23 protein-coding genes (2 of these 23 only partly in view) are annotated in these 57,671 nt (G+C 70.0%); 20 read left to right on the top strand and 3 right to left on the bottom strand.

Going from position 1 to position 57,671, the window contains the following annotated elements:
- The 3 genes in view from F9C12_RS16625 to F9C12_RS16615 are tightly spaced (each overlapping or abutting the next) and all read left to right on the top strand, a layout consistent with a single transcriptional unit that may run on beyond the window.
- Positions 1-851, top strand: the 3' portion of a protein-coding gene (locus F9C12_RS16625; protein WP_409466490.1) for a sensor histidine kinase. The gene continues 316 nt to the left of window position 1, outside the view; the window shows 851 of its 1,167 coding nt (coding positions 317-1,167); its start codon lies beyond the left edge, outside the window; it ends in the stop codon at positions 849-851.
- Positions 848-2,287: a BTAD domain-containing putative transcriptional regulator gene (locus F9C12_RS16620; protein WP_409466489.1), complete on the top strand. Its 1,440-nt coding sequence runs from the start codon at positions 848-850 to the stop codon at positions 2,285-2,287. The genes F9C12_RS16625 and F9C12_RS16620 overlap by 4 nt, the downstream gene beginning before the upstream one ends.
- Positions 2,284-2,565 (top strand): hypothetical protein, encoded by a 282-nt coding sequence (locus tag F9C12_RS16615; protein WP_409466488.1) that lies wholly within the window; start codon positions 2,284-2,286, stop codon positions 2,563-2,565. The genes F9C12_RS16620 and F9C12_RS16615 overlap by 4 nt, the downstream gene beginning before the upstream one ends.
- A 416-nt stretch (positions 2,566-2,981) precedes the next feature.
- On the opposite strand, the gene F9C12_RS16610 is transcribed toward F9C12_RS16615, so the two are convergent.
- Positions 2,982-3,521, bottom strand: a complete 540-nt coding sequence (locus F9C12_RS16610; RefSeq protein ID WP_409466487.1) for a helix-turn-helix transcriptional regulator — start codon at positions 3,519-3,521, stop codon at positions 2,982-2,984.
- Positions 3,522-3,591: 70 nt separating this feature from the next.
- On the opposite strand from F9C12_RS16610, the gene F9C12_RS16605 reads away from it, so the two are divergent.
- The 7 genes from F9C12_RS16605 (at position 3,592) to F9C12_RS16575 (ending at position 10,556) form a co-directional block, all read left to right on the top strand.
- Complete coding sequence (locus tag F9C12_RS16605) at positions 3,592-4,530, top strand: hypothetical protein (protein WP_409466486.1); 939 nt, start codon at positions 3,592-3,594, stop codon at positions 4,528-4,530.
- Between the two features lie 132 nt (positions 4,531-4,662).
- Positions 4,663-5,313 (top strand): superoxide dismutase family protein, encoded by a 651-nt coding sequence (locus F9C12_RS16600; RefSeq protein WP_409466485.1) that lies wholly within the window; start codon positions 4,663-4,665, stop codon positions 5,311-5,313.
- A gap of 118 nt (positions 5,314-5,431) precedes the next feature.
- Complete coding sequence (gene mptB / locus F9C12_RS16595; RefSeq protein WP_409466484.1) at positions 5,432-6,880, top strand: polyprenol phosphomannose-dependent alpha 1,6 mannosyltransferase MptB; 1,449 nt, start codon at positions 5,432-5,434, stop codon at positions 6,878-6,880.
- 140 nt (positions 6,881-7,020) lie between these two features.
- Positions 7,021-7,698 carry a haloacid dehalogenase type II gene (locus tag F9C12_RS16590; RefSeq protein WP_409466483.1) on the top strand — a complete coding sequence of 226 codons (678 nt, stop codon included), beginning with the start codon at positions 7,021-7,023 and terminating at the stop codon, positions 7,696-7,698.
- 26 nt (positions 7,699-7,724) lie between these two features.
- Positions 7,725-9,275, top strand: coding sequence for a hypothetical protein (locus tag F9C12_RS16585; RefSeq protein ID WP_409466482.1), 1,551 nt, complete (start codon positions 7,725-7,727; stop codon positions 9,273-9,275).
- Positions 9,276-9,354: 79 nt separating this feature from the next.
- Positions 9,355-9,969: a ClpP family protease gene (locus tag F9C12_RS16580; protein WP_409182866.1), complete on the top strand. Its 615-nt coding sequence runs from the start codon at positions 9,355-9,357 to the stop codon at positions 9,967-9,969.
- Entirely contained in the window at positions 9,966-10,556 is a 591-nt protein-coding gene (locus F9C12_RS16575) for a ClpP family protease (protein ID WP_409182865.1), read from the top strand. The genes F9C12_RS16580 and F9C12_RS16575 overlap by 4 nt, the downstream gene beginning before the upstream one ends.
- Positions 10,557-10,854: 298 nt before the next feature.
- Here F9C12_RS16575 and F9C12_RS16570 read toward each other — a convergent pair whose 3' ends face one another.
- Both F9C12_RS16570 and F9C12_RS16565 read right to left on the bottom strand, forming a co-directional pair.
- Positions 10,855-11,202: a helix-turn-helix domain-containing protein gene (locus tag F9C12_RS16570; RefSeq protein WP_409182864.1), complete on the bottom strand. Its 348-nt coding sequence runs from the start codon at positions 11,200-11,202 to the stop codon at positions 10,855-10,857.
- 59 nt (positions 11,203-11,261) lie between these two features.
- Positions 11,262-11,687: a hypothetical protein gene (locus tag F9C12_RS16565; RefSeq protein WP_409466481.1), complete on the bottom strand. Its 426-nt coding sequence runs from the start codon at positions 11,685-11,687 to the stop codon at positions 11,262-11,264.
- A gap of 129 nt (positions 11,688-11,816) precedes the next feature.
- On the opposite strand from F9C12_RS16565, the gene F9C12_RS16560 reads away from it, so the two are divergent.
- The 10 genes from F9C12_RS16560 to F9C12_RS16515 all read left to right on the top strand — a co-directional run.
- On the top strand, positions 11,817-13,151 hold the full coding sequence (locus F9C12_RS16560; protein WP_409466480.1) for a pyridoxal phosphate-dependent decarboxylase family protein: 1,335 nt from the start codon (positions 11,817-11,819) through the stop codon (positions 13,149-13,151).
- A 526-nt stretch (positions 13,152-13,677) separates the two neighbouring features.
- Positions 13,678-14,856: an MFS transporter gene (locus F9C12_RS16555; protein ID WP_409182861.1), complete on the top strand. Its 1,179-nt coding sequence runs from the start codon at positions 13,678-13,680 to the stop codon at positions 14,854-14,856.
- Between the two features lie 14 nt (positions 14,857-14,870).
- A complete protein-coding gene (locus F9C12_RS16550; RefSeq protein WP_409182860.1) occupies positions 14,871-15,683 on the top strand; it encodes an aldo/keto reductase in 813 nt (270 codons plus the stop codon).
- Between the two features lie 243 nt (positions 15,684-15,926).
- Complete coding sequence (locus F9C12_RS16545) at positions 15,927-17,135, top strand: cytochrome P450 (RefSeq protein ID WP_409466479.1); 1,209 nt, start codon at positions 15,927-15,929, stop codon at positions 17,133-17,135.
- A gap of 504 nt (positions 17,136-17,639) precedes the next feature.
- The gene (locus F9C12_RS16540; protein ID WP_409466478.1) at positions 17,640-18,941 is read left to right on the top strand and encodes a cytochrome P450; all 1,302 of its coding nucleotides are present in this window, start codon (positions 17,640-17,642) and stop codon (positions 18,939-18,941) included.
- Between the two features lie 82 nt (positions 18,942-19,023).
- The gene (locus tag F9C12_RS16535) at positions 19,024-20,238 is read left to right on the top strand and encodes a cytochrome P450 (RefSeq protein WP_409466477.1); all 1,215 of its coding nucleotides are present in this window, start codon (positions 19,024-19,026) and stop codon (positions 20,236-20,238) included.
- A gap of 68 nt (positions 20,239-20,306) precedes the next feature.
- Entirely contained in the window at positions 20,307-32,471 is a 12,165-nt protein-coding gene (locus F9C12_RS16530; RefSeq protein WP_409467021.1) for an SDR family NAD(P)-dependent oxidoreductase, read from the top strand.
- Between the two features lie 9 nt (positions 32,472-32,480).
- Positions 32,481-37,553 carry an SDR family NAD(P)-dependent oxidoreductase gene (locus F9C12_RS16525; RefSeq protein ID WP_409466476.1) on the top strand — a complete coding sequence of 1,691 codons (5,073 nt, stop codon included), beginning with the start codon at positions 32,481-32,483 and terminating at the stop codon, positions 37,551-37,553.
- Between the two features lie 19 nt (positions 37,554-37,572).
- Positions 37,573-52,974 carry a type I polyketide synthase gene (locus tag F9C12_RS16520; RefSeq protein WP_409466475.1) on the top strand — a complete coding sequence of 5,134 codons (15,402 nt, stop codon included), beginning with the start codon at positions 37,573-37,575 and terminating at the stop codon, positions 52,972-52,974.
- Position 52,975: 1 nt separating this feature from the next.
- A protein-coding gene (locus F9C12_RS16515; RefSeq protein ID WP_409466474.1) for a type I polyketide synthase crosses the window boundary here: on the top strand, positions 52,976-57,671 show its 5' portion. Its footprint extends 464 nt past the window's final position; only the first 4,696 of its 5,160 coding nucleotides appear in the window; it begins with the start codon at positions 52,976-52,978; the stop codon falls past the right edge of the window.

Here is a 57,671-nt window from a genome sequence, read left to right as displayed (position 1 = left end):
TGATCGTGCTCGCCGGCGAACTGGGGTCGATCGCACCGCCGCGGGTCGCGTTCGCCTCGACCGGCGGGGCGATCGCGGTGCTCGGGGCGGCCGCGCTGACCGTCGGGCTGGTCGGGGCTCCGGTGTACCAGCTGGCGGTGGTGGTCGGGATGGCCGCCGGGTTCATGCTGCGCTGGTACGTGCGCGCGCTGGACGCCGAACGCGGCAAGCAGGAGGCGGTGCGCGAACAGGCGATGCTCGGCGAGCGGCAGCGGATCGCGCGCGAGGTGCACGACGTCGTCGCGCATTCGCTGAGCATCACGTTGCTGCACGTCACGGGCGCGCGGCACGGATTGCGCACGGATCGCGACATCGACGAAGCCGTCGCGGCGCTCACCGAAGCGGAGCGGATCGGACGGGCGGCGATGGCCGATATCCGGCGCACGGTTGGATTGCTCGCGCAGGAGTCGGCGGGGACGCGGGCGTTGCCCGGTGCGGGCGACCTCGCGGACCTGGTGGCGGAAACGTGCGCGGCCGGGCTGGCCGCGGACTACGAACTGGAGGGGGACGTGTCCGCGGTCGATGCCACGGTGGGGCTGGGGCTCTACCGGATCGCCCAGGAGTCGCTGGCGAACGTGGTCAAACATGCCCCGGGGGAGAAGGCGTTGGTACGGCTGGAGATCGGCGGCGCGGACGCGCGGTTGACCGTCCGCAATGGACACCACGGCGCGGCGCGCGGCTCGGGCGGTTCGGGGTTGGCGGGCATGGCGGCGCGCGCGGATCAGCTGGGCGCGCGGCTGACTGCCGGACCCGAGGGGGGCGAGTGGGTGGTCGACGTGACGGTTCCGCTGGCGCGCGAGGCGGGGTCGTGACCGCTGCCGCCGGGGAAACGCGGGTGTTGCTCGTCGACGATCAGGAGCTGGTGCGGTCCGGGTTGCGGTTGATCCTGCGGCGCCGCGACGGGTTCGTGGTGGCGGGGGAGTGCGCCGACGGCGACGAGGTCCCGGCCGCGCTCGAAGCGGCGGGCGGGGTCGATGTCGTGGTGATGGACCTGCGGATGAAGCGGGTCGACGGCATCGAGGCGACGCGCCGGCTGCGCGCGGCCGGCCCGCGCCCGCCGGTGCTCGCGCTGACCACGTTCGACGACGACGAGCTGCTCGCCGGAGTGCTGCGCGCGGGCGCGGTCGGGTATGTGCTGAAGGATTCGCCCGCGGAGGACCTGATCCGCGCGGTGCGAGCCGTCGCGATGGGCGAGGCGTGGCTCGATCCGGCGGTCACCGGACGCGTGCTCACGACCTACCGCGAGGCGACGACGGACCGTCCGACGATGCCGTCCGGGTTGTTGACCCCGCGCGAACTGGACGTGCTCACCGCGGTGGCCCGGGGGCTGACGGACGCGGAAATCGCCGGAACGCTGGGGATTTCCGCGACCACGGTCGAGGCGCACTACGAGCGGGTGCGCGCGAAACTCCGCCTCCGCGACCGGGCGGCGGCCATCGTGTACGCCTTCGACCACGGCCTGGTCACCCCCGGCGCGGCGCCCGCCCCGGTCGGCCCGGACTCGCTGCGGTTCAGCGTGCTCGGCCCGCTGCAGGCCTGGCGAGGCCCGAACCTGCTGGACCTCGGCCCGGTGCGGCAACAGGCACTGCTGGCGGCGCTGGTCCTGCGTCCGGGCGAGACGGTGAGCCCCGGGGAGCTGCTCGACGGCGTGTGGGGGCTGGAACCGCCCGGAACCGGTGGCCGAGTGGTGCCGGTCTACGTGCATCGGTTGCGGAAATGCCTGCGCGGAGCTGGTGAACGAACGGAAGACTCAGTCATCGGGAGCGACCGCGGCGGATACCGCTTCGCCGGGGAACGGGTGCGACTGGATGTCAGCGAGCTGACCGACCGGATCTCGGAAGCCACGACCGCCACCCGAGGCGGCGACCCAGCGGCCGCGGTCGCCGCGTACGACGGCGCGCTGGCCCTCTTCCACGGCGAACCGCTGGCCGGGCTGCCCGGTCCGTTCGTAGAAGGGGAACGCCTGCGCCTGACCGAGCGGCGGCTGACGTTGGTGCAGGAAAAGGCTGTGCTGCAGCTGAAACTGGGCCGCACGGACGACGTGGTGCACGAGCTGTCGGCATTGCTGGCAGTGCACCCGCATCGGGAACCGTTGGCGGTGTTGCTGATGCGGGCACTCCATCGGGGCGGCCGCCGGGCAGACGCACTGGCGGTCCATCGCCGGACGCGGGAACGATTGCGCGCGGACCTGGACGTCGAACCGGGGGCGGAGCTGGATCGGGAACTTCGGGTGGTGCTTGGCTCGTGAGTGCACACGGGACCCTGCACCATGTCGAGTTGTGGGTGCCGGACCTCGGCCGCGCGGTCGCGTCGCTCGGATGGCTGCTGGAAGAACTGGGATATCAGCGGTTCCAGGACTGGGACGCCGCGACGGTCGAGCAGATGGCCGCCGACGCCGCCCGGCACGGGTGGCAGCTGATGTTCCCGGAGAAACATCCCTATGCGGGCGGCGCGGAGCACTATGCCGCGTACTTGCAGAACGACGACGGTTTCGAGGTCGAACTCGTCAGCTCTGCTGCGCAGTAGTGCGCGGGAGATCCTGACCCGGGTACTGCGAATGCGGCGACTCCGCAGAAGAAGCCGAGCCAACTCCGTCCTCAGTGCTGGCTTCGTAGCGCTGCACCGCTTCGGCTTTCTGTTCGGCCGCCTGGACATTCGCGGCGAACAGGCTGGCCCCGCCGCCCGCACTCGCTCCTGCCGCGGCGACGACTGCGCCCCCAGTCGGGTCGCCCGGCGGCTTCGGCATGGGGTTGCTCGACAGCATGCGAATCGCCCGTGGGTCGCGCGCCGAGTCGGCCAGGTTCTCCACCCCGGCCGACGCGGCGTCGACCCACTGATCCGGATTCTCCGGTCATCCCCCGCCTTCGCCTCTGCCCGGCCAGCTGCGGCCGGGCACTCGCGCACAGTAAGAGACGGCGATGAAATCGCGATGAAAGCTGTGCTTACCGGGGCGGGACGAGGTCTCCGCTCTCGATCCGGGCCGCGGTGCGGGCGAGCCAGTCGGCGTCGTGCCGGAGCCGGGAAACCAGGAAATGCGCTTCGATCATCTGCATCTCCGGCAAGGCGGCGTCGTCGAGCCTCTTGGCCAGCTCGCGGTGCTGGTCGCTGACCCGGGCCGCCCGGTCGCGCAGCAGAGTCACCGCGCGCGCCGGCGGCAGCGCGCCGAGGTAGGCCAGCGCGATCAGGAACCGGGAGTCGAGGTTCGGGTCGGCGTCGCGCAGCTGCCGCTCGATCCGTTCGCGGAAATCGGCGAGACCCGCCTCGGTCAGCCGCACCGGCTGCGGGTCGCCGTCGCCGTCCGGTTCCACGAGACCGTTCCGGGTCAGCGTGCTGACCAGCGTGTACACCGTCGACGTCTTCGGGTTCAGGAACGGATAGCGCGTGCGGAGTTCGCGCAGGAGCGCGTACTGGTGGCGCGGGCTTTCCACGAGCAGGCCCAGCATCGGCAGCACGAGCGGGTTGTCGAGAGCGTTCGTCGGCACCGGACCAGGGTAGCGCACGATAGTCGTATACGAGTATATTGCTCGTATACGACTAATGGAGGAGATGCTCATGATCGCCTTTGGCGTGTGGCCCGGCGTGGTCAGCGCGGACCTGGTGCGGCTGGACACGTTCATCGACGCGCCGCCGGAGGACGTCGAACGGACCGCGGAAGCGTTGCGGGACCTGGCGAAGGGCACGGAACGGTTTTACGTGCGCTGTTACCGCAACTACCGGGGTCCGCACGAGCCGACGCCGCCCGATCCGGTGCCGTACCTCGGCGACGGGCGGGTGGTCGACTACGTCCTCGGCTACGGCAGTCCGGAGGCCGATCCGGACGGGTTCGCCGGCGCGGTGCGCGCCGCGGTGCGCGAGGTCGCCGAGTTGGGCGGCGGAAAACTGCAGGTCTGCGAGGAGGTGAACGTGGCCGCGCCGCTGGACGGCGGCAGTCCGGGTTGTTACGAAGCGCTCGGCGCCGGGCTCGCGGCGGCGCTGGACGAACGGGCGCGGCTGGGGGTCGACGTGGCGATCGGGTTCAACGCCGCGGTCGCGTTGCCCGGCGATCCGTTCTGGGCGGCGGTGCGCTCGGCGGTGGACCCGGAGGTGCTGGCCCGGGTGGACTACCTCGGCCTGGACTTCTTCCCGGACGTCTTCCGCCCGGTGCCCGCCGGCGCGCTGGCCGGTGCGGTGACCCACGTCGTGCGGTCCTTTCGCGAATCCGCGTCGGCGATCGGGATTCCGGCGAGCGTGCCGCTGCACATCACCGAAACCGGCTGGCCGACCGGACCGGAGAATTCGGAGGAACAACAGGTGCGGGTGATGGAATCCGTGGCGCGCACGGTGTTCGGGCTGGCGGCCGAGGCAGGCGTGGACACCTACGAGATTTTCGGGCTGCGGGACGGGCTGTCGAGCGGCCCGCGCGAAAATCGGTTCGGGCTGCTGCGGGACGACTATTCCGCGAAACCGGCGTACGAGATGGTGAAACGGCTGATCGCGCAGCATTCTTCCTGACCGGGGATTCGCGCAAGGTGGATATTCCGCCGCGCGCAGGACCCGGTTAGTTCCATCTGGCCCCTGGTCACCGGGAAGCCGAGGCCCGATTCTGGAGCGGTCAGAGATCACCAGTGCCCTCAGGGAGATACCGTGCGCAGAAAGAAGTGGGTGGCAGGCGCGTTGGGTGCCTGCGCACTGGTCATGGGCGTCGCGCCGGCGGCCAGCAGCCACAGCGGCCAGCAGGCGCCGGAATCGGCCCGGCAGCCGGCCGGGGCGGCTTACCGCGACGGCGATTCCGCCTCCGCCACGCTGAAGGACGCCAAGGGCAACGAGGTCGGGACCGCGTGGTTCACCGCCGACAGCCGCTCGCACGCGGTCTGGGTCGAGGTGTACCTCACCGGGCATTTCACCCCCGGTTTCCACGGCATGCACGTCCACGAAAAGGGAAACTGCACCGTCGGCGACCCGAAAAACCCGTTCACCGCGGCGGGCGGGCACCTGATGCCGATGGACCACCACACCGGACTGCCCATCGGCCAGCTGCTTCCGGTGCAGGTGCGCTCGAACGGCCGCGGTTACGTCAAGTTCCTCCTGGACACCTTCACGCTGGACCAGTTGTTCGGGCCTGACGGGACCGCGATCATCGTGCATTCGAAGTCCGACAATTTCGCGAACATCCCCGCCGACCGCTACAGCGTCCGGGGCGACCCCAACGCTCCGGTGCCGGACGAAAAAACCAAGGCGACCGGCGACGCGGGTTCCCGGTTCGCCTGCGGCGTGATCACCCGGGACCAGAACTGACGGAGTCCTTTGTGGACCTTGCCGCGGCGTGATCCGGGAAGGGTTGTTTGAGGGAAGCAGATCCCCTCAAACAGCCCTTCCCGGACCGGTAACCGGGGGCGGCTACTACGATCGGCGCATGTCTGATCAGCCGGTCACGCTCTCGCGGCCCGTGCGGTTCTTCGGTTTCGCGTCCGCGGCGAGCCTGCGCTGGACCGGCTTCGGCGGCGTGCTGCTGCTTGCCGTCGCGGTGTACGCCGGGGCCGCCGGGACGTCCGGGGTGCTGCCCTTCGCGGGCGGAATCGCCGGGGTCGGGCTGGTGGTGCTCGCGTGGGCGCTGCTGGGCGGCCGTATCCTCGCCGCGGACGTGCCCGGCGCGGGCTGGCTCAAGTGGACGCTCGCGTTGTGGTGCGGGCCGTTGCTCGTCGTGCCGCCGTTGTTCAGCGGAGACGTCTTCAGCTACCTCGCACAGGGTGCGGTGGCCGCGCACGGGTTCGACCTCAACGTCGTCGGGCCGCGGCAAGCGCTGGGCGCGGCGTCGGACATCGTCGGGCGGGTCAGCGTTTACTGGCGCGAGACGCCGTCGCCGTACGGGCCGTTGTTCGGTGCGGTCGAACGGGTCATCGCGCAGGTGTCCGGCGGAAACCCGATCGTCGGCGTGGCGTTGCACCGGCTGGTCGAGGTGGCCGGGCTCGTCTTGATCGCATGGGCGGTGCCGCGGCTGGCGGCCGCGGCGGGAGCGTCGCCGCGGGTCGCGTTGTGGCTGGGCGTGTTGAACCCGCTGGTGCTGTGGCACGTGGTCGCCGGGATGCACAACGACTCCCTCATGCTCGGCCTGATGCTCGCGGGCGTGGCGGTCGCGCTGGACGCGATGGGCGACCGGATCCGCTGGTGGCCCCTCGCGGGAGGGGTGCTGCTCATCGCGCTCGGCGCGGAGGTGAAGGTGCCCGCGCTGGTCGCGCTGGCCGCGGTCGGTACGGCACTTGCCCGCCGGCGCGGGCGGATCGGCGAATTCCTGCTCGCCGGCGCGGCGATGGCCGTGGTTTTCGCGGCGGTGTCCGCGGCGGTTTCGCTGGCGTCCGGGATCGGGTTCGGCTGGGTGTCGGCGCTGACGACCTCCGGCGAGGTCAACAGCTGGATGGCACCCACGAACTGGTTCGGCTTCCTGGTCGGCGGCATCGGTTCGCTGTTCGGCGCGCACGTTACGCAGACGATGATCGGCGTCGGCAAGATCATCGGGTACGTGCTCACCGCGGCGGGGATCGCCGTGGTGCTGCGGCAGCAGTGGACCGGCCGGATCGACGCGGTCCGGTCCCTCGGGCTGATGCTGAGCGCGGTGGTGGTGTTCGGGCCCGTCGTGCAGCCGTGGTACCTGCTGTGGGCGGTGATTCCGCTGGCCGCGTCGCTGCCCGCCGGGCGCGTGCGGTCCGTGGCGATCACGCTGGTGGCGGTGTTTTCGGTGGTGCTTCCGCCGGTGGGCGGCAACTTCAGCGGGCGCGTCGGGCTGCTGGTGCTCGGGTACGTCATCGGGCTCGCGGTCGTGGTGGCGGCGTTTTTCGCGCTGCGGAAGGCTGCCGCGGCGGACTAGCGCTGGCTCAGCCAGGCCTGTTCGGTGGCCCGGGCGGACGCGATCGCGCCGGTTTGAGTCCACTGTGGACATTGAACAGCTGGCGGGCACCGCGAACGGCGCTGGTTGCCCGGTGCGGGACGGCCGGATAGGTTGCGATCATGGACATCGAGGTGCTCGTGTTCGACGTGCTCGGCACGCTCGTCGACGAACCAGCCGGAATCCGGGCGGGGATCCGGAAATTCGCGCCGTCGCTCGCCGCCGCGGAGGTCGAAGAGCTGCTTTCGGTGTGGCAGAAGAAGGTCGAGCAAGAGCAGGCTCGCATCGTGGCCGGGGAGCGGCCGTTCGTCGCGAGCGACGTCCTCGATCGCGAAGCCGCGCAAGCCGTCGCCGACGCGGTCGGTGCTGGTGATGCGGCCGAGCTGGCGCTCGCGGCTCGGCAACTGCCGCCGTGGCCGGACACTGTCGACGGCCTCTCCCGTCTGGCCGAGCGATTCCCGCTGGTCGGACTGTCCAACGCGAGCCGGACCGGGTTGCTCGACCTGTGCGCGAACGCCGGCCTGCGCTGGCACACCGTGTTGTCCGCCGAGGACGCCCGCACCTACAAGCCGGCTCCGGACGTCTACCGGCTCGCCATCGACGTCGCGGGCCGCGCGCCGGAGCGGCTGCTGATGGTCGCCGCGCACGCCTGGGACCTGCGCGGGGCGCAGGAAGCCGGACTCCGGACCGCGTACGTCGGGCGTCCGGTCGGTGACCCGCCGGGCCCCGCCGACCGGTTCGACCTGCGGGCGGACGGGCTCGCGGACCTCGCCGACCAGCTCGAGCGCGGTCGCGGCTGAGCCCCGGACCAGGCATGATCTCGGGCGTGACTGCGCCCCGGGTGTCCGAGCTGAGCGATTTCGAACGCCGTCTGGTCGAATCGGCCCGCGAAGGCGAACTGCTCGGCGCCGCCCCGATCGACGTCGCCGAGCTGGCCGAAACCGAAAGCCCGGACCACCTCGTGCGCGCGGAGGTCCTCCGCGACCTGCTGCTCGGCAGGCACGGCGACCTCGACCCGCGCGGGATCATGCTGGCGCGGGCGCGGATCACCGGCGAGCTGAACCTCGACGGCGCCACCGCGATCGCCGGGATGGTGCTGCTCGCCTGCGTTTTCGACGGGCCGGTGCTCGCCCGCCAGGCGCGGCTGCCGCACCTGTACCTGATCGGCGGGCGGATGCCGGGCCTGCACGCCTCCCGGGTGCGGATCGAAGGGGACCTGCACCTGTCCGACGGCGTGCGGATCACCGGGAACAGCTCGGACGGGGCGATCCGGCTGATCGGCGCGCACCTCGGCGGGAGCCTGCTGTGCCGGGACGCGGAGATCTCCAATCCGGACGGGCTCGCGCTGGAGGCGAGTTCGGCGGAGCTGGGCAGCGGGCTGTACCTGCATCAGGGCACCCGGATCACCGGCTCGTCGGCCGACGGGGCGCTCCACCTCAACGGCGCGAGCATCGGCGGTCCGCTGGAGTGTCAGAGCATCACGGTCTCCAACGACCGGGGGCCGGCGATCGAGGCGGACAACCTGACGGTCGGCCGCAGCATGCTGATCCGGGACTCGGAACTGAGCGGCAACGGCGAGATCGGCGCGGTGCGGTTGCAGGGCGCACAAATCGGCGGACAGCTCGAGTTCTCCGCGACCACGCGCGTCACGTCGCCGGAAGGGCGGCTGCTCGGGCTTTCCGACGCGAAAGCCACCACGGTGTTCATGCCGGGCGGCCTCGTGTGTCCCGACGGCAGCACGAGCGCCGAGTGCGACCATCCCGAACTGGCCTGGCTGGACGGATTCACCTACGCCGCCATCGATCCCGCGTTCGGCTGGCGGAGGTGGCTGCACCTGCTTCGCTGCCACACCGAGTACTACGACGCCACCGGGTACCAGAAGCTGGCGGCAGTCGAACGGACCGCGGGCCACGACGGCAACGCGCGTGCGATCCTGATCGCGCAGCAGGACGACCTGCGCCGCCGGTCGCCGGAAGCCCTCGGCGGGCGGATGTCGCGCGGGTTCCACTGGATCTGGGGCACGCTGGCCGGATACGGCTACCGCGCCCGGCGTACGGCGGCGGCGTTGCTGCTCGCGCTCGTCGCCGCCGGAGCGCTCGGATTGTGGGCCGGCGCAACGGAAACCCGGCCGGGACACCACGCGGCGGAACGGGTCGCGACGGGTGCCGCGTGTTCGCCGGTCGAGCTGATCGGCCTGGGACTGGATCGCGGGCTGCCGATCGCGCCGACCGGTCTGCGGAGCCGGTGCGACCTCGACACGGCCAGCGTTTCCGGCCAGGTGTTCACCGTGGCGATCTGGAGCGTGCAGGTCGCGGTGTGGGGACTGGCGACGCTGGCGCTGGCCGGGTACACGAACCTGGTGCGCAAAACCGGCTGACTTTCTGCGCTGCTCACAGCAGATCTGCCGTCGGCAGCGAAAGCGGCGGCGCCGGGTCCCGCGGCGGCACAGTCGGGGCATGACCAACGAATCGACTCCGCCGATGTTCGACCAGCGGCTTCGGGAACGGTTCCTGAGCCAGCGGGTCCTCGTACTGGACGGCGTGCTCGACGACGACAACGGGACGGTCCTCGCGACCCAGATGCTGTCCCTGGCCGGCGAAGACCCGGTCAAGGACATCGCGCTGTGGATCCATTCGCCCGGCGGTTCGGTCCCGTCGATGCTCGCGATCCGCGACGTGATGCGGCTGGTGCCGTGCGACGTGTCGACGCTCGCGCTCGGATTGGCGTGCAGCGCCGGGCAGTTCCTGCTGTCCGCGGGCACGCCCGGGAAGCGATTCGCCCTGCCGCACGCCCGAATCCTGATGCACCAGGGCTCGGCGGGCATCGGCGGCTCGGCCGTGGAGGTCGAGGTGCAGGCCGACGACCTGCGCTACACGCGGGACACCGTGCTGGGCCTCATCGCGCAGGACACCGGACAGCCGTTCGACCGCATTTTCGCCGATTCCCTGCACGACCGGTGGTACACCGCCGCGGAGGCGAAGGACTACGGCTTCATCGACCAGATCGTCGACCGCCTTGAGCAGGTCGTGCCGGTGCGCACGCACGCGATGGGCCTGGGGGTACGCGCATGAGCACCTACACCATCCCGAACGTCGTGACCCGCAGTCCCGGCGGCGAGCGGATCATGGACGTCTACTCGCACCTGCTGTCGGAACGGATCGTGTACCTGGGCACGGCGATCGACTCGGGCGTCGCGAACGCGTTGATCGCGCAGCTGCTGTTCCTGGAGTCGGACAACCCGGAGCAGGAAATCAACCTGTACATCAATTCCGAGGGCGGCGACCCGGCCGCGATGCTGGCGCTGTACGACACGATGCGCTTCATCAAGGCCCCGGTGGCGACGACCTGCGTCGGCCAAGCGGTGGCCACCGGCGCGGTTCTGCTGGCCGCGGGCGAGGCGGGCCGCCGGTCGGTGCTGCCGCACGCGCGGGTCGTGCTGCACCAGCCCGCCGCGCAGGGCCGCGGGACGATCCCGGACCTGATCCTGCAAGCGGACGAGGTGATCCGGGTCCGGACGCAACTGGAGGAGATCACGTCCCGGCACACCGGCCACGACGTGGCGGAACTGCGCCACGACACCGACCGGGACCGGGTGTTCGACGCGGCCGGGGCGGTGGAGTACGGACTGGCGGACCAGGTGATCGAAGCCCGTCCGTGAGCGGGGCGCAGGCCGGTCTGGGGTTCCGGCCTGCGGCTTCGCGCCTCGGTTCGGGCTGTCGTGGGCGCGGGGTCGGGTTGCGGTGTCGCGCTTTGGTTCGGGCTGCCGTGGGCGGTTTCGTGCCTCGGTTGAGGTTGCCGTGGGCGCGGGGGTCGGACTGCGGCTTCCTCTTTGGTCCGGGCTGCCGTGGGCGCGAATCCGGCTTGCGGCTTCGCGCCTTGGCCAAGGCTGTCTTCGGCAAGCATCCGGCGGACGGTGCGCGGGCCGTGGTCAAAGCCCGGCGATCCCGCGGGCGGAATCAAGCAGCCATCAGCACCGGTCCGGCCGGACGGCGCGACGGGCGCGGTCCCACCACGCTGATCCGTCGCAGGTCCCCGGCGATTCCGCTCAGCAGTCCGGCCAGAGTGACCCCGAGCGCGCCCGTCACCGCGGCGATCATCTCGCTCGACGGTTCCTTCCGGCCGCGCTCGATCTCCGACAGGTACTGCGGCGAGATCCCGGCCCGCTCGGCGACGTCGACGAGCCGCTCGCCCTGGTTTTCCCGTTCGGCGCGGAGGCTGCGGCCGAGGACCTCGCGCCACAGCGGCTCCGCCTCGTCGTCCCGGGCGGGGGCGCGGCGCTGGTGGAAAGGAAGGATGTCCGCCATAGGCCCAGCCTGGCATCCGCCGGGCCCGCGGCGACAGCGGTTCCGCTCAGGGCAGAACGTCACCCCCCGACGTAATTGGCGAGCATGACCACTCCGAGCACCAGCGCGATCGCCGAGATCGCGATGCCGACCGCCGACACCGGCTTGCCGGTGCGCCGTCCGACGACGCCGACGAGTCCGCAGGTCAGCCCGGCCACGCCGAAGGGGAACGCGAGGTACGCGCGGATGCCGGTCAGGTCGATCGGCAGCAGCGGGACCACGCAGCCGAGCACCCCGAGCACCAGCGCCGCCACCCCCAGCCAGACGCCGTTCGCCGGAGCGGGCAGGGCGGGCGGATACCCCGGATACCCCGGGTACTGCTGGAGGTTCGGCTGACCGGCCCACTGCTGCGGCTGCCCGGCCCACTGCGCCGGTGGCTGCGCGGGGCCCGGCATCGGTGCGGGTCCGGCCGGCGGCACGCTCTGCGGACGGGGTTCGTCGGTCATCGGAAAGCTCCTCACCGCGCGAAAGAAACGTCGGCACACCTTAGATCGCCGGCTCCGGAAACCCAATCCGCTGCCCGCGGGCCGATAGGGTGCCCGAGGGGCAGCAACCGGCGACCGACGAGGTGACGCATGGACCGGCGCGAACTGATCGACCAGGCTCTCCGCGGCGTCGAGGCGTGGGAACGCAAGTGGGGTCCGTTCACCCCCTCCCCGGCGAGCCGGCCGGACGTCGATCTTCCCGCGCTGCTCGACGCCTACGCCGCCCGGATGGACGCGTCGTTCCCCTTCTTCCACCCCCGCTATGCGGGCCAGATGCTCAAACCGCCGCATCCGGTCGCGGTCGCCGCCTACCTCGCCGCGATGGTGGTCAACCCGAACAACCACGCGCTCGACGCTTCGCAGGCCACCTCGCCGATGGAGGTCGAGGTGATCGCGGACCTGGCGCGGATGTTCGGGTTCGCGCAGCCGTCGCTCGGGCACCTCACCTCCAGCGGGACGATCGCGAACCTCGAAGCCCTCTGGGTCGCCCGCGAACTGGCGCCCGGCAAAGCGGTCGTCCACTCCCGGGACGCGCACTACACGCACGGCCGGATGTGCCAGGTCCTCGGGGTCGAATCCCGCGCGGTGCGGGCACTTCCCGACGGACGCGTTGATATGTCAGCTGTCGAAGCTGAAGTCCGCCGTGGCGGGGTCGGCACGGTGGTGCTGACGCCGGGAACGACCGGACTCGGGGCGGTGGACGACATCCAGCAGGCCCTCGCGCTGAAGGAACGGTACGGAATCCGCCTGCACGTCGACGGCGCGTACGGCGGGTTTTACACCCTGCTGGACGAGTACGAGGCCTACCGCGCGATCGGCTCGTGCGATTCGGTTGTCGTCGACCCGCACAAACACGGGCTTCAGCCATACGGATGCGGCGCGGTGGTGTTCGCGGAGCCGGCGGTCGGCCGGTTCTACAAACACGATTCTCCCTATACCTACTTCACTTCCGACGAATTGCACCTCGGCGAGATTTCCCTGGAATGCTCCCGCGCGGGTGCCGCGGCCGGTGCACTTTGGCTTACCCTGCAAGCGTTTCCGCTGGAGCGGGACCGCGGGCTCGGCCGAGTGCTGGCCGCGTGCCGTCGAGCGGCGAACGATTTCGCCGCGCTGCTCAAGGAATCCGACCGTTTCGCGCTGCACCTCGAACCCGCGTTGGACATCGTCGCCTACTGGCCGCGACGGACGCGGATGAGCGAGATCACCGAAGCCGCCAACGCCATTCTCCAGAACGGCATGGCCGATCCGGACAACCCGCTGTACCTGTCCACTCTGCGCGTCGACGCGGACGCCTTCGCCGCGCTGCACCCGGACGTCGAACGCGATGCCGAGACCGTCACCATCCTCCGGTCGGTGCTGATGAAACCGGAGCACGAAGCCTGGGTTCCGCGGCTCAAGGAAGCACTCGACCGGTTGGCGGGCTGAGTCCCGGACCGCCGGTTGCCTCGGTGCGCCTGGTGGAGGATGGAACTTCGCGCGCCTGCCGACGAGTTAGTCCATTGAGGACTTGAGGTGCCACACGCCGTCCGGTGAGATATCAGGTCGACCGGATCGCCGAGGTCCTGCCGGACCTGACCGCGGCGGGTGTCCGGTTGCTCGTGGGGACCCAAGATTCCCCGCTCCCGGAATGCGGATCGCCTGCCTCAGGCCGGTGCCGACGAGACAGCCCGCGATCTCCGACCTCCTGGATCGAGCCGACGGCCTCCCCGGGTCTTCCGGACCCGGTCCGCGGCCAATCGACTGCTCTCGGCTCCCCGTGTCGCGGCCTCCTGCCGCGATACCTCGAGCGGAATGCCCGCCGCCTCACCGATCGCCCCCGTCTCCGGGACCGTCCTCCCAACTGTGACCCTCATCAACAACATGCGCCAACAACATGCCGCGTATGCAACTATTGCGAGAGCCGACAAGGAGCATCCACACACAGACCACGGAACCAAGGAGACGCGGGCTCATGCCACTAGCACTGGTAGCGCTGGCCATCGGCGCGTTCGGGATCGGCACCACCGAATTCGTGATCATGGGCCTGCTCCCGGAGATCGCCGCCGAGTTCGGGGTGTCCATCCCGGCCGCGGGATTCCTGGTGACCGGTTACGCGCTCGGGGTCGTCGCCGGAGCCCCGGTGATGACGATTCTCGGCACGAAGATCAACCGGAAGACCATGCTCATGCTGCTCATGGGCCTGTTCATCGCCGGAAACCTGCTGTCGGCGGTCGCGCCCGTGTTCGGGGTCATGCTCGCCGGGCGGATCGTCGCGTCGCTCGCGCACGGGGCGTTCTTCGGGATCGGCTCGGTCGTCGCGGCGGAACTCGTCGCGCCGGACAAGCGGGCCGGGGCGATCGCGATCATGTTCACCGGGCTCACGGTCGCCAACATCGTCGGCGTGCCGCTCGGCACGTTCGTCGGGCAGGCGGTCGGCTGGCGGGTCACCTTCGGGATCGTCGCGGCGCTCGGCGTCGTCGGGCTGGCCGGGGTCGCGAAGCTGGTGCCGGACCTGCCCCGGCCCGAGGGCGCGCATCTGCGCAAGGAACTGGCCGCGTTCCGGAACGTCCAGGTCGTCCTCGCGATGGCGATGACCGTGCTCGGCTTCGGCGGGGTCTTCGCCGCGATCACCTACATCGCCCCGATGATGACCGAGATCGCCGGGTACTCGGCGGGCGCGGTGACCTGGCTGCTGGTGCTGTTCGGCGTCGGCATGTTCCTCGGCAACCTCACCGGCGGCCGGTTCGCCGACCGCAAGCTCATGCCGATGCTGTACGTCAGCCTCGGCGGGCTCGCGCTCGTCCTGGCGCTGTTCACCGTCACCGCGCACAGCAAAATCCTCGCCGCGGCAACGATTCTGCTGATCGGCGCGCTCGGCTTCGCCACCGTGCCGCCGCTGCAGAAGCGCGTTCTCGACCAGGCGCACGGCGCGCCGACGCTCGCGTCCGTCGTCAACATCGGCGCGTTCAACCTCGGCAACGCGTTGTCCGCGTGGCTCGGCGGCGTGGTGATTTCCGCCGGATTCGGCTACACCGCGCCGAACTGGGTCGGGGTCGCGCTCGCCGGTTCCGCGCTCGGCCTCGCGGTCCTGTCGGCCGCGCTCGAGCGGCGCCCGCGCGTCGCCGCGGCCGAACCCCTGGTTCAGCACTGAGAAAGGCAAGTCCCATGAACATCCGCCTCAACAACGGGGTCGAAATCCCGCAACTCGGCTTCGGGGTCTTCCAGGTCCCGGACGAGGAGACGACCGCCGCGGTCGCCAGCGCTCTCGAAGCCGGCTACCGCAGCATCGACACCGCCGCGATCTACGGCAACGAAGCCGGCGTCGGCCGCGCCATCGCCGAGTCCGGGATCTCCCGCGAGGACCTCTTCGTCACCACCAAGCTGTGGAACGAGGACCAGGGTTACGACTCGACCCTGCGCGCCTTCGACGCCAGCCTCGCGAAACTCGGTCTCGACTACGTCGACCTCTACCTGATCCACTGGCCGGCGCCCGCCCGCGACCGCTACCTCGACACCTGGCGCGCCCTGGAACAGCTCGCCAAGGACGGCCGCGTCCGCGCCGCCGGCGTGTCGAACTTCCAGCCCGCGCACCTGCGCCGCCTGCTCGACAACAGCGGCCTCGTGCCCGCGGTCAACCAGATCGAGCTGCACCCCGGCCTCCAGCAGGCCGAGCTGCGCGCCTTCCACGCCGAACACGGCATCGCGACCGAAGCGTGGAGCCCGCTCGCCCAGGGCGCGGTGCTGGCCGACCCGGCGATCGCCGGGATCGCCGCGCGCACCGGGAAATCCGCCGCGCAGGTGGTGCTGCGCTGGCACCTGCAGCTGGGCAACATCGTGATCCCGAAGTCCGTGACCCCGGCCCGGATCCGGGAGAACCTCGACGTCTTCGACTTCGAACTGACCGAAGAGGACCTTGCCGCGATCGCCGCCGCCGACCGCGGCCTGCGCACCGGGCCGGACCCGGACCAGTTCGGCTGACCGCTGCGGCACAACGGAAAAACCGGTCACCGGGAGTCTTTGGCGGCTCTCGGTGACCGGCCGCGTCCGGGGCGTCAGGGCCGGTTGACAATTCGCGCGGCCGCCTGCAATGGTTGCCGGAGGTGACGAGGCCGGTCGCCGCACTGGGGATGTTCGATGAGGACTCGGGGGATTTCTTCTGCCCGATTCCTTGTGCTGCCAAGGGTTTCCCGGACCTCCCCGACTCGCCCGAGGAGGACGCCGATGACTGCCGATGCCGGCTTGCTCGCCCAGCTGCTGCCGTACGACCCGTTCGATCCCGCCTTCCTCAGCGATCCGTACCCGACCTACCGCAAGCTGCGCGAGGAAAGCCCGATCGTGCGGACGCCGGCGGGCATCTGGACGCTGACCGGTTTCGAGGACTGTTCCGCCGTGCTGCGCGACCCCCGGTTCGGCTGGGGAGACGGAGCCACGGTCGCCGACCACTTCAACACGGCCGAGGACGGTTCCGTAGTGCGGCCGTTCATCTTCGCCGACCCGCCGGAGCACACGCGGATCCGCACGCTGGTCAGCAAAGCGTTCGCCGCGCGCCGGGTCGACCGGATGCGCGACCGGGCGCGCGAACTGGCGAACGAGCTGGTCGGCGCGGCGGTGGCGAGCGGAACGACCGACCTGATGTCGGCGGTCGCGCATCCGCTGCCGGCGTTGCTGCTCGGCGAGCTGATGGCCGTCGAACCCGAACACGAGCCGCGCTTCCGTCAGCTGACCAGCGACATCGCCCGCGGCCTCGACCCGAGTTTCTTCCTGACGCCAGAGGAAATCGCCAAACGCGACAACGGCCGCCGCGAACTGCGCGAGTACTTCGCGACGCTCGTCGAGGCCCGCCGCGGCAAGCCGGGCGACGACCTCGTCAGCAACCTGGTCGCCGCCGAGGAAGCGGGCGACCGGCTCACCGAGTTCGAAATCCTGGTCACCTGCACGCTGCTGCTCGGCGCGGGCTACGCGACCACGGTGAACCTGATCGGCAACGGCATGCTCGCGCTGCTGCGGACGCCCGGCCAGCTCGAATGGCTGCGCGCCCACCGCGACGCGATCCCCGGTGCGGTCGAGGAAATGCTGCGGTTCGACGCTCCGGTCCAGGTGGTCTCCCGGACCGTGCTCGCCGAAGCGGAGATCGGCGGGACCGCGTTCCAGCCGGGGGAGCAGCTGATGCTGCTGCTCGGCGCGGCCAACCGCGACCCCGCGCTGTGCGAGGACCCGGAGGAGCTGCGGGTCGCCCGCCCGGCGAGCCGCACTCTCGCGTTCGGGCTCGGCATCCACTTCTGTGTCGGCGCTCCGGTCGCGAGGCTCGCCGCGCAGTCCGCGGTGGACGCGCTGCTCGACCACGACCTGGTGCTCGCCGGGGAACCGAGCCGGGTGCCGAACGTGGTGATGCGCGGGCTCGCCGAACTGCCGGTGGAGTTCCGCGACTGACCGGCATGGGCGCGAAGCGGCACCGGGCGAGGAGAACCGCACATCCCGCTGAATGCTGCCTCGAGAACGGCTCGAAGACGCGCCGTACCGGGCCGGCCGCGGTGCCGCAACCGCATTCCGGCGGGAATATGCGCCGCAGTTAACGTAATTCGTCCGGCCGTCCGCACTAACTTGCCGACCGGGCAAGCCGGGACGTGCAGCGGAAATGGCCGGCGTTTCCGATATCGCGGCTCTGTCGAGAATGGAGCAGTGCGAAATTCCCGTGACGAAATATGCTTCCGGGCGGCTCCGGGAAGTGACCGGACGCGTGCGGGCAGTAGTCCTTTGTGGTCGGTTGGCCTCGGATTGCCCGGAATATGCGCAGGTCAGCGCGGTGCGGTTGCGACGGACACGCGGCGCGACCGAGACGGTACCGGCTGGATAGGCCCAACCGGAGGCTTGACGTAGTTCGGATCCGTGCGGCAATGTCGGGCTCAATCACGGAATGCGCTGGGGGTCGCAAGAGTGGCACAACAACCTGCCCTGTCCACTTCACGCGGGGCTGCCGAAGTCACCGGTCAGGATCTTCCCGAGATCCTCGGCGGGTTCGACCTCTCCGATCAGGACCGGTTCGCCGCCGGTTTCCCGTACGACGTTTTCGCTCGGCTGCGCGAGTCCGCTCCGGTGCTGCGGCATCCGCCGGGCCGCACCCGCGACGGCGAGGATTTCTGGGTGCTCAGCCGGTACCACGACATCGTCGAAGCGGCGCAGAACCCGGTTTTCTCGTCGCAGGGCGGCGGCTCCCGCGAGGGCGGAGGCACGCACCTCGACGACCTTCCCGCCGGGACGTACTCCGGCGGCATGCTGAACATGATGGACGATCCCCGGCACCGGCTGCTCAAGGACCTGGTCGCGCCGATGGTCACCGGCGCCGGGCTCGGCAAGCTCGAACCGGTGGTCCGCGACCGCGCCGCGGCCGTCGTGTCCCGGGCGGTCAAGCTCGGTTCCGGCGACTTCCAGACCGCGGTCGCCGGCCGGTTCTCGGTCGAGATCATGGCCGCGCTGCTGGGAGTTCCGGCCGAGGACTGGGACCGCCTGATCGGCTGGACCGACGTCGCGATGGGCTACGAGGACCGCGATTCGGGCGAGTCGAGCGAGCGCAGCCAGTCGGTGCTGCTCGACATGTACAACTACAGCCGCGAACTCGTAGCGGCCAAACGCGCCGATCCGGGCGACGACTTCCTGTCCGGGGTCATCCACGCCGATCTGCCCGAGGTCGAAGGCGTCGCGCCGCTGTCGGACTACGAACGCGAGGTGTTCTTCAACCTGCTTTCGCTGGCCGGCACCGAACCGACCCGCAACGCGATCGCGATCGGCATGCTGGCGCTGGCGGAGCGGCCCGACCAGTGGCGTGCCCTGCGCGCGGACCGGTCGCTGCTGGACGGCGCGATCGAGGAGATGCTGCGCTGGTCGAGCCCGACCCCGTACAACCGGCGCACGGCCACCGAGGACATCGAGTTCGGCGGCCACCTGATCCGGAAGGGCGAGAAAGTCACGCTCTGGTGGGCGTCGGCGAACCGCGATCCGGAGGTCTTTCCGAACCCGGACACCTTCGACATCCGCCGCGACCCGAACCCGCATCTCGCCTTCGGCCACGGCACGCACACCTGTCTCGGGCTCACGCTCGCCCGGTCCGAACTGCGCGCGCTGTTCACCGAACTGCTCGACCAGGTCGCGCAGGTGCGGCTGACCGGGCCGGTTCCGTGGGCCCGCAACAACAAGCACACGGTCGCGCTCGAGATGCCGGTGGAGTTCGTTCCCGCCTGACGCGCCGCTCCCGGCCGCACCGGTCCGCGGCCGGGCACCCCGAACTCGACCGACGCACCGCCGAACCGATTGGTGTCCCGTCATGTCCGAAACCGCTGCGCTGGCGAATCTTTTCCCGTTCGACCCGTCCGATCCCGGGTTCCGCGCCGACCCGTACCCGGTGTTCCGCTCGATGCGCGAGCAGGCCCCGGCCCTGCGGACCGCGCCGGGCATGTGGGTGGTGACCGGGTTCCCGGAGTGTTCCGAGGTGTTGCGCAACCGCAGCTTCGGCCACGGCGACGGCAGCCTCGTCGCGTCGCAGATCACCACGAACGCCGACGGCGAGGAGGTCCGGCCGTTCGTTTTCCTCGACCCGCCGGACCACACCCGGATCCGCAGGCTCGTTACGAAAGCGTTCTCCGCGTCGATGATCGAGAAGCTGCGCTCGCGGGCCGAGGAGCTGGCCAGCGGGTTGCTCGCGCAGGCCGCGGGCGAACCGGTGAACCTGATGACGTCGCTCGCGCTGGCGCTGCCGTCCCAGTTGATCTCCGAACTGCTCGGCGTGCCCGCGGAGGACAAACCGCTGTTCGAGCAGTGGTCTGCCGCGCTCGGCCGCGGGCTCGACCCGGATTTCATGCTGACGGCGGAGGAAACCGAGCAGCGCGACCGTGCCCGCACCGAGTTCGACGAGTATTTCGCCGAGCTGGCCCGGCTCCGGCAGGCCGAACCGCGGGCGGACCTGGTCAGCGCGCTGGTCGCGGTCGCCGAGGACGGGGACCGGCTCAGCCGCACCGAGCTGGTCAGCACGTGCCGGCTGCTGCTGTCGGCGGGCTATCTGTCCACCGCGCACCTGATCGGCAACGGCGTCGCGGCGTTGTTGCGGTATCCGGAACAGCTGGAGTGGTTCCGCGCGAACCCGGGCGAGGCCGTCGGCGTGGTCGAGGAACTGCTGCGCTTCGACTCGCCGGTGCAGGTCGCCGGGATGCGGCTGGCCTTGGAGGACACCGAAATCGCCGGTCAGCCGGTCGCCGCGGGCGAGGCGGTGACGATCATGGTCGGCGCGGCCAACCACGATCCGCGCGCCTTCGAGAACGCGGATTCCCTCGACGTCCGCCGCAAGCCCGAACGCAACCTCGGGTTCGGCGTCGGCGCGCACTTCTGCGTCGGGGCGCCGCTGGCCCGGCTGTCCACGCAGGTCGCGCTCACCGAACTGGTCACGCGGTACCGGATCGAGCGCACGGACGCGGACGCGACCCGCATCGACAACCTCGTGCTGCGCGGTTACGCGGATCTACCCGTTTTGCTCAACGCTGCTTGATCGACCCCCGGGGGGTGGTGCGTCCAGTGAGTTCGGCGAGAGAAGACGATCCGATCGCGGTCGTCGGGATGTCCTGCCGGCTGCCGGGGGCAGCGAACCCGGCCGAGTTCTGGAAGCTGCTGCGGGACGGGGCGGAGGCGGTCGGGGAAGCACGCACGACCCGCTTCGTCCCCGGTGGCCCGGAGCCGCTGCACCGCCCGGACGGCCAGCCGCTGCGGGCCGGTTTCCTCGACCAGGTCGACCAGTTCGACGCGCAGTTCTTCGGCATTTCCCCGCGCGAGGCGGCGGTCACCGACCCGCAGCAGCGGTTGATGCTGGAGCTGTCCTGGGAGGCGCTGGAAGACGCCGGCACGGTGCCCGGCAACGGTCGGGTCGGCGTGTTTTTCGGGGCTATCTCGGGAGATTTCGGCTCGGTCACCGAGACCGTTTCGCAGCACACCGCCACTGGGCTGAGCCGCGGTCTGATCGCCAACCGGGTCTCGTACGCGCTCGGGCTGCGCGGGCCGAGTCTCACCGTTGACAGCGCGCAGTCGTCGTCGTTGGTCGCGGTGCACTTGGCCAGCCGCAGTTTGCGGGACGGCGAGTGCGAAATCGCGCTCGCGGGTGGGGTGAATCTCAACCTCACTCAAGGTGCGCACGACGTCATCGAGGCCTTCGGCGCGTTGTCTCCGGACGGGCGCAGCTACACGTTTGACGCACGTGCCAACGGATATGCGCGTGGTGAAGGCGGCGGGGTCGTCGTGTTGAAGACGCTCTCTCGGGCGCTCGCGGACGGCGATTCGATCTACGCGGTCATCCAGGGGAGCGCGGTCAACAACGACGGCGGCGGTGCCGGATTGACCGCGCCGAGCCAGGAATCGCAAGAGGAAGTGCTGCGGCTGGCTTGCCGCCAGGCCGGGATCTCGCCGAGTGAAGTGTCCTATGTGGAGCTTCACGGGACTGGTACGCCGCTGGGCGATCCGATCGAGGCGGCGGCGCTCGGGCGGGTGTATGCCGCGGAGCGGGAACTGCTGGTCGGGTCGGTCAAGACGAACATCGGGCATCTCGAGGGCGCGGCCGGGATCGCCGGGCTGCTCAAGGCGGTGCTGTGCGTGGCGCACCAGTCGGTGCCGCCGAGCCGGAACTTCGAGACGCCTCATCCGGCGATCCCGTTCGCCGAGACGCGGATGCGGATGGTCACCTCGGCCGAGCCGCTGCCGGAGTCGGCGCGGGTCGGGGTCAGTTCGTTCGGGATGGGCGGGACGAACTGTCACCTGGTGCTGTCGGGATGGGCGGCCAGCACCGCGCGGACCGACTCTGACCTGCCGGTTTTGCTCCCGCTGTCCGCGCGCGACGAGACCGCGCTGGGGGAGCTGGCGGCCCGGCTGCGCGAGGTAGCGGCGGCTCCGGCGGACCTTGGCTACTCGCTGGCGACGACTCGGGCCGCGCTGGAGCGGCGAGCGGTCGTGGTGGCCGCGGACGCGGCTGAGGTCGACTCCGGTTTGGCCGCGCTCGCGTCCGGTGCCGGGACGATCCAGGGCACGCCGGTACCCGGTGAGGTGGCGTTCCTGTTCACCGGGCAGGGCAGCCAGTGGGCCGGAATGGGGCGGGCGCTCTACGAGCGATTCGAGGTCTTCGCGACGGCGCTGGACGAGGTGTGCGCGGCGTTTGGCCCGCATCTCGAGCAGCCCTTGCGGGAGGTGATGTTCTCTGCCGAGTCCACATTGGACGAGACCGCGTACACCCAGCCCGCGTTGTTCGCCCTCGAGGTGGCGTTGTTCCGCCTGCTGACGGAATGGGGCCTGACAGCGGATGTCCTGCTTGGACACTCCGTCGGCGAACTGGCCGCGGTCTACGCGGCCGGTGCCTTGTCGCTGTCGGACGCGTGTGCGCTGGTGGCCGCGCGGGGACGGTTGATGCAGGCGTTGCCGGGCGGCGCGATGGTCTCGGTGCGGGCGAGCGAAGCCGAGCTGCGGTCCGAAGTGGAGGAGCGGCCCGACGTCGCGATCGCGGCGGTCAATGGGCCGTCGGCGACGGTGTTGTCCGGTGCTGAGAACGCGGTGCTGGAGATCGCGCAGCGGTGGGCGGCGCGGGGCCGGAAGACCCGGCGGCTGCGGGTCAGCCACGCGTTCCATTCGCCGTTGATGGAGCCGATGCTGGCGGAGTTCCGTGCGGTCGCGTCGACGGTGGCGTGGCAGGACCCGTGGCTGCCGGTGGTGTCCAATGTGACTGGTCGCGAGCTGACCGCCGAGGAGATCCGGTCGCCGGAGTACTGGGCTCGGCACGCGCGGGAGGCGGTGCGGTTCGCCGACGGGGTCCGGCGGTGCGGCGAACTCGGCGTGACGACCTTTGTGGAGCTAGGCCCGGACGGAACGTTGTCCGTGCTGGGGCGCGATTCCTCCGCGGCCGCGTTTCTGCCGGTACTGCGGGGACGCGATCGGGACGAGGTTCGGGCGCTGCTCGAAGCGGTGGCGCGGGCCCACGTTCGCGGGCTTTCGGTGGACTGGCAGTCGTTCTATACCACGCACGGTGCGCACCGGGTGAAGTTGCCGACGTATCCGTTCCAGCGGCAGCGGTACTGGCCAGGTGCGGTGAGCGACCGAGCTCCAGTGAAGTCTACTGTGGACGTTCCTGTTCTGGAGCTGGTCCGGCGGCACGCCGCGGCGGTGCTGGAGCACGGGTCGCCGGACGCGGTCGATGTGCGGCGGCCGTTCAAGGATTTGGGTTTCGGGTCGTTGATGCTGGTCGAGTTGAGCGACCGGCTGAGCGAGGCGCTCGGGCGGCGAGTTTCGCCCGCGACGTTGTTCGACCATCCGACGCCGGAGGCGGTGGCCGCTGCGCTGGCCGGTGCTCCCGAGACGGTGCCGGACGAGGTCGTGACCTCCGTTGACGAGCCGGTCGCGATCGTTGGAATGGCGTGCCGGTTCCCCGGCGGCATCGACGGGCCGGAACAGTTCTGGCAGTTCGTCCGCGGCGAAGGCGACGCGATCGGCGGCTTCCCGGACGATCGAGGCTGGGACTTGACCCGGTTGTCCGGCACGAGTTACGTCCGGCAGGGCGGTTTCCTCACTGGTGCGGCGGAATTCGACGCGGCGTTGTTCGGCATCTCGCCGCGTGAGGCGTTGGCGATGGATCCGCAGCAGCGGTTGCTGTTGGAGACGTCGTGGGAGGCGTTCGAACACGCCGGGATCGACCCACGGTCACTGCGAGGCAGCCGGACTGGAGTGTTCGTCGGTGCCACCGCGCAGGATTACGGCGCGCGGATGCACGAATCGTCCGAAGGGGACGGTTATGTGCTGACCGGCACCACGCCGAGTGTCGCTTCGGGCCGGGTGTCGTACTCGTTCGGGCTTGAAGGCCCCGCGGTCACGGTGGACACTGCGTGCTCGTCGTCGCTGGTGGCTCTGCATTTGGCGGCGCAGTCGCTGCGGTCCGGGGAGTGTTCGCTGGCGTTGGCGGGCGGGGTGACCGTGCTGGCGTCGCCGGGGATGTTCACCGAGTTCAGCAGGCAGCGCGGGTTGGCTCCGGACGGCCGGTGCAAGGCGTTTTCCTCGGACGCGGACGGAACGGCGTGGGCTGAAGGCGTCGGAATGCTGTTGCTGGAGCCGCTTTCGCTGGCGCAACGCAACGGACGGCTGATTCTCGGCGTGCTGCGCGGGTCGGCGATCAATCAGGACGGTGCGTCGAATGGGTTGACCGCACCGAATGGTCCGGCGCAGGAGCGGGTGATCCGGGCGGCGCTGGCTTCGGCGGGTCTGTCCACTCAGGACGTGGACGCGGTCGAAGCACACGGCACTGGCACGGCGCTCGGGGATCCGATCGAAGCGCAAGCCTTGTTGGCCACCTACGGGCAGGGCCGGGAGCGTCCACTGTGGCTGGGCTCGGTCAAGTCCAATATCGGGCACACGCAAGCTGCGGCCGGGGTAGCCGGAGTGCTCAAGATGGTCCTGGCGATGCGCGACGGGGTGCTGCCGCGGACGTTGCATGTGGCCGAACCTTCGTCGCACGTCGATTGGTCTGCTGGCGCGGTGGAGCTGCTCACCGAGACCGTGGAGTGGCCCGCGGTGGAGCGGCCGCGGCGAGCTGGAGTGTCGTCGTTCGGGATCAGCGGCACCAACGCGCATGTCATCGTGGAACAGGCTCCGGCCACTGTGGACTCGACGGTCGAGGGCGCGGCACCGGTGTTGCTCTCCGGCCAGAGTGAGGCTGCGGTACTAGCGCAAGCTGCGCGGCTTCGGGACTTCGTGGCGGACCGTCCAGAAGCGACCGTCGCCGATCTCGCGTACGCCAGCGTGACGACCCGAGCCGCGCTCGAACACCGAGCGGCCTTGCTGGCTGGTGATCGGGCCGAGCTGCTGCAGCAGTTGCACGCGTTGGCGGACGGCCGCGAAGCACCGGGCATCGTCCAAGGCACCGCAGACGTTACCGGCGGCATCACGTTCGTCTTCCCTGGTCAGGGTGGCCAATGGGCGGGTATGGCGCAGCGGTTGCTCGCCGAGTCGCCGGTGTTCGCCGACCGGTTGAATGCCTGCGCGGACGCGCTGCAGGCGCATGTGGACTGGAAGCTGCTCGAAGTGCTCGGCGATGCCGCCGCGCTCGAACGAGTCGACGTGGTGCAGCCCGCGTTGTTCGCGGTGATGGTGTCGCTGGCGGAACTGTGGCGGTCCCATGGTGTCGAGCCTTCGGCGGTGATCGGGCACTCGCAGGGAGAAATCGCCGCGGCCTGTGTCGCGGGGGCGTTGCCGCTGGAGGACGCGGCGGCGGTCGTGGCCTTGCGGGGCAAGGTGCTGACTGGCTTGTCGGAGCCCGGCGGCATGCTGTCGGTGCTGCTGCCAGCGTCCTCAGTGGAGCCTCGGCTTACCCGTAAGGTTTCGATCGCGGCGGTGAACGGTCCGTCGGCGGTCGTGCTGTCCGGCGATCCGGCCGAGCTGACGAGGCTGCTCGCGGAATTCACCGCGGAGGGTGCGCGGGCCCGGCTGATCCCGGTGGACTACGCCGCGCACTCCGCACAGGTCGAGCCGCTCCGCGCACAGCTGGTGGAGTTGCTGTCCGGGATCGCGCCGCGCCCGTCGGAGGTCCCGTTCTACTCCACGGTCACCGGCACCCGGATCGACACCGCTGAGCTGGACGCCGAGTACTGGTACCGGAATCTTCGCGAGACAGTCCGCTTCGAACAGGCGGTCCGGGCGGCGGCCGAGGCGGGGAACCGGTTCTTTGTCGAGGCCAGCCCGCATCCGCTGCTGGTGGCCAATGTGGAGGACACCGTCTCCGGCGCGGTGGCGGTGGGCTCGCTGCGCCGCGACGAAGGCGGTTCCGAGCGGTTCCGGACGTCGCTGGCGGAGGCCTATGTCCGCGGAGTCGCGGTGAACTGGCCGATCACCGGAACCGGGCCCGCGCTCGAACTGCCCACGTATGCGTTCCAGCATCAGCACTACTGGCTTGAAACCCCGGCCGGTTCCGCGGATCCGGTGGCGCTCGGCCTGCAGTCGTCCACGCATCCGTTGCTGGGCGCGGTTACGTCGGTCGCTGGGGCGTATCCGCTGCTGGCTACCGGAAAGGTGACTGTCCGCAAGCATTCCTGGCTCGCTGAGCACGCTGTGTTGGGTACAGTCGTGCTGCCGGGCACCGCGTTCGTCGAGCAAGCGGCCTGGGCCGGGGCGCAACTCGGCTGTCCGTATGTCGAAGAACTCACGCTGCAGGCTCCGCTCGTCGTGCCGGACCAGGACGGGGTCCTGATGCAGTTGACGGTCGGGCCGGCCGGGGACGATGGCCGCCGCACCGTGGAGATCTACTCCCGGACGGATCCGAGCGTTGACTGGACTCGGCACGCGACCGGGGTACTCAGCGCAGGCAGCCGTCCGGTGGCCGACCTCCGCGCGTGGCCGCCAGCAGGGGCCGTCGAGCTGCCGTCTCCCTACGAGGCGCTGGCCGATCGCGGTTACGGCTACGGTCCGGTTTTCCAGGGCCTGCGGAAGCTGTGGCGTCGCGGCGAGGAGAGGTTCGCCGAGATCGCTCTGCCCGAAGCGCCCGGTGAGCACGTCGTCCATCCTGCGTTGTTGGACGCCGCACTGCACGCCCTCCTTCCGGACTCAGGCGACACGATGCTGCCGTTCTCGTTCAACGGAGTGCGGCTGTACCCGACGAGTGCGACCACTCTGCGTGTCCGCCTGACTTCAGCCGGTGCTATTGACCTTGCCGACGAGCGCGGCAACGCAGTGGCCACTGTGGACTCGGTCGCGTTCCGCCCGGTGACGATGAACCAACTCGGCACCGGACAGCACGAATCGCTGTACCGCGTCGAATGGTCGCCGATTTCCGTGCCCGCCGCGGGTTCTTTGCGGCTGGTGAGCGAACTGTCCGAAGTAGACGAGGTGCCGTCCGCGGTCGGGGTCCGGGCGGACACTCCGGGCCGGGCGCTCGCGGTGGTTCAGCAATGGCTTGCCGAAGAACGGTTCGCCGAATCCCGCCTTGCCATCGTGACCAGCGATTCCGTGGAAGCGGCAGCGGTCTGGGGATTGGTGCGTTCGGCACAGTCGGAACATCCCGGCCGCTTTGTCCTGGTCGAGGACGGCGACGAGCGGTTGCTCGCCCGCGCGGTAGCCGCCGGGGAGCCGCAACTCGCGCTCCGCGCTGGCCGAGTTCTGGTCCCGCGGCTGACGAAAGCGACTGGCCCGGCGGCGAAGTCGCCGTGGGGACCGCATTCCGCCGTGCTGATCACCGGTGCCGGAGGAACGCTCGGCAAGCTGATCGCCCGGCATCTGGTGGCGGAGCACGGGGTGCGCCGGCTGGTGCTCGCCAGCCGGCGAGGTGCCGCGGCTCCCGGCATGACGGATCTCCACAGTGAACTGTCCGAACAGGACTGCTCAGTCACCGTGGCCGAGTGCGATGTCGCCGACCGGGACGCGGTCGCGGCCCTGCTCGCGGAACACCCGGTCAACGCGGTCGTCCATGCTGCCGGGGTCCTGGACGACGCGGTGCTCGAATCGCTGACCGCGGAACGGATCGAGCACGTCATGCGCGCCAAGGTCGAGGGCGCGCGCAACCTGGACGAGCTGACCGGCGACCTCGACGCGTTCGTCCTGTTCTCCTCGATCGCGGGCACCTTCGGCAGTCCGGGGCAGGCCGCGTACGCCGCCGCGAACGCGGTGCTCGACGCACTGGCCGCCGACCGTCGCGCGCGCGGTTTGCCCGCGTCCTCGCTGGCCTGGGGTTTCTGGGCGGACCGCAGCGAGATGACCGAGCACCTCAGCGACGTCGACGTGTCCCGGATGGCGCGGGCCGGCGTGATTCCGCTGTCCGCCGACGAGGGCCTGGCCCTCTTCGACACCGCGACCGCGCTCGACGAACCGGTGCTCGTCCCGGTCCGCCTCGACCTCGCCGCCTTGCGGGCACAAGACCGCGACGGTCTGCTGCCCGCGGTTTTGCGCGGACTGGTGCCCCGTTCGACCACAGTGGACGCCGGTGCGCTGCTGAACCGGCTCACCGGCACCGACGGCGAGCAGCACGCGCTCGACCTCGTGGTGGCGCAGGTCGCGGTGGTGCTCGGGCATTCCGATCCGGCGGGGTTGTCGCCGGACCGGCCGTTCAAGGACTTCGGCTTCGACTCGCTGACCGGCGTCGAACTGCGCAACCGGTTGAGCCGCTTGACCGGATTGCGGCTGCCGGCCACCGCCGTCTTCGACCATCCGACGCCGGCCGCGCTCGCGGGTTACCTGCGCGGCCAGCTGGTCGGCGCGAAACGCCCGGTCCCGGCCGAACCAGCCGCCCGCGCCGACGAACCGATCGCGATCGTCGGCATGGCCTGCCGGTATCCGGGCGGGATCGATTCGCCCGAGCAGCTGTGGCGGTTCGTCGCCGAGGGCGGCGACGCGATCGGCGAATTCCCCGACGACCGCGGCTGGGACGTCGACGCGTTGTTCAACGCCGACCCCGACCACCCCGGCACCAGCTACGTCCGGCAGGGCGGTTTCCTGGCCGGTGCGGCGGAATTCGATGCCGCGCTGTTCGGGATTTCGCCGCGGGAAGCGCTGGCGACGGATCCGCAGCAGCGGCTGTTGCTGGAGACCTCGTGGGAGGCGTTCGAGCGGGCCGGGATCGACCCGTTGTCTCTGCGCGGCAGCCGCGCCGGGGTGTTCGCGGGCGTGATGTACCACGACTACAGCGCGGCGTTCGGCGAGATTCCGGACGAGCTGGAAGGCCAGGTGCTGACCGGGACCAGCGGGAGCGTCGCGTCGGGCCGGGTGGCGTACTCGTTCGGTCTCGAAGGGCCTGCGGTCACTGTGGACACTGCGTGCTCGTCGTCGCTGGTGGCGTTGCATTTGGCGGCGCAATCGCTGCGCTCCGGGGAGTGTTCGCTCGCGTTGGCCGGCGGGGTCGCGGTGATGGCGACGCCGACCACGTTCACCGAGTTCAGCCGCCAGCGCGGTCTGGCGCCGGACGGCCGGTGCAAGCCCTTCGCCGCCGCGGCCGACGGAACCGGTTGGGCCGAGGGCGTCGGCATGCTGGTGCTGGAACGGCTTTCGGACGCGGAGCGCAACGGGCACCGGGTGCTGGCGATCGTGCGTGGCTCGGCGGTGAACTCCGACGGTGCGTCGAATGGGCTGACCGCGCCGAACGGGCCTTCGCAGGAGCGGGTGATTCGTGCGGCGCTGGCTTCGGCGGGTCTGTCCACACAGGACATTGACGCGGTCGAGGCGCACGGTACTGGCACGGCGCTGGGCGATCCGATTGAGGCGCAGGCATTGCTGGCCACTTACGGCCAGGAGCGCGAGCGTCCACTGTGGCTTGGTTCGCTGAAGTCGAACCTCGGGCATACGCAGGCGGCATCCGGCGTGGCTGGGGTCATCAAGATGGTGCTGGCCATGCGGGACGGGCTGTTGCCGCGAACGTTGCATGTGGACGAACCTTCCCCGCACGTCGATTGGTCGGCTGGTGCGGTGGAATTGCTGACGGACCCCGTCGAGTGGCCCGCGGTGGACCGGCCGCGCCGGGCTGGGGTGTCGTCGTTCGGGATCAGCGGGACCAACGCGCATGTCATCCTTGAGCAAGGGCCGGTCGTCGAGCGAGAGCCGATTCCCGCTGCGGGTCCGGTGCCCGTGCTGGTTTCGGGACGCGGAGAAGCGGCGTTGGCCGCTCAGGCGGCACGGCTGCGGGAATTCGCGCTCGAGCGTCCGGAGCTGACCGTCGCCGAGATCGGTTACGCCTCCGCGGTGACGCGCGCGGCGCTGCCGGACCGAGGCGTCGTGATTGCGTCCACCCGGGACGACCTGCTGCAGAAGCTCGGCGCGCTCGCTGCTGGTCGCGAGGTGCCGGGAGTACTCCGAGGCACCGCCTCGAATTCGCCGGGCCGGGTGGTGTTCGTGTTCCCGGGCCAGGGTTCGCAATGGGTCGGAATGGCGCGGGAACTGGCCGCGGAATCGGAGGAATTCGCGGCGCGGCTGGCGGAATGTGCGGCGGCGCTGGACGAATTCGTGGACTGGTCGCTGGACGAAGCGTTGGCGGACAGCGCGTTGCTGGACCGCGTCGACGTCGTACAGCCCGCTTCATGGGCCGTGATGGTGGCGTTGGCCGGCCTGTGGCGTTCGTGCGGAGTGGAACCGGCCGCGGTGATCGGGCACAGCCAAGGCGAGATCGCCGCGGCCTGCGTGGCGGGAGCGTTGTCGTTGCGGGACGGCGCGCGCGTAGTGGCGTTGCGGAGCCAGCTGATCAGCGAAGTCCTGGCTGGCCAGGGCGGCATGGTTTCGGTGGCGCTCCCGGTCGGCGACCTGGCGGACCTGCTGGGCGAGCTGGAAGTCGCGGCGGTGAACGGACCGTCGTCCACAGTGGTCTCCGGAAGTCCGGAAGCGGTCGAGAAGTTGCTAGAGGTGTGCGAATCCCGCGAGATCCGGGCCCGGCGGATCGCGGTGGACTACGCGTCGCACTCCACCCAGGTCGAGTCCCTTCGCGACCGGCTGGTCGAGCAGCTTGCGGAAATTACTCCGCGCAGTACGGAAATCGCCTTCTATTCCACCGTGCACGGCGCAGTGATCGACACTCACGGGCTCGACGGGGACTACTGGTACACGAACCTCCGCCAGACGGTGCGTTTCGAGGAATCGATCCGGGCCGCGCTGTGGGACCGCTTCGGCACCTTCCTCGAGGTCAGCCCGCATCCGGTGGTTGCGCAGGGAATTCAGGAAACCATCGACGCCGCGGACAGCTCGGCGCTCGTCCTCACCACGCTCCGGCGCGATGACGGCGGTCTCGACCGGTTCCTGTCGTCGGCGGCCGAAGCGCACGTGCGCGGGGTCGCTGTCGACTGGGCGAAGACGTTCCCGGTCGCGCCCGCACGTCCGGTGGAGCTGCCGGGTTACGCGTTCCAGCACCAGCGGTTCTGGCCGGTCGGATCCGGACAGTCCCCAGTGGACAAGTGGCGTTACGCGGTGGAGTGGCAACCGGCCGGTGTTCCGGCGGAAGCTGAACCAGGACCGTTGGTGGCGCTGGTTCCTGCTGGACACCGGGGTTGGGCAGCGACGGTCCTGGATGGACTGGAAGCACGAGTGATCGAGGTCGATCCGGAGAATGTCGCCGCCGCGGTCGCCGAGATAGGCCGCCCGGCCGCACTTGTTTCCTTGCTCGCGGCGGATGACCGGCCGCATCCGGATTACCCGATGCTGTCGCGCGGCGTCGCGGGAAGTCTCGCGCTGGCAAAGGCATTGCTCGACCACGACCTTCCGTTGTGGACGATCACCCGCGGCGCGGTAAGCGAACCGGACCCGATGCAGGCGCAGATGTGGGGCCTGGGCCGGGTCGTGGCCCTCGAACACCCGAAGACCTGGGGTGGCCTGATCGACCTGCCGGAGCAGATCGGTCCGGCCGAGCTGGCGGCGGTGAAGCACGCCATCGCCGGAGCTTGGGGCGACGAGGACCAGTTCGCCATCGGCCTGGACGGAGTGCAGGTCGCCCGCCTCGTGCGCGCGCCGGCGGCCGGGGGACGGAGCTGGCAGGCCCGGGACACCGCGATCGTCACCGGCGGCACCGGCGCGCTCGGCCCGGACATCGCCCGCTGGCTGGTCCGCGAAGGCGCGGCGCACGTGGTCCTGGTCAGCCGCAGCGGCCCGGCCGCCGACGGCACCGCGGAACTCGAAGCCGAGCTGACCGGACTCGGCGCGGAGGTCACCATCGCGGCCTGCGACATCGCGGATCCGGACGCCGTCGCGAAGCTTCTCGGCAGTCTCCGCGAACGCGGTTGCGTCGTGCGTTCGGTTTTCCACGCCGCCGCGTTGATGAAGCTCGGCGCGGTGAAGGACATCGATCTGGCCGAATTCGCCGCGGTCGTCGAGGCGAAGGTCGCCGGTGCGGAGAACCTGGCGCGGCTGCTCGACTACGACGAACTCGACGCGCTGGTGTTCTTCTCGTCCATCGCGGGCGTCTGGGGCAGCGGTGACCACGGCGCTTACGCAGCCGGAAACGCCTACCTCGACGCGCTCGCGGTGCGGCTGCGTGCCGAGGGGCACCCGGTGACTTCGGTGGCCTGGGGCGTCTGGGACGGGGCGAAGTTCCCCGCCGGAGTCGATCCGGATCAGTTGCGGCGGCAGGGTTTGCCGCTGATCGGAACCCGGCCCGCGCTCGCTGCCCTGCGCCGGATTCTCGGACAGGACAAGGCGATGGTCGCCGTGGCCGACGTCGACTGGGCGCGGTTCGTCCCGTTGTTCACCTCCGCGCGTTCCCGGCCGCTGCTGACCGGTGTACCGGAAGCCGTGCAGGCGTTGAACGAACCGGCCCCGCAAGTAGAGACCGCTTTGGCCGGTCGGCTAGCCGAGATGTCCGAAGTGGAGCAACGCGCCACCCTGCTGCGGCTCGTCCGCGAACAAGCGGCACTCGTTCTGGGGCACCACGGCCCCGAGGCCGTCGGCGATGACCAGCCGTTCCGCGACCTCGGGTACGACTCGCTGACCGCGATGGAGCTGCGCGCCCGGCTGGGCGAACGGATCGGCCTCCGGCTGCCCGCGACGCTGGTGTTCGACCATCCGACGCCGGTCGCGGTCGCCGAACACCTGCGGTCGCGGATCGCTCCCGCGACCGTCTCGATCGGAACCGAGCTGGACCGGCTCGCCGCTCGGCTGTCCGCAGTGGACGAAGGGGAGCGCGCGGACGTGGCCGAGCGGTTGCGCGCGATGCTCGCGGCGGTGCGGGACGAGCCGGACGACGACCTCGGCGCGGCGACCGACGACGAGATGTTCGACCTCATCGACCGCGAACTGGGCTTGGACTAGGGGAATCGGATGGCTGACGAGGACCGGCTGCGCGACTACCTCAAGCGCGTGACGACCGACCTGCGCAAGGCGAAACAGCGCGTGCGGGAGCTGGAGGAGGCGCGGCGCGAGCCGATCGCGATCGTCGGGATGGCCTGCCGCTACCCCGGCGGCGTGCGCTCGCCCGAGGACCTGTGGCGGTTCGTGGCCGAGGGCCGCGACGCGATTTCGCCGTTCCCGGCGGACCGGGGCTGGGACCTCGAGGCTCTGTACGACCCCGACCCGGCGCGGTCCGGCCGGTCGTATGTCCGCGCGGGCGGTTTCCTGGACGACCCCGGTTCGTTCGACGCCGGGTTGTTCGGGATCAGCCCGCGCGAGGCGCTGGCGATGGACCCGCAGCAACGGCTGCTGCTGGAAACCGCGTGGGAATCCCTCGAACACGGCCGGATCGACCCGTTGTCGTTGCGGGGCAGCCGAACCGGGGTGTTCGTCGGGCAGAACTACCAGGAATACGGGCCAGGACTCGCGATCGCGCCACCGCGAGTAGAAGGCAACCTGGTCACCGGCGTGGTGCCGAGTGTCGCTTCCGGACGCGTCTCGTACAGCTTCGGCTTCGAGGGCCCTGCGGTCACTGTGGACACTGCGTGTTCGACGTCCTTGGTAGCGCTGCACTTGGCGACCCAGTCGCTGCGCGCCGGAGAATGCACGCTCGCGTTGGCCGGTGGCGTGACGGTGCTCGCCACCCCGGGCACGTTTGTGGAGTTCAGCCGCCAGCGAGTCCTCGCGCCGGACGGCCGGTGCAAGGCGTTCTCCGCGGGCGCGAACGGCATGGGCATGGCCGAGGGCGTCGGTCTGCTGGTGCTGGAACGGCTTTCGGACGCCGAACGCAACGGACACCGCGTGCTGGCCGTGGTGCGCGGCTCGGCGGTGAACCAAGACGGCGCGTCGAATGGGTTGACCGCGCCGAACGGTCCGTCGCAGGAACGCGTCATCCGGGCCGCGCTCGCCGCGGCGGGGTTGTCCACTGAGGACGTTGACGCCGTTGAGGCACATGGCACCGGGACAGCGCTCGGCGATCCGATCGAAGCGCAGGCTCTGCTGGCGACTTACGGCCAGGATCGCGACCGTCCACTGTGGCTAGGTGCGTTGAAGTCCAACATCGGCCACACGCTGGCGGCCTCAGGCGTGGCGGGCGTGATCAAGATGGTGCAGGCGATCCGGGCCGGTTCGCTGCCGAAGACGTTGCATGTGGACAATCCGTCGTCGCATGTGGACTGGGACAGCGGCGCGGTCCGGCTGTTGTCCGAACCGGTGGACTGGCCGACGGTGGACCGGCCGCGGCGGGCTGGCGTGTCGTCGTTCGGGATCAGCGGAACGAACGCGCACGTGATCCTTGAGCAGGCGCCGCCGATGGAGGTCGCGACCCGGACGGTCACCGGTCCCGTACCGGTCGTGGTCTCCGGTCGCGGTGTGGCAGCGATGCGGGCGCAAGCCGCGCAGCTGCGGGACTACGCGACCGCCCATCCGGACCTGGAAATCGCCGATCTCGGCTACTCGTCGGCAGTGACCCGGGCGGCCTTGCCGGACCGAGGCGCCGTACTCGCGGACGACCGGGCTGACTTGCTGGAGAAGCTCGATGCCCTCGCCGACGGCCGGGATCCCGCGGGCGTCCTCCGCGGCACCGCCAGCCGAACGCCCGGGGGAGTCGCGTGCATGTTCCCCGGCCAGGGCTCGCAGCGGCTGGGCATGGGCCGTGACGCCTACGCCCGCTTCCCGGTCTTTGCCGCGGCCTTCGACGAAGCGTGCGCGGCGGTTGGCCAGGAACTGCGCGAAGTCGTCTGGGGCACCGAGGAAAAGCTGCTGGAGCGCACTCAGTATGCCCAAAGTGGACTGTTCGCGGTCGGCATGGGGCTGTGGCGGCTCGTGGAATCGTGGGGCATCGAACCCGCCTGCGTACTCGGGCATTCCGTCGGCGAACTCACCGCGGCTTGTGCGGCGGGCATTTTCTCCCTGAACGACGCGGCGCGGCTCGTGGTCGCGCGCGGCCGGTTGATGGATGCGCTGCCGGAGGGCGGCGCGATGATCGCGGTGTCGGCTTCGGAAGAGACGGTGCGGCCGAGGCTCACCCCGGCAGTTGCGCTGGCCGCGGTCAACGGCCCGGAGTCGGTGGTGCTCTCCGGCGATGAGGACGCGGTCGAGGCGCTCGCCGAATCCCTTGCCGCCGAAGGACATCGCACGCGACGGCTGCGCGTCAGCCACGCCTTCCACTCGCCGCGGATGCAGCCGATCCTCGAGGAATTCCGCAAGGTCGCCGAATCGGTGGAATACCACCGTCCGCGTCTCCCGTTCATCTCCAGCGGGGACCCCGCGATGCCGGACTACTGGGTCCGCAACATCGCCGACACCGTGCGCTTCGCTGACGCTGTCACCAAGGCGAACACCACCGTGGACGCGCGAACCTTCCTCGAACTCGGCCCCGACCGTGCGCTGTCGGCCGCCGGCGCGGAATGTCTGAGCGACGCGGCGTTCATCCCGATGATGCACCGCGACCAGCCCGAAACCAGCACCATCACCACCGCCGCCGCGCAGTTGTACCTGCATGGCACCCCGCCCGACTGGGGCTCCTTCGAAGCGAACCTTATCGACTTGCCGACTTATGCCTTCCAACGCGACCGCTATTGGCTGGACGGCGTCCGCGCAGGTCATCCGCTGCTCGGCGAGAAGGTGGAGGTCGCCGAGGGCGGGGTACTGCTGACCGGTCGATTGTCTGCCGGCGACCAGCCGTGGCTCGCCGAGCACGTCGTGCTGGGCGCGACCGTGGTCCCCGGCAGCGCGATCGCCGAGCTGGCCTTGCACGCCGCCGCCGAAACCGGCTGTTCGACCGTCGAGGAACTCGTCCTCGAGACCCCGCTCGTCCTCGACGGTCCGGCGGAGGTGCAGCTCAAGGCAGGCGAAACCGACGCGACCGGTCGCCGTCCGCTGACCGTTCACGCACGCCCCGCCGGTGGCGAGTGGACCTGCCACGCGCGAGCGACGCTTTCCAGCGCTGCTCCGGTGCCATCTCAGCTGTCGTGGTCTACCGACGGCGCTCCGGTCGACGTATCCGCCACCTATGCGGACCTGGCGGAAGTCGGCCTCGGCTACGGCCCGTCCTTCCAAGGATTGCGCGCGGCCTGGCAGTCCGGCACTGAGATCTTTGCCGAGGTCGACCTCGCCGATCGGGCGGAAGCGGCGCGGTACGGCATCCATCCGGCGCTGCTGGATTCCGCCCTGCACGCGGTCCGGCACCTCGTCGGCTCCCGGCTGGTGCTGCCGTTCGCCTGGCGCGGGCTGACCCTGCACGCGAGCGGAGCGTCGGCGGTGCGCGTGCGGCTCACCGAGACCGGCACCGACACCGTGGCGGTCGAGATGACCGACGCCCACGGCGCACCGGTGCTGTCGATCGAGTCCCTCGCCGTCCGTCCGGTGTCCGCCGGGCAGCTCGGCAGCCACGAATCCCTCTTCGGCGTCGAGTGGTTCGACGCGGAATTCGCGGAAACGACCACTGAAGAAGCCGTCCTCGCGCCGGGTGCCACTGCGGCTGAAGCGCTCGCGAAGGTGCAGGACTGGGTGGCCGAACCGCGAACCACTCCGCTCATCGTGTGCACCAAGCACGCCGACACCGACCCGGCCGCCGCGGCGGTCTCCGGCCTCATCCGGTCGGTGCAGGCCGAGCATCCGGGCCAGTTCATCCTGGCCGACCTCGACGCCGACGTGCCGCCCGCGGGCCTCTCCGCGCTGGGCGAACCGCAGGTCCGGGTCCGAAACGGCCGCGTGTCCGTGCCACGCCTGGTGCGGCTGCCCGCCGCCGGCGAGCGGTTCGCCTGGAATCCGGACGGCACCGTGCTCATCACCGGCGGCACCGGCACGCTCGGCCAGCTCGTCGCCCGGCACCTGGTCACCGAACACGGCGTGCGGCGGCTCGTGCTGCTCAGCCGCACCGGTGGCGAGGTCGAGCAGCTGACCGCCGACGTCACCGTGGTCGCCTGCGATCTCACCGACCGCGAAACCGTGGCTGGCGTGCTGAAGGAACACCAGGTCACCGCGGTAATCCACGCGGCCGGAGTGACCGACGACGGGGTTGTCACGTCACTCACCGAGGAGCGGCTGGCCGCCGTCGCGCGCCCGAAGGTCGAAGGCGCGCTGATCCTCGACGAGCTGACCGAGAATCTCGACGCGTTCGTCCTGTTCTCCTCCGCTTCCGGGACGCTGGGCAACCCGGGCCAGGGCGCGTACTCGGCCGCCAACGCGGCCCTCGACGCACTCGCCCGCCGCCGCCGGGAAGCCGGCCAGCCCGCGACGTCGATCGTCTGGGGCCTGTGGGAGCGAAGCAGCGGAATCACCGGCAAGCTCAGCGACGCCGACCGAGCCCGGATCGGCCGCGCCGGACTGACTCCGCTGCCCACCGAAACCGCGCTCAGCCTCTTCGACGCCGCCCTTGCTTCGGGCGATCCGGCACCAGTCGCGATAGGACTCGACCCGGCGGCGGTGCGTGCGGCCGGGCAGGTGCCGGCGATGCTCCGCCGGTTGGTCCCGACCGGCGAAACCCGGAGCACCAAGCGAGCCGCGCGCCTGGACGTCTCGGCACTGTCCGGAATGGAGCGTCAGCAGGCGCTCGCCGATCTGGTCCGCGCCGAGTCCGCCACCGTCCTCGGCTACGCCACGGCGGACGCGATCGGGCCCGACCTCGCGTTCGCCGACCTCGGCTTCGATTCGCTGGCAGTCGTGGAACTCCGCAACCGGCTCGCCGCCGCCACCGGCGTTTCCCTTCCGCCGACGGTGGTTTTCGACCATCCGACCCCGGCCGCGCTCGCCGAGCATCTGCACCGCCGGCTGCCGTCGGCGGACGGAACCGCGGACCCGGCGCTCGGCGCGGAGTTCGACCGGCTCGAAGCGGCGCTGGAAAACGCCGAGGCGCTCGACCGGCCGAAGATCGCGATGCGGCTTTCCGCGCTGCTGGCGAAATGGACCGGCACCGAACCGGCTCCGGCCGGTGAGCACGACCTTTCTTCCGCCAGCGACGACGAGTTGTTCGACCTCGTCGACGGCCTCGGCGCGAACTGAGCTAAGGGGACAGACACGCATGGCCGGTGAGGACAAGCTCCGCGAATACCTGAAACGCGCGCTCGCGGAAGCCCAGCAGGCACAGCAACGGCTGCGCGAGGTCGAAAACGCGCGGCGGGAGCCGTTGGCGATCGTCGGCATGGCTTGCCGTTACCCGGGCGGCGTTTCCTCGCCGGAGGAGTTGTGGGATCTGGTCGCCGAGGGGCGTGATGCGATTTCGCCGTTCCCCAGCGACCGCGGCTGGGACACCCGCGACGTTCCCGTTGGCGCAGGCGGCTTTCTCGCCGATGCCGGTGCGTTCGACCCGACTCTGTTCGGCATCAGCCCGCGCGCCGCGCTCGCGATGGACCCGCAGCAACGGCTGCTGCTGGAAGTCGCGTGGGAAGCATTCGAGCGGGCCGGAATCGACCCGCTTTCGTTGCGGGGAAGCCAAACCGGCGTTTTTTCCGGTGTGATGTATTACGACTACGCGACCCTGATGGACGCGGTGCCGGAGGAGCTGGCCGGTTTCGTCGGGCACGGCAACGCTGCCAGTATCCTTACTGGACGCATCTCCTACACCTTCGGGCTCGAAGGTCCAGCGGTCACTGTGGACACTGCGTGCTCGTCTTCGTTGGTGGCACTGCATTTGGCCGCCCAATCGCTGCGGTCCGGGGAGTGTTCGCTCGCGCTGGCCGGCGGCGTGACGGTGATGCCGAACCCGGGCACCTTCGTGGAATTCGGCAAACTCGGCGGGTTGGCGGCGGACGGCCGGTGCAAATCGTTCTCCGCCGGCGCGGACGGTACTGGCTGGTCGGAAGGCGTCGGCCTGCTGGTCCTGGAGCGGTTGTCGGACGCTGAGCGCAACGGGCACCAGGTGCTGGCTGTCATCCGCGGGTCGGCGGTGAACCAGGACGGCGCGTCCAACGGCCTGACCGCGCCGAACGGCCCGTCGCAGGAACGCGTGATCGTGCAGGCGCTCACGAACTCCGCGCTGACCCCGGACCAGATCGACGTCGTGGAAGCGCACGGCACCGGCACCGCGCTGGGCGATCCGATCGAGGCCGGCGCGTTGCTCGCGACCTACGGTCAAGGCCGCGAACGTCCACTGTGGCTTGGTTCGCTGAAGTCCAACCTCGGACACACCCAGGCCGCGTCCGGCGTCGCGGGCGTGATCAAGATGGTGCAAGCGATTCGCGCCGGAATGCTGCCGAAGACGTTGCATGTGGACGAGCCTTCCCCGCACGTCGACTGGAACAGCGGTGCCGTAGAACTGCTCACCGAAGCGCAGCCATGGCCGGAGACCGGACGTCCTCGGCGCGCCGCCGTCTCATCGTTCGGCATCTCGGGGACGAACGCGCACACCATCATCGAGCAGGCTCCGGACGCGGCGATCGAGGACAGTCCACGAAGGACACTTCCGGCGATTCCGTGGGTGCTCTCCGGGAAAACCGAAGCGGCTCTGCGGGAGCAAGCCCGGCGACTGGCCGAAGTGGACGCTGACCCGATGGACATCGGGTACTCGCTCGCCGCAACCCGCGCCACCCTCGACCACCGCGCAGTCGTGCTCGGCGCCGACCGTGCCGAACTCCGCGCCGCGCTCACCGAGCTGACGTCGAGTCCCGCCGCGTCCGGACGGCTGGCCTTTTCGTTCTCTGGTCAGGGTGCGCAACGGCCAGGGATGGGCCGGGAGCTGTACGAGACGTTCAGCGTTTTCGCCGAAGCCTTCGACGAGATCTGCGCACAGCTGGATCCGTTCCTGGACCGGCCGGTGAAGGACGTCGTCTTCGGCGACAGCGAGCTGGTGCACGAGACGCAGTACACACAGGTCGGGTTGTTCGCGATCGAGGTCTCGCTGTTCCGGCTGGTTTCGTCGTGGGGCGTGAAGCCGGACTACCTGATCGGCCACTCGATCGGCGAACTCGCCGCCGCACATGTCGCGGGCGTGTTTTCCCTTGCCGACGCGGCGAAACTGGTCGCCGCGCGCGGCCGGCTGATGCAGGCGCTGCCGCGCGGCGGGGCCATGGTGGCGATCGAAGCGACCGAGGACGAGGTCATTCCGAGCCTTACCGATGGCGCGGACCTCGCCGCGGTCAACGGTCCGCGGTCGGTCGTCATTTCCGGAGACGAGTACGCGGTACTGCGGGTCGCGGAGAGTTGGCGAACCGAGGGACGCAAGACGAAGCGGCTGACGGTGTCGCACGCGTTCCATTCGCACCGGATGACCGCGATGCTGGCCGAGTTCGGCGAGATCGCCGCGAGTATCGACTACACCGCTCCGGTGGTTCCGGTGATCTCCAACCTGACCGGCGAGATCGGCACCGAACTGCACGAACCGTCGTACTGGGTACGGCACGTCCGGGAAGCCGTGCGATTCCACAATGGACTGCAGACGCTGGCCGAGCACGGCGTCACGCGTTACCTAGAGCTGGGCCCGGACGGCGTGCTGACCGCACTCGCGCCAGCCGAGGCCGTCGCCGGTGCCGCCACCCGCAAGGGCCGCCCCGAACCGGCCACCCTGCTCACCACGCTCGGCCGCCTGCACGCCGCTGGCGTCGAGGTCGACTGGGCTGCGGTGTTCGCCGGCACCGGTGCCCGCCGGGTCGAGCTGCCGACGTATCCGTTCCAGCATGACCAGTACTGGCTCGAACCCCAGCCTCGACGCGGACAACTGGCCGCGGCCGGCGCTCGCGACGCCGAACACCCGTTGGTACGCGCGGTCATCACCCTGCCCGGTTCGGCGGGAACGCTCCTCACTGGACGGTTGTCGGTTGCATCCCAGCCGTGGCTGGCCGACCACCAGGTCTCCGGCGCGGTCCTCTTCCCCGGCGCGGCGTTTGTCGAACTGGCGCTCCAAGCGGGCAACCACATCGGCTGCGCGACCGTCGACGAGCTGACCTTGCACGCCCCGCTCGTGCTGCCCGAGGGAGAAGCCGCCGACCTGCGGGTATGGGCGCGTCCGGACACCGTGCCCGGCCGCTGGACCCTCGAAATCCACTCGCGCCCGGAAGCCGGCAGCGAGCAAGACTGGACCCAGCACGCGACCGGCCTGCTCAGCGAGCAGGCGAGCGCAACCGCGGCCGGACTCGCCGAATGGCCGCCCAACGCGACCCCGGTCGACCTCGACGGCCTCTACGAACAACTCGAAAACTCCGGCCTGAGCTACGGTCCCGCCTTCCGTAATCTCCGCGCGGCCTGGCGCGACGGCGACACCCTCTATGCCCACATCGCGCCGACCGGAACCCCAGCCGCGCAGCGCTTCGACCTCCACCCGGCCTTGCTCGACGCGTCCCTGCACGCACTTGTCCTCACCGGTGGCGAAACCGCGCAGCTTCCCTTTTCCTGGCAAGACATCCAGGTGCACGCCACCGGTGCCCGGTCCCTGCGCGTCCGGCTCACCCCTGGCAACGGCTCGGTGGCAATCGACCTCGCCGACGACACCGGCGCACCCGTCGCGACAATCGGTGCTCTGGCGTTGCGCCCGCTCGGAGCCCCGGCCCGACGCACCGCGCACGACTCGCTTTTCCGGCTGAACGCGGAAGTCCTGCCGCTGGAACCGTCCTCAATCGACGGACGCTGGGCCATCGTCGGCCCACCGATGCGCGGCCTCGACGCGGAGTCCTTTGTGGACCTCGCGGCAATTCCGGAGGGTTTTGACACAGTAGTCGTCCGTGCCGCTGACGCCGAGGTCGGCGCGGCGACGCGCGAAATGCTGCGGACAGTGCAGGAATTCCTGGCCGCGGAACGGTTCTCCCGTCTGGTCGTGGTCACCACCGAAGGGCTCCCCGGTGCTGCGGTACAGGGCCTTCTCCGTTCCGCGCAGGCCGAACACTCCGGACGCATCGTCATCGCCGAGCTGGAAGACCCCGACGTCGCGCCGCCGCTGCTCGGTGCCGCGCTCGCCACCGGCGAACCGCAATTCTCCTTCCGCGCCGGGGAAGTCCGCGTGCCCCGCCTCGCCCGCCCGGAGCTGACCCCGCCCGACGGACCCTGGCGGCTGGACGTCACCGCCCGGGGCACGCTCGACAATCTCGCGTTCGTCCCCTGCCCGGAGGCCGGCGAACCACTCGCCGAGGGGCAGGTCCGGATCGCCGTCCGCGCCGCTGGCGTGAACTTCCGCGACGTCCTGCTCGCCCTCGGCATGTACCCGGACGAGGTCGCGCTCGGCGGGGAGGGCGCGGGGGTGATCACCGAGGTCGGGCCGGGGGTGCCGGACCTGGCCGTCGGCGACCGCGTGACCGGGATGTTCGGCGGCTCCTTCGGCCCGGTCGCCATCGCCGACCACCGGCTGGTCGCGGCCATTCCGGACAGTTGGTCCTTCGAGGAAGCGGCCGCCGTCCCGATCGCGTACCTCACCGCGTACCTCGGGCTGGTCAAACTGGGCGGTCTCACCGCCGGCGAATCGGTGCTGATCCACTCCGCGGCCGGTGGCGTCGGCGTCGCGGCCGTGCAGCTGGCCCGGCACCTCGGCGCGAAGGTGTTCGGCACCGCCAGTCCCGGCAAATGGGACACGCTGCGCGAACTCGGCCTCGACGACGAGCGGATTGCCTCGTCCCGCACGCTCGAGTTCGCGGACAAGTTCAGCCAGGTCGACGTCGTCCTCAACTCCCTGACCGGCGAGTTCGCCGACGCCTCGCTGGGCCTGCTGCGCCCGGGCGGACGGTTCCTGGAGATGGGCAAGACCGACCTGCGCGACCCGGCGACCTATCCCGAACTGAGATATCAACCGTTCGATCTGATGCGCGTCCCGCCGGACGACATCCGGGCACTCCTCGCCGACGTGCTCGCGCTGTTCGACCAAGGCGCGCTGCGGCTCCCGCCGGTCACCAGCTGGCCGGTCGCCGGCGCGCGCGACGCGTTCCGGTTCCTCAGCCAGGCGAAACACACCGGCAAGGTCGTGCTCACCCTGCCCCGGCGGCTCGACCCGGACGGCACCGTCCTGATCACCGGCGGCACCGGCACGCTCGGCCGCCTGGTCGCGCGGCACCTCGTCGCCGAACACGGCGTCCGGCATCTGCTGCTGGTCAGCCGGCGCGGTACCGCCGAAGATCTGTCCGATCTGGACGCGACGGTCACGGTCGCCGCCTGCGACGTCACCGACCCAAGTGCACTGTCCACAGTGCTCAGCGAGATCCCGGCGGAGCACCCGCTGACCGCGGTCTTCCACGCGGCCGGAATCACCGATGACGGAACGGTCGAATCGCTCACTCCGGAGCGCATCGACGCGGTGCTGCGACCGAAGATCGACGCGGCGTGGCAGCTGCACACCGCGACCCAACACCTGGATCTCGCCGCATTCGTCCTGTTCTCTTCGGCTACCGGGGTCCTAGGTGGACCGGGACAGGCGAATTACGCGGCCGCGAACGCCGCCCTGGACGCGCTCGCGCGGCATCGGCGCGCAGCCGGTCTGCCCGCGCAATCCCTGGCCTGGGGATTGTGGGCGCCGAGCAGCACGCTCACCGGCGAATTGACCGACGCCGACTTGGCCCGCATCGCCCGTTCCGGAGTAGGCGCGTTGTCGGCGGAGGAAGGCTTGGCCCTCCTCGACGCCGCGATGGCGGTCGACGAGCCGGTGCTGGTACCGCTGAAACTCCGCCCGGAGCGCGCGGAAACGGTTCCGTGGCCGTTGCGCGGCTTGATCAAAGCCCCGATCCGTCGTGCCGCGGCCAGAACCGCGGAGCCGGCACCGCAGCAGGTGGACAACTTCGAGGAACTCGTGTGCGCGGAGGTCGCCGCCGTCCTCGGCTATCCCGGAGCCTCGGCGATCGACCCGCAGCGCGCGTTCACCGACCTTGGGTTCGACTCGCTGTCCGCAGTGGAATTGCGCAACCGGCTCGCTGCCGCGACCGCGACCGCATTGCCCGCGACCCTGGTGTTCGACTACCCGACCCCGGCCGCGCTCGCGGCGCACCTCGGCCGTTCCGCGGAACCGGAACCCGTGGTGCCGGTCCAGCAGGCGGTCGCCGACGACGAGCCGATCGCGATTATCGGCATGGCCTGCCGGTTCCCCGGCGACACGCGTACCCCGGAACAGTTCTGGCAGTTCCTCCTGCGGGACGGCGACGGCGTCACCGAATTCCCCCGCGACCGCGGTTGGAATCTGGATACGCTGTTCGACGACGACCCCGACCGGTCCGGGACCAGTTACGTCACCCAAGGCGGATTCCTCGCCTCCGCCGCGGAATTCGACGCGGACTTTTTCGGAATCAGTCCACGCGAAGCTCGCGCGATGGACCCGCAGCAACGGCTGTTGCTCGAAACCTCCTGGGAAGCGCTCGAACGCGCCGGCATCGACCCGGCGGCGGTGCGCGGAAGCCAAACCGGGGTTTTCGTCGGCGCGATGCGCCAGGACTACGGCCCGATGCTGCACCAACCCGTGCCCGGCGGCGAAGGCCACCGGCTGACCGGCAGCGCGGCAAGCGTCGCGTCCGGCCGCATTTCCTACACGTTCGGCTTCGAGGGCCCGGCGATGACCGTCGACACGGCGTGCTCGTCGTCGCTTGTCGCGATGCACCTCGCCGGGCACGCACTTCGCCGCGGCGAATGCGATCTCGCCCTGGCCGGCGGGGCGACCGTGATGGCCACGCCCGGTTTGTTCACCGAGTTCAGCCGCCAGCGCGGGCTGGCTCCGGACGGCCGGTGCAAGGCCTTCGCCGGAGCCGCCGACGGCACGGCCTGGGCCGAGGGCGCGGGAATGTTGCTGCTGGAGCGGCTTTCCGACGCCGAACGCAATGGGCATCGCGTTCTGGCGGTGGTGCGGGGCTCGGCGGTGAACCAGGACGGCGCGTCCAACGGTCTGACCGCGCCGAACGGCCCCTCGCAGGAGCGAGTGATCCGGGCCGCGCTGGCTTCCGCTGGTCTGTCCACAACGGACATCGATGCGGTGGAAGGACACGGCACCGGAACGTCGCTGGGCGACCCGATCGAGGCTGGCGCGCTGCTGGCCACCTACGGCCGGGGCCGGGACCGTCCACTGTGGCTCGGTTCGGTGAAGTCCAACATCGGACATACACAGGCCGCTTCCGGGGTAGCGGGCGTGATCAAGATGGTGCTGGCCATGCGAGACGGCCTGTTGCCGCGCACGTTGCACGTCGATGAACCGTCGCCGCACGTCGACTGGCATTCCGGTGCCGTGCGGCTGCTGACCGAGCCAACGGAGTGGCCGGAAACCGATCGGCCACGCCGGTCGGCGGTCTCGTCGTTTGGTGTGAGCGGCACCAACGCGCACATCATCCTTGAACAGGCCCCGGTTGCCGAGGCTCCTTCCGGGAAGCCGCTCGACGCGCCGTTGGTGCTGTCCGCTCGGTCACCGAAAGCACTCGCCGATCAAGCCGCCCGCCTTCTGTCGATAGTGGACGAGCCGGACCTCGCACGGGCACTCGCCACGAGGCGGACCGCGCACCCTTATCGCGCGGCCGTGCTCAGTGATTTCCGTGCCGGTCTCGCCGCGCTCTCCGAGGGCGTCGACGCGCCAAACGTGGCCAAAGGGCGGGCGGAGGCAGGCAAACTCGCCTTCACCTTCTCCGGGCAAGGATCGCAACGGCTCGGTGCGGGACGGGAACTCAGTGCCGAATTCCCGGTCTTCGCGGCGGCTTTCGCCGAGGCTTGCGAGGCGCTCGACCCGCACCTTCCGCGTGGAATTCGCGACATTGTTTTCGCCGACGAAGGCTCTCCCGAGGCCGCATTGCTGGAACGGACCGGCTACACGCAGGCCGCGCTGTTCGCCACCGAAGTCGCGTTGTACCGGCTGCTCGAACACTGGGGTTTGCGCCCGGATTACCTGGCCGGGCATTCGGCCGGTGAGCTGGCGTGCGCGCACGTTTCCGGGGTGCTGACGCTGGCCGACGCCGCCGCGGTGGTCGGCGCGCGGGCTCGGCTGATGGACCGGACGTCCGGCACCGGTGCGATGTTCGCGATCGAGGCCACCGAGGACGAAATGGCCCCGACGCTCGCCGGCCGCGACCACGAGGTTGGCATCGCCGCTGTCAACGGACCCACGTCGCTCGTGCTGTCCGGAGACGATGCCGTTGTCGCCGAGATCGCTGCGCAGTGGCGTGAACGGGGCCGCCGAACGCGTCGGCTCGAAGTAAGCGTTGCGGCGCATTCCCCGCAGATGGACGAGATTCTCGGGGAATTCCGGGAGGCCGTCGCCGCGGTGACGTTCGGCGAACCGGCCCTGCCGATCGTGTCGACGGTAACTGGACAGCTCGTCTCCTCGGAAGAAATGCGTACCCCGGACTACTGGGTGCGGCATTTGCGGCAAGGCGTCCGATTCTTCCCGGCCGTACGCACTCTGGCGGAGTTGGGGGCAACGGCCTTTGTGGAGGTTGGCCCGGCCAGTGTGCTGACCGCGACCACTGCGGATTGCCTGCCGGAAACGGCGGACGCGTTGCTGGTGCCTTCGCTGCGCAAGGATCGTCCGGAAGTCGCCTCGTTGCTGGAGACGGTGGCTCGGCTCCACGTGCACGGCTTCAGTCCGGAGTGGACTTCGGTGTTCGCCGGGCGTGAGGCCGCGGAGGTGGACCTGCCGACGTATGCGTTCCAGCACCGGCACTTCTGGCTCGCCACTCCGGAACGCGACGCCGCCGCAGCCGGACTCGCGCCGATCGAGCACCCGCTGCTCGGCGCGAGCGTCGCGCTGGCCGACGGTGATCGCGCGGTGTTCACCGGCCGGCTTTCCGTTTCCGCGCAGCCTTGGCTGGCCGATCACGTGGTGTCCGGGCAGATCGTGGTGTCCGGGACTTCGTTGCTGGAACTGGCTCTCCGGGCCGGAGCCGAGCTGGGTTGCGGAACCCTCGCCGAGCTGATCATGGACACCCCGCTCGTGCTTCCGGCGGACGGGAGCGCGACCGTCCAGCTTGTCGTGGGGGAACCAGACGAATCCGGTCGCCGTGAACTGGAGTGCTATTCGCGGCCGGACCCGGCGCTGCCGTGGACGCGGCACGCGCGTGGGGTCTTGGCACCGACCGAGCCGGTCGAGGCGGAATGGCCGACGCTGCCGGACGGTGAGTCCGAAGTAGCCATAGACGAGCTGTACGCGACGATGGCGGATCGTGGCCTCGACTACGGTCCGGTATTCCGCGGCCTGCGCAAGGTATGGCTTCCGGACGGTGGCCTGCTCGCCTTGGTCGCGCTCCCGGACGAGATCGAGCCGGAAGCCTTCGGCCTGCACCCGGCGCTGCTGGACGCGGCCTTGCATGCCTTGGCTGCTATCGACGAAACCGGCACCGCGTCGCTCCCGTTCTCCTGGAGCGGCGTCACGCTGCACGCGACCGGCGCTCGTGCGCTGAAAGTACGGTTGACTCCGGTTCCCGGCGGATACTCGGTGACCGCAGCGGATCAGCACGGTCGGCCGGTTCTTTCGGTGGAATCGCTGGCACTGCGGCCGGTTTCGCTGAATCAGCAGGTGGACGACGCGTTGTTCACTGTGGACTGGCAGCCGATCGAGCTTCCCGCCGCGGACGTGCGGTATTCCATGTTGGACGACGAACTCAGCGAGACAGCGGAGTTCGTGGTGCTGCGCAGTTCCGCAGACGACACGCTGGCTGAACTGCATCGCGTGTTGCCGATCCTCCAGAAGTGGCTGGAAGACGAACGGTTCGCTCAAGCCAAGCTGGTCGTGCTCACCGGCGCGAACCCGGCTGGTGCGGCCGTCCGCGGGTTGGTCCGTTCGGCCCAGGCGGAGAATCCGGGCCGGTTCGTCCTGATAGAAGCCGAAACCGACGCCCCGGACCTCAGCGGTGCATTGGCGTCGGGCGAGCCGCAGCTCTCTTTGCGGGACGGCAAAGCGTTTGTCCCGCGCCTGGTCCGCATGCAGTCCACTGTGGATGATGAATGGTCCGGCACCGTGCTGATCACCGGTGGCACCGGCGGTCTCGGCTCGTTGCTGGCCCGGCACCTGGTCGCCGAACGCGGTGTGCGAGAACTGGTCCTCGTCGGCCGCCGAGGCCGTGCCGCGACCGGGGCAGCGGACCTCGAAACCGAATTGTCGGAACTCGGCGCGACCGTCCGGATCGAGGCCTGCGACGTCGCCGACCGCGCCGCGACGGCAGCCTTGCTCGCCTCGATCGACAATCTCGGTGCCGTCGTGCACGCAGCGGGCGTTCTGGACGACGGTGTCGTGGAATCCCTGACGCCAGAACGCATCGATCAGGTCTTCCACGCCAAGGCAACTGCGGCCTGGAACCTTCACGAGCTGACCCCGGACGTTCCGCGGTTCGTGTTGTTCTCCTCCGCGGCAGGCATCCTGGGCAGTCCCGGCCAGGGCAACTACGCCGCGGCCAACGCCTATCTCGACGCCATCGCCCGCCAGCGGGCGGCCGACGGGCTTTCCGCGGTGTCGCTGGCCTGGGGCCCGTGGGCGTCCGGCATGGCGGGCGCATTGGACGAGGCTTCCCGCCGCCGCATCGAACGCCTTGGCCTCACTCCGCTCACGCCGGAAGAGGGCCTGCGACTGTTCGACGCGGCAGTTGCCGGACCGCCGCTGTCGGTGCCCCTCCGGTTGAATCTTCCCGCGCTCCGCGAACGCGCGAAGACGGGGGAGAATCCAGTACTTCTGCGCAGTCTGATTCGCGTCCCGGCGAAGTCCACTGTGGCCAGTACGTCAAGCTTGGGCGGAGAACTGGCCGCTTTGGACGAAGCAGGCCGCCGACGCTTGCTGCTGGACACCGTGCGGTCGGCGGTAGCCGCGACCCTCGGGCACGAGGAGCCCGTCGACGAGCACCGCGCGTTCAACGACCTTGGGTTCGATTCGCTGACCTCAGTCGAATTGCGCAATCGACTGTCCACAGTGAGCGGATTGCGCCTGCCGACCACGTTGGTGTTCGACCATCCGACGACCGAGTCCGTGGTGGACTACCTGCTGTCGAGGCTCACCGAGCAGACAACGACCCAACGCGCCGTGATGACCGCCCCGTCGGACGAGCCGATCGCGATCGTCGGCATGGCCTGCCGGTACCCCGGCGGTGTCGAGACGCCGGAAGACCTGTGGAACCTGGTCGTCGGAGACGGAAGCGGCATTTCGCCGTTCCCCGCCGACCGGGGCTGGGACCTCGACCGGCTCTACCACCCCGACCCCGACCACCCCGGCACGAGCTATGTCACCGAAGGCGGATTCCTCGCCGGCGCGGCGGAGTTCGACGCGGAGTTCTTCGGGATCAGCCCCCGCGAGGCCGTCGCGATGGACCCGCAGCAGCGGTTGCTGCTCGAGGTCTCGTGGGAGGCTTTCGAGCGCGCCGGGATCGACCCGACCTCCGTCCGCGGCAGCCGCACCGGGGTGTTCGCCGGGGTCATGCACCACGACTACGCCAGCCGGATGCCGGTCCTGCCGGAGGAAGCCGAGGGCTACCTCGGGGCCGGAACCGCCGGAAGCGTGGCCTCGGGCCGGGTTTCGTACTCGTTCGGTCTCGAAGGCCCAGCGGTCACTGTGGACACTGCGTGCTCGTCCTCGTTGGTGGCAATGCACTTGGCCGCGCAGTCGCTGCGGGCCGGGGAGTGCGCCCTCGCGTTGGCCGGTGGCGTGACCGTGCTCGCCACGCCTGGCTTGTTCACCGAGTTCAGCCGCCAGCGCGGTCTCGCGCCGGACGGCCGGTGCAAGGCGTTTTCGGCGAATGCCGACGGCACGGTCTGGGGCGAAGGCGCGGGCATCCTGCTGCTGGAACGGCTGTCGGACGCCAAGCGCAACGGCCGCCGGATCCTGGCTGTCCTCCGCGGCTCGGCCGTAAACCAGGACGGAGCCTCCAACGGCTTGACCGCGCCGAACGGCCCGTCACAGGAACGCGTGATCCGCACCGCGCTGCAGTCGGCGGGTCTGTCCACTAAGGACATCGACGCGGTGGAAGCACACGGCACCGGCACCGCGCTCGGCGACCCGATCGAAGCGCAGGCCTTGCTCGCGACCTACGGGCAGGAGCGGGACCGTCCACTGTGGCTGGGGTCGATCAAGTCGAACATCGGCCACACCCAAGCCGCGGCCGGGGTCGCGGGCGTGATCAAAATGGTGCTGGCCATGCGAGACGGCCTCCTGCCGCGCACGCTGCACGTGGACGCGCCGACGCCGCACGTGGATTGGGAAAGCGGAGCGGTCCAGCTGCTCACCGAGCCGGTGGAGTGGCCGGAGGGCGACCGTCCGCGCCGGGCCGCGGTGTCGTCGTTCGGCATCAGCGGCACGAACGCACACGTGATCGTGGAACAGCCGCCGGCCGCCGAGCCGGCGTCGCAAGTGGACGCTCCGGTACCGGTGGTGTTGTCCGGTCGGGGAGAACCCGCGCTGCGTGCGCAGGCGGCGCGGCTGCGGGCTTGGCTTGACGACGAAGCCGACTGGGCCGGTGCCGCCTACACGCTCGCGACAGCACGGACGGCTTTCGAGAACCGCGCCGTCCTGCTCGCGGCTGACCGGGCCGCGCTTGCCGCTGGCCTCGATGCGCTGAGCAGCGGAAACCCGGCAGCGGGCGTGGTCGAGGGGACGACCCGCGCCGCCGGACAGGTGGCGTTCGTGTTCCCCGGCCAGGGTTCGCAGTGGGTCGGGATGGCGCGCGAGCTGGCGGCGAGCTCGGAGGTGTTCGCGGGCCGGCTGGGGGAGTGCGCGGCCGCGCTCAGCGAGTTCGTGGACTGGTCCCTGGAAGACGCGCTGACCGATGCCTCGCTGCTGGAACGGGTCGACGTCGTGCAGCCGGTGTCGTGGGCCGTGATGGTCTCGCTGGCCGAGTTGTGGCGTTCCTACGGCGTGGAGCCGGCCGCGGTGATCGGACACAGCCAGGGCGAGATCGCCGCCGCCTGCGTTGCCGGAGCACTGTCCTTAACAGACGGTGCACGCGTTGTTGCGTTGCGGAGTCAGCTGATTGGGAAGGTGCTGGCCGGGCAGGGCGGGATGGTCTCAGTCGCTCTGCCGGTCGAGGACCTGACCGACCTGCTTGTCGACCTGGAGGTAGCGGCGGTCAACGGCCCGTCGTCCACGGTGGTCTCCGGCACCCCGGCGGCCGTCGACAAGCTGCTGGAGGTGTGCGAATCCCGCGACATCCGGGCCCGGCGGATCGCGGTGGACTACGCGTCGCATTCCAGCCAGGTCGAGGCCATTCAGGACCAGCTCGCCGCGCAACTCGCCGGGAGCATCGCCGGACCGGCCGCGGTCCCGTTCTATTCGACGGTCACCGGAGACTGGCTCGACACCGACGGCCTCGACGCCGGGTACTGGTACCGGAACCTCCGCCAGACCGTCCACTTCGATCAGTCGGTACGCGCGCTTTACGCAGCCGGGTACCGGGCGTTCCTCGAGGTCAGCCCGCATCCGGTGCTCGTTCCGACGATCGCGGAGAGCGTGCCGGACGCGGTGACGGTCGGCTCGCTCCGGCGCGACGACGGCGGCCTCGACCGCTTCCAGCAGTCCGCCGCCGAGGCCTATGTGCAGGGCGTGAAGGTCGAGTGGGCGGCGGCGTTCCCCGCCGGGATCCGGCCCGCCGAGCCGCCGACGTATGCCTTCCAGCGCCAGCGGTACTGGCTCGACGCACCCGCGACCAGCGGCGACGCGGAAGACGCCAGCTTCTGGGCTGCCGTCGAGAGCGATTCGCTGGCGACGTTGCTCGGAGTGGACGAGGGTGCGCTCGCCCCGGTGCTTCCCGCGCTGTCCGAGTGGCGCAAGAAGAGCCAGCAGCGCACCGAGGTGGATTCCTGGCGGTACCGGACAGTGTGGCGCCCACAGCCGGTCGCCGAGGCTCGACTGACTGGCCGGTGGGTGCTGGTGTCGAAGGAGGAAAATCCGGCCTATACCCAGGCACTGGAGGCAGCCGGTGCCTCGGTGGTCACCGTTTCGCCGGGCTCGCCGATCGACGAGGCGGACGGCATCGTCTCGCTGCTTGCCCTTGCCGAGGACGGCCTCGAATCCACTCTGGACCTGATCAAGTCCGTTGGCGACACTCCACTGTGGCTGGTCACCTCCGGTGCGATCGCTGCCGCTCCGGAGGACGAGGTCAATGCACCTCGGCAAGCCATGGCGTGGGGATTGGCCCGAACGGCCGCCCTCGAATACCCGCGCCGCCGCGGTGGCGTCGTCGACCTCGACGATCCCGCGCTGCTTCCCGCCGTGCTGGCCGGGGACGAGGACCAAGTGGCGATCCGCGAGTCCACAGTGTTCGTCCGCCGTCTTGCGCCCGCTCCACTGCGGACCGACGCCCGCTGGCAACCGCGCGGCACGGTGCTGCTCACCGAAGGCCCCAGCCAGTCGAGCGAGGCCACCGTCCGATGGTTGGCCGAAAACGGCGCGGAACGAGTGGTGGTGCTGAGCGACGGCACGAGCGAACCTCTTCCGGACGACGTCGGGGTTCCAGTCGTTCGCGAGGTGTGCGACGTCGCCGACCGGGACGCGCTGTCCCAGGTGCTGGCTGCGATCCCCGGTGAGCTGACCGCCGTCATCCACGGAGCGGGTGAGGTTACTTCCGGCGCGCTGGCCGACCTCACCGCAGACGCCCTGACCGCGGCGGTACGGACAAAGGTGCTTGGTGCGGTCAACCTCCACGAGCTGGTGTCCGATGTGGACGCTTTTGTGCTCTTCTCGTCGGTCTCCGGTGTCTGGGGCGCGGCCGAGCAAGGTGCGTTCGGGGCAGCCAATGCCTTCCTGGACGCACTGGCCGAACACCGGCGGCAGAAGGGATTGCCCGCCACCTCGGTCGCTTGGGGGCCGTGGGCGGGCGCGGGATTGGGCGCGGCCGACGCCGAGACCGAGCGCGACCGCCGCGAACAACTCCGCCGCCGCGGAGTCTTTGCGCTGGCCGCCGAGCGTGCCCTCCCCGCCTTGGCCGACGCGGTGGCGAATGGCGATCCGACTGTCGTTCTCGCGGATATCGACTGGACTCGGTTCCTGCCCGCGTTCACCGCGGTACGCCCGAGTGCGCTGTTCGAGGAATTGGCGACTGCGCCGGAGAACGACAGCGCGGCCGAGCCATCGCTGGTGGCCAAGCTGACCGGACTGTCCGAAGAGGACCAGATGCGCGAGCTGACCGAACTGGTCCGCGACGCGGTCGCGGCCGTACTGTCCCATCCTGACCCGGCGACGTTGCCGGCCGGACGAGCCTTCCGCGAACTGGGCTTCGACTCGCTCGCCGCGGTCGACCTCCGGAACCGGCTCGGTGCCGCCACCGGCGTGCGGCTGGCGGCCACCGTCGTCTTCGACTACCCGACTCCCGCCGACCTCGCGCGGCATCTCCGCGCCCAGCTCGTGGCGGCGCAATCACCCGGTGCGCCAGCGGGTTCCGTGGACGAGGAACTCGACCGGCTGCAGGGGATGCTGACCGCGGAGTCCGATGCGGACACTCGCCGCCGCGTCCGGGAACGGCTAGCCGCGCTCGTCGCGGAGCTGACGCCGGAAGCCGAGGACGAAACGGTCGCGGACCGGCTCGGGGCGGCGTCCGACGAGGAGATCTTCCGGTTCATCGACACGGAGCTGAACTGACATGAGTGACGCCGAGCGGCTTCGCGAATACCTGCGCAAGGTCACCGTCGATCTGCACGACACCCGGAAACGGCTGAAGGAAATCCAGGACCGGGCGACGGAACCCATTGCCGTCGTGTCGATGGCCTGCCGCTATCCCGGCCGCGTGCGGTCTCCGGAAGACTTGTGGCAGCTGGTCGACGAGGGCCGCGACGCGATCTCCGGTTTCCCCGCCGACCGCGGCTGGGACCTGGACGGACTGTTCCACCCGGACCCGGACCACGTCGGCACCACCTACGTCCGCGAGGGCGGATTCCTTTCGGAAGTAGGCGGTTTCGATGCCGGGTTCTTCGGAATCTCCCCGCGCGAGGCGCTGGCGATGGATCCGCAACAGCGTCTCCTGCTGGAAGTTTCCTGGGAGGCGCTCGAACGCACCGGCTTCGATCTGGCCGCATTGCGGGGAAGTGCGACCGGAGTGTTCGTCGGCAGCGGCGCGCCGGACTACAGCATGGTCGTCTCGCAAGCGACCGAAGACCTCGGCGGTTACCTGATGACCGGCAACGCGGGGAGCGTGCTGTCCGGTCGGCTTTCTTACACTTACGGCTTTGAAGGCCCGTCGCTCACGGTGGACACTGCGTGTTCCTCGTCGCTGGTCGCGCTCCACCTGGCCTGCCGCGCGCTGCGGCGCGACGAATGCTCACTCGCGTTGGCTGGCGGGGTTTCCGTGCTGAGCACTCCTGCCGGTTACGTCGAGATGAGCCGTCAACGCGGGATGGCTCCAGACGGTCGAGTCAAGGCCTTTGCTGCCGCCGCCGACGGCACCGCTTGGTCGGAAGGTGCTGGAATCCTTGTCCTGGAACGGCTTTCCGAGGCGGAACGGCACGGACATCCAGTGTTAGCCGTGGTGCGTGGCAGCGCGATCAATTCCGACGGGGCGAGCAACGGCCTCACCGCACCGAACGGGCCTTCGCAGGAACGCGTGATCCGTCAAGCACTCGCCGATGCAGGGGTTCCGGCGTCCGACGTCGATGCGGTCGAGGCACACGGCACCGGTACCGAACTCGGCGATCCCATTGAAGCCAACGCCTTGCTCGCCACCTACGGCCGGAATCGGCCAGGCGACCGTCCACTGTGGTTGGGCTCGCTCAAGTCGAACCTCGGCCATGCCGGTGCGGCCGCGGGAGTCGCGGGCGTGATCAAAATGGTCATGGCGCTCCGGGCCGGAACTCTGCCCAAGACGTTGCACGTGGACGAGCCGTCTCCGAAAATCGACTTCGCGCGAGGCGGCGTCGAACTGCTCACGGAACCGCGACCGTGGCCTGATTCGGACCGGCCGCGCCGGGCTGGGGTATCGGCGTTCGGCATCAGCGGCACCAACGCGCACGTGATCCTGGAATATCAACCTGAGTCAGTTGCCATCTCACCCGAGTTCGCCGCAGCTGTCCCGCTGCTGGTTTCCGGCCGCACCGAGGCCGCAGTACGAGCGCAGGCCGAGCGTTTGCTGCCCTTCGTTGAGGGGCCGGAACGACTCGCCGACCTCGGCTGGTCACTGCTGCGCTCGCCGGACTTCGAACATCGGGCAGCAGTCGTGGCCGACGACCGGGCTACCGCCAGCCGCGCCCTGCGGGCGTTGGCATCGGGGGAAGAAGACCCAGCGTTGGTGCGCGGTGTTGCGCAGCCAGTGGAGCAAGCGGTGTTCGTCTTCCCCGGACAAGGGTCCGAATGGGTAGGAATGGCGGTTGGTCTGCTGGACTCGGCTCCCGCATTCGCGCGTTCGATGGCGGAGTGCGAGAAGGTCCTTTCCGGACTGGTGGACTGGTCGCTGCGGGAAGCGATCCGCGACGCAACATTGTTGAAGCGGATCGATGTCGTGCAGCCGGTGCTGTTCTCGGTGATGGTCTCGCTGGCGGAACTGTGGAAGTCCTATGGCGTTGCCCCGGCCGCTGTTGTCGGAAGCAGTCAGGGCGAAGTCGCCGCGGCTTGTGTCGCGGGTGCGCTGTCCCTTGCGGACGCGGCGAAGATCGTCGTTCTGCGCAGCCGGTTGTTCGCCGAGGAATTGGAGGGTCGCGGTGCCGTAGTAGCTGTCGGGGAACCGGCTGCACAAGTGGAACAACGCCTCGCCGCCTTCGCTGGACAGCTGACCATCGGCGGCATCAACAGTCCGAACGCGGTTACGGTGGTTGGAGAACTCGCACCGTTAGAGGAGTTCGTGGCTGGCTGCACCGCGGACGGAATCCGCACCCGGGCAGTGTCCACAGTGGCCTCGCACTCTCCGAAACTCGAACCGTTGCGCGAACGATTCCTGAAGATGGTCGCCGACATCACCCCGCGACCGGGCGGAATCCCGTTCTGCTCCACAGTAACCGGCGAGTTCGTGCCGACCGAATCACTCACCGCCGAATACTGGTACGACAACGTCCGCGAGATGGTCAACTTCGACGGCGGTATCCGCGCCCTCATCGCAGCCGGACATCGGTTCTTCCTCGAGGCCAGCCCACATCCGGTGCTCACGTCGTCGATCACGGAAACCGGCGAGGACGCTGGCGTCGAGGTCGTGACGGTCGGCTCGCTCCGCCGCGACGAGGGCGGCTTGCCGCGCTTCCTCCTTTCCGCCGCTGACGCACGAGTGCACGGCCTGCCGGTGGATTTCGCCCCGGCTTTCGAAGGCGCGGAACCACGGCGCGTCACCCTGCCCACCTACGCCTTCCAGCACGAAACGTACTGGCCGGAAGTTCGCCCGGCGACTTCGGCGGATCCGGTCGAGGCTGGTTTCTGGGACGCCGTCGAACGAGCCGACGCAGGCGAGTTGTCGCGTGCGCTGAACGTCGGCGAGGAATCGCTTTCCGAAGTGCTGCCCGCGCTCAACGCGTGGCACCGCCGCCGGCAGGAGAAGTCCATTGAGGACTCCTGGCGCTACCGGATCACCTGGCGGCCAATGCCGGAGCCGACGACCACGACGCTTTCCGGCCACTGGCTCGCCGTGGCACCAGATGGCAATGCCTGGGCCGACCACTGCCTGGACGCTCTCGCCCGCCGCGGCGCGAACCTCACCCGGGCCTCGAAGCTCGACCGAGACCTCCTGAACCAGCCCGATATCCGGGGAATCATCTCCCTCCTCGATTTCGCAGACACGCTCGCGCTAGTCCGCGCACTCGACACCGACGTCCCGCTGTGGCTGACAACCTCCGGCGCAGTCTCGGCTGCCGGCACGACGCCAGACCCTGGCCAGGCGGCGATCTGGGGTCTCGCCGCAGCCATCGCGGTGGAGCGCCCGGGCCTGTGGGGCGGCGTCATCGACCTCCCGGAATCGCTCGACGAACCGACCGCCGCGCTGTGGTCAGCCGCACTGTCCGGCGACACCGGCGAAGACCAGATCGCGGTACGAAACGCAGGCTTGCTCGCGCGCCGCCTGGTCCGGGCAACACCGAGCGTCGGAACCTGGTCGTGGCAAGGAACCGTCCTCGTCACCGGTGCCGATACGCCGATGGGCGCTCACGTCGCCCGATGGCTCGCTGACAACACTTCCGCGGAACTGATCCGGACTGTCCAACCAGGACACGCTGGTTCGATCAACGGGCCGGTAGTCGAATGCGACCTCACCGATCGCGCTGCAGTCGCCGACCTTCTTGCTGGACAGGAACTTTCCGCAATCGTGCACACCGCCGTTCCGCTGGAAGAAGGCGCACTGGAGAACTTGACGCCGGAAATGTTCGAGTCCGGAGTAGCCGGTGCCCGAAATCTCCACGAACTGGCCAATGCCCCGCTGATCCTGTTCTCCTCGATCTCCGGCACTTTCGGCGGTGTCGGACAAGGCGTCTACGCCGCCGTCACGGCCACATTGGACGCACTAGCCGAACAAGACGGAACGTTCTCCATCGCCTGGGGTCCGTGGGCAACCGGCGAGGAAGCCGACACCGTACGCCGCGAACGCCTGGGCAGCAGGGGAATCCGCTTGCTCGACCCGGCGCGGGCAATGTCCGCGCTCTCTCTCAGCGAGTCCCACGTCATGCTGGCCGACTTGGACTGGCCAACCTTCGCCGACGCCTACCGCACCAACGGCGACCGTCCGCTGATCGCCGACCTAGCCCCCCGCGTTGTCCCGGCGGCCACCGAATCCGGCCTAGCCGACCGCCTCGCCGCACTGCCCGCCGAGGAACGCCACGAGGCCCTCCTCGACCTGATCCGCGACCAAGCCGCCGCCGTACTGGGCCATTCCTCGGCAGCCTCAGTAGACCCCGGCCGCCGCTTCCTGGAACACGGCTTCGACTCACTGACCACAGTGGACCTCCGCAACCGTCTCAACGCCGCGACCGGCTTGCGGGTGCCAGTATCCGCGTTCCTCGAACACCCCACCCCGGCTGCGTTAGCCCACCGACTTAATGGTGAATTCGGCGGACCGCAGGCTGTCTACAGTCCGCTGGCTACTCTCCTGAAGCAAGCCCAGGAGTCCGGCAAACTTCCCGAGTTCGTGGATGTCCTCACCGCCGCGGCCAAACTCCGTCCCACGGCCCAACCGCACGAGGGAGCATCCACCACCGTCCCGCTCACGACGTCCGGAACGGCGCCGAAACTGGTCTGCCTCCCGTCCGTGCTGGCCACCTCGGGACCACACCAGTTCGCCCGCTTCGCCGCGGCTCTGCGGGACGAAAGACCAGTGTCCGCACTCTCGCTGCCGGGTTTCCAAGCCGGGGAGGCGCTTCCGGACAGTCTCGAAACCC

It is taken from the genome of Amycolatopsis sp. GA6-003 (assembly GCF_046267895.1).
In the GTDB taxonomy this organism is placed as follows: domain Bacteria; phylum Actinomycetota; class Actinomycetes; order Mycobacteriales; family Pseudonocardiaceae; genus Amycolatopsis.
Note: the sequence above shows the minus strand (reverse complement) of the source record. Positions and strands in the feature narration are given on the sequence as shown.

Bases quoted from the DNA above. Each gene is read 5' to 3' on its own strand.
- F9C12_RS16520 (WP_409466475.1), top strand. From the start codon at position 37,573: ATGGCCGGTGAGGACAAGCTCCGCGAATACCTGAAACGCGCGCTCGCG.
- F9C12_RS16530 (WP_409467021.1), top strand. From the start codon at position 20,307: ATGTCCTGCCGGCTGCCGGGGGCAGCGAACCCGGCCGAGTTCTGGAAG.
- F9C12_RS16590 (WP_409466483.1), top strand. From the start codon at position 7,021: ATGGACATCGAGGTGCTCGTGTTCGACGTGCTCGGCACGCTCGTCGAC.
- F9C12_RS16565 (WP_409466481.1), bottom strand. From the start codon at position 11,687: ATGACCGACGAACCCCGTCCGCAGAGCGTGCCGCCGGCCGGACCCGCA.
- F9C12_RS16560 (WP_409466480.1), top strand. From the start codon at position 11,817: ATGGACCGGCGCGAACTGATCGACCAGGCTCTCCGCGGCGTCGAGGCG.
- F9C12_RS16535 (WP_409466477.1), top strand. From the start codon at position 19,024: ATGTCCGAAACCGCTGCGCTGGCGAATCTTTTCCCGTTCGACCCGTCC.
- F9C12_RS16555 (WP_409182861.1), top strand. From the start codon at position 13,678: ATGCCACTAGCACTGGTAGCGCTGGCCATCGGCGCGTTCGGGATCGGC.
- mptB (WP_409466484.1), top strand. From the start codon at position 5,432: ATGTCTGATCAGCCGGTCACGCTCTCGCGGCCCGTGCGGTTCTTCGGT.
- F9C12_RS16550 (WP_409182860.1), top strand. From the start codon at position 14,871: ATGAACATCCGCCTCAACAACGGGGTCGAAATCCCGCAACTCGGCTTC.
- F9C12_RS16575 (WP_409182865.1), top strand. From the start codon at position 9,966: ATGAGCACCTACACCATCCCGAACGTCGTGACCCGCAGTCCCGGCGGC.
- F9C12_RS16605 (WP_409466486.1), top strand. From the start codon at position 3,592: ATGATCGCCTTTGGCGTGTGGCCCGGCGTGGTCAGCGCGGACCTGGTG.
- F9C12_RS16570 (WP_409182864.1), bottom strand. From the start codon at position 11,202: ATGGCGGACATCCTTCCTTTCCACCAGCGCCGCGCCCCCGCCCGGGAC.
- F9C12_RS16525 (WP_409466476.1), top strand. From the start codon at position 32,481: ATGGCTGACGAGGACCGGCTGCGCGACTACCTCAAGCGCGTGACGACC.
- F9C12_RS16580 (WP_409182866.1), top strand. From the start codon at position 9,355: ATGACCAACGAATCGACTCCGCCGATGTTCGACCAGCGGCTTCGGGAA.
- F9C12_RS16545 (WP_409466479.1), top strand. From the start codon at position 15,927: ATGACTGCCGATGCCGGCTTGCTCGCCCAGCTGCTGCCGTACGACCCG.